We start from the raw sequence: 57671 nt of genomic DNA, 5'->3' as shown, positions 1-57671 counted from the left end.
TGTCGAGGCGGCTGACGAACACCGAGGCCACCGAGTGGATGCGGGACAGATCGTGACCGGCGTCGGCAGCTCTCTCCAGTCCCGACAGGTACGCCTCCGCGACCGCGCGGTACTGGTCGGCCGAGAAGATGAGGGTCACGTTGACATCGATCCCTCGCCCGATCACCTCCGTGATCGCGGGCAACCCCGCCGAGGTGGCCGGGATCTTGATCATGAGGTTGGGCCGGTCGACCACGTCCGAGAGTTCGACGGCCTGGGCCACCGTGCCCTCGGTGTCCTCCGCCAGCCGGGGATCGACCTCCAGCGAGACGCGTCCGTCGACCCCGTCGGTGGCCTCGAACACGCCGGCCAGGAGGTCGCAGGCGTCCCGCACATCGGCGGTGGTGAGCGAGCGCACGACGGAATCGACGTCCCTGTCCGCCCGGACCGCCTCGGCGAGCGCGGACTCGTAGGCCGAGGAGTCGGCCAGCGCGGCCTGGAAGATCGCGGGATTGGTGGTGACTCCCACGACCGAGTAGGTCGACATCCGCTCCTCGAGCTCCCCGGAGGTGAGGAGCTGGCGTGACAGATCGTCCAGCCAGACCGAGACGCCGGCGGCGCTCAGTGCGGCGAGATTGGCGTTGGTCATGATGACTCCCCGGTGACGGCCGCGAGGGATTCGCGGGCGGCGGTGACCACGGCGTCGGCGGTGATCCCGAACTCGGTGTACAAGGTCTGGTAAGGGGCGGAGGCACCGAAGTGTTCCAGCGACACCGCCCTGCCCGCGTCGCCGAGGAAGCGGTACCACGGCATCGCGATCCCGGCCTCCACACTCACCCGGGCGCGGACCGAGCGGGGGAGGACCGACTCGCGGTACTCCGCGTCCTGCTGGTCGAAGAACTCGATACACGGCATGGACACGACCCGGGTCGCGACGCCCTCCGCCTCGAGGACCTCCCGCGCCTCGACCGCCAGGTGCACCTCGGACCCGGTGCCCATGAGGATCACCTCGGGGGACCCGGTCGATGCCTCGGCGATCACGTAGCCGCCGCGTTCCACACCCTGCCGGGCCGACTCCGCCGTGCCCTCGAGAACGGGGATGTCCTGCCGGGTCAGACAGAGCCCCTTGGGGCCGTCGAGGGCGACGAGCATCGCGCGCCACGCGGCCGCCGTCTCGTTGGCGTCCGCCGGACGCAGGACGGCCAGCCCGGGAATGGCCCGCAGTGCCGCGAGTTGTTCGACCGGCTGGTGGGTGGGGCCGTCCTCGCCGAGTCCGATCGAATCATGGGTCCAGACGTAGTAGGCGTTGCTGCCCTGGAGGGCGGCGAGCCGGACGGCGGGACGCATGTACTCGCTGAAGATGAGGAAGGTCCCGCCGTAGGGCCGGGTCGGGCCGTGCAGGGCGATCCCGTTGAGGATCGCTCCCATGGCGTGTTCGCGGACGCCGAAGTGGAGGTTGCGACCGTACGGGGACGCCGTCCACGTCCCGGTCGAGATGGACGGGGGGCCGAAGGAGTCGGCCCCCTCGATCTGGGTGTTGTTGGAACCGGCGAGGTCGGCCGACCCGCCCCACAGCTCCGGGAGGGTCCCGGCGAGCGCCTGGATCGCCTTGGCCGACGCCTTGCGGGTGGCGACACCCTTGGGGTCGGCCTCCCACCTCGGGAGGTCGGCGTCCCACCCCTCGGGCAGCTGGCCGGAGTAGAGCCTGTCGAAGAGGTCCTTCGCCCCGGGGTTCGCCTCGGCCCACGCGTGGAACATGTCGCTCCACTGCGCGTGGACGCGGGCGCCCCGGTCACGCGCGGCGCGGGTGTGGGCGATCACCTCGTCGTCGACGGTGAACGGCTCGGTGCCACCCATGCCGAGGGCCTCCTTGACCGCGTCCACCTCGGCCTGTCCGAGCGCCGAACCGTGCGAGGCGCCCGTGTTCATCTTGGTGGGGGCGGGGTAGGCGATCACCGTGCGCAGGACGATGATCGACGGCTTGTCCGTGACCGCGCGCGCGTCCGCGATCGCGTCCTCGATGGCCTCGATGTCCTCACCACCGTGGACCGTCTGGACGTGCCAGCCGTATGCCTCGTAGCGGGCGGCCACGTCCTCGGTGAAGGCGATCTGGGTGTCGTCCTCGATCGAGATCTTGTTGTCGTCGTAGATCGCGATGAGGTTCCCGAGCTGCTGGGTCCCCGCCAGAGAGCAGGCCTCGGCGGTCACGCCTTCTTGGACGTCGCCGTCCGAGGCGACCACGTAGACGAAGTGGTCGAAGGGGCTCTTCCCGGCCGGGGCGTCCGGGTCGAACAGGCCCCGCTCGTACCGGGCGGCCATGGCCATGCCCACGGCGGAGGCCAGACCCTGACCGAGCGGCCCGGTGGTGATCTCCACCCCGTCGGTGTGGTTCCACTCGGGATGCCCCGGGGTCTTGGAGCCCCAGGTGCGCAGCGCCTTGAGGTCCTCGAGCTCCAGGCCGAAACCGGCGAGGTACAGCTGGATGTACTGGGTGAGCGACGTGTGGCCACAGGACAGGACGAAGCGGTCCCGCCCCACCCACTTAGGGTCCGACGGGTCGTGGCGCATCACCCGCTGGTAGAGCGTGTAGGCCAGGGGCGCCAGGCTCATGGCCGTGCCCGGGTGACCGCTGCCGCAGTTCTGCACGGCCTCGGCGGCCAGGACACGCGCGGTGTCGACCGCCCGGGTGTCCAGTTCTGTCCAGTCCGACGGGTGGCGGGCGGTGGTGAGCTCGGTGATCTCCGACGCGCTGGTCACTTGTGGTTCTCCCGGGTCGAGGGTGCGGCGCGGATCCGCGCGGATGTCGTGGACCACCTTAGTGGTCAGACTCGCCCGGGGTCGGGCGGTCCCCGCCCCCGCTCTTTCGCGGAGCGTGCAGGGGGGACGTAGTATCGGCCGGGTAGTGCGTTGACATCTGCTGCGAGGAGTTCCGGTGCACGATTCCACCCCGACCCGGAGTGGGGGGCCGTCCGTCTCCCCTCCAGAGTCCTCGGGGCGGCCGGCTCCGGCGAGCGGGAGCGCCCGCGCAGCCGATGTGGTGATGTCGTACATCGCCCTCACCAAACCGCGCGTCATCGAGTTGCTCCTGGTCGCCGCCATCCCCGCGATGTTGCAGGCCGACCGCGGGCAGGTCCACCTAGGACTCGTGTTGCTGACACTGGTCGGCGGGTGGCTGGGCGCCGCCAGCGCCAACACCCTCAACATGGTGGTCGACGCCGATATCGACAAGGTCATGAAGCGGACCGAGCGGCGCCCCCTGGCCCGCCACGCCGTGACCCCACGAGCCGCGCTGGTCTTCGGTCTGGTGCTCGGCGCGTCCAGCATGCTCTGGCTGGGTCTCCTGGCGCAGAGCTGGCTGGCCGCCGCGTTCATCCTGGCCACGATCTGCTTCTACGTCTTCGTCTACACGATGGTCCTCAAGCGACGCACCGCCCAGAACGTGGTGTGGGGTGGCGCCGCCGGCTGCATGCCCGTGCTCGTGTCCTGGGCGGTGATCACCGACCACCTCCCCGAGGGCCAGCCGCACAACTGGTGGCAGGCGATCGTCCTGTTCCTCATCATCTTCTTCTGGACCCCGCCCCACACCTGGGCTCTCGCGATGCGGTACAAGGAGGACTACAAGGCGGCCGGCGTACCGATGCTGCCGGTGGTGATGTCGGCCGAAGGCGTCACCCGGCGGATCACCCTCTACACCTGGGCCACCGTTCTGTGCACCTTCGCACTGATCCCCGCAGCGGGGTGGATCTACGCGGTGGGCGCGGTCGGCTTCGGAGTGTGGTTCATCGTGATGGCGCACCGCCTCGAGGCCGGTGTCCGTCGAGGTGTCGAGGTCAAACCCCTCAAGCTGTTCATCCTGTCGAACAACTACCTGGCCGCGGTCTTCGTGGCCCTGTCCGTCGACGCGGTTCTGGGCCTCGAGACCCTGTCGGGCGCGTTCGCACTGTTCTGACCGTCGCCGGCAGAGGTCGTCTGCCCGTCACCGTGAGGGGTCGAGCGTGATCGACCCCGTGGTGCGCCGGGCCTGCAGGGCGCGGTGTGCCTGCGCCGCCTCGGTGAGCCCGAAGGTCGCACCGACCTCCAGGACGAGCGAACCGCCCACCAGACCCTCCATCACCTCCGCCGCGCGTTCGCGGTACTCCTCCGTGGTCGCGATGAAGTCTCCGAGCGAGGGTCGGGTCAGGAACACCGAGCCGGCCGCGTTGAGCCGCTGCGGATCCACCGGGGGTACCGGACCGCTCGCCGCGCCGAACAGGACCAGGGTTCCGCGTCGCGCGAGTGACGCCAGACTCGTGTCGAAGGTGTCCCGCCCGACCCCGTCGAACACCACCTCCACACCACCGCCGGACAGTTCGCGGATCCTCTCGGGCGTGGCCTCCGGATAGAGCAGCACCCGGTGCGCCCCCAGATCCCTGCAGATCTGGGCTTTCGACTCGGTCGAGGTGGTGGTGATCACCTGGTACCCCCGCGCCACCGCCATCTGGATGAGGAGCTGACCCACCCCTCCGGCGCCGGCGGTGATCAAGACGGTGTCCCCGCCGTGCGCACGATGGGTGTCGGTGATCAGGTAATGGGCCGTGAGTCCCTGGAGCAGCATCGACGCGGCGACACCGTCGGGCACCTCATCGGGGACCGTGACCAGTGCGTCGGCCGGACCCACCACGTACTGGGCGTAGGAACCGGGGATCTGACACCACGCCACCCGGTCCCCGGCCACGAGGTCGGGCGTGCCCTCGCCGACCCACTCGACGATCCCGGCCCCTTCGCTTCCCGGGATATACGGCAACGAAGCCTGGTAGACGCCCTCCCGGAAATAGGTGTCGATGAAGTTGACGCCGACGGCGGTGGTCCGGACGAGTACCTCTCCCGGACCCGGCGAGGGCGTCTCAACCTCGACCGGCCGTAGGACGTCGGGGCCACCGTGTTCTGAGATCCGGATCGCACGCATGCTCCCAGTATCCGGGGCGGCCGGGGGCGGCGCAGCCCGGATGTCGCCGAGCCATATGGCAGCTCCCCGGGAGCGGCAGGCGGTCGAGGGGAGCGGAGGCGATAAGGTACCACCATGAGCCTGCAGATCCTTTCCCAGTACGCCGGGGGACCGCGAGCCCGGGCGACCGGTCGGTCCGCCGTCACCATCGGCGAGTCCGGCGCCGTGTCGGAACCAGATCAGGCACCCGCCGCCGTCGACGAGACGCCAGCCGCCGTCGACGAGGCTGTTGCCGCGGATGAGGCCGCAGCACAGTCCGGGGACGCACCCGCAGTGGACGCCGCGCAGGAGACCGCCGACAGCTCGCCGCCGGACGGGCCGGCGGCCTCCGGAACCGTTCCCGCCGAGGCGACCGGGTCTCCCTCCGGCGGACTGAGCCTGGGACGCCGCGCCCCCAAGGCCCCGGGCGGCGGCGCATCGTCCCTGCACGGCTCGCGGATCACGGAGATCGAGGGGAGCGGGACTCCCGCCCCGGCGAGCTCGGCCGCACCCGCCGACGCACCCGCGCCCGCCGCCGGCTCTGCGCCCGAGGCGGGCGCGTCAGACACCTCGGATGACGAGGCGAAGACCCCGGCCACGAAGTCCACAATCTCGGAGCCCACCGTCTCGGAGCCCACCGTCTCGGAGCCCACCGTCTCGGAGCCCGCGGCCGAGGGCGGCACCGCCGCACCCGCCGGGGCGGCCTGACGCTCGGTGGCCGTACGACGGCCAAGGCCCCGGGCGGAAAGTCCGCCGGCTCGCTGGTCCTGGGCGGCGGCGCGGGGGCCGCCGCCGCCTCCGTCGGATCTGCCGGATCCGCCGGATCCGACGCCGCGACGTCGGGCGAGCCCGCCACCACGACGTCCCCAGACGCCCCCGCGCCCGCCGACGACAAGGCCGACACGACCGACGAGGCCAAGGCCGCCGTGGCGGAGGACTCGTCCGAGGAAGCGGCGGCGAGCACCGAGCAGGCGCCAGCGGCGAAGAAGTCCGGCGGGCTCACCCTCGGCGGAGGTTCGGGCGCCAAGGCACCCGGCGGAGGCAAGCAGGGGGGTCTCACGCTCGGTGGCGGATCCAAGGCCAAGGCCCCCGGGGGCGGCTCCGCGGGACTGACCCTGGGTGGCGGATCCGGGGCTCCCCGAGCGGACACGGCGACCGAGGCCCCCGCGACGAAGTCCGCTGCGTCCGAGGCGCCCGAGGAGACCACGGCACCCTCCGCCGCGTCACGACCCGCCGACGCCCCGGCCGCGTCTCAGCCGGTCGCGACACCCCCGGCGGACGAACCGGCTCCCGACGACAAGTCCCCCGAGGCGGCCGCCGCGCAGAAGGCGTCGGCGGAGAAGATCGATCCCATCACGGTCGAGAAAGTCCCGGCAGGACCCACCCCGCCCCCCGCGGCCGTGAAGTTCGTGGAGAGGTTCCTCGCCCGACACGGCGGCAAGGCCGACCTGGTCCTCCAGCCCACCGGACGGACGGGCGTACGCCTGACGTTCGTGGGTGCCGACGGCGTCATGGACGACTTCATGGTCGACACCCTGGCCGAGGCCGAGGCCGTGCGGGACGGGGTCCCCGGGTTGACCGGGTCGGACTGGACGCGGGAACTGGTCTCACACACCGATGTGCCTGCCGGCCACTGGAAGAGGATGGCCGGTTCCGGATCCCTGCTCTGAGACTCCGGTAGGACGAGAACGGCCCCGCCGCGGCGGGGCCGTTCTCCGTTCGATCATCGGCGCGGGTGCGCGCCGGCCTCTCGGTCGGGTTACCCAGTCCGCGGGCTGGCCACCGCGGGCTCCCGGATCACAGCCGAGGCCCAGAGAGCCCCGGTCACTGCAGTGATCGCCCCGGCCAGCGTCACGTGTACCACCACCAACATCTCCGGCACCCCCAACTGATACTGGGTGATCCCCACGACTGCCTGAGCCGCGATCAGGGCGATCAGTATCAGGCAACGCCGGATGGCCGGCCCCTGGGCACGTAGTGCGAGGAGGCCGAACGCCAATCCGATGAGCAGGCAGACGTACCCGACCATGAGTTCCGCGTGGAAGTGGACCAGCCACTGGATCGGCATCTGGAGGCGGTCCGCGGCCCCGATCCGGGCGTCACCGGCGTGGGGGCCGGCCCCGGTGACCATGGTGCCGGTCACCAGCACCCCGGCCAGGAGCACGGCGGAGAGCACGATGAGCCAGGACAGCGGTGGGGCAGGACGCGGCGGGCGGGGGAGTCGTCGGACTCACCGACCCGGACGAACAGGATCGCCGCGAGCCAGGCCAGGATCATCGACGGCAACAGATGGAGCGCGACGGTCCACCACACCAGGCCCGCCAGGACGGTGATGCCCCCGATCACCGCCTGCGCCACGATCCCCGCGGGCATGGCGAGGGCGAGCCAGATGAGCTCGCTGCGTCGCCCTGCGCGGAGCAGCGCGAGCAGCAGCGCGGCGGCCACCGCGACCAACACGAAGGTGAGCAGCCTGTTGCCGAACTCGATGGCCTGGTGCAGCGCGGGGCCCGCACCGGCGACGGGGACGAAGCTGTCCTGGTTGCACCGCGGCCAGGTCTCGCAGCCCAGACCGGACGCGGTCACCCGCACGGTCACCCCGGTGGTCATGATGCCGATCTGCGCCATGACGTTGGCCAGTGCGAGGCCCTTCTGCAGCCGGACCGACGGGAGCGGCAGACGGGCCAGCGGTCCCCTCGGTCCCGGGGGATCGCTCGTGGCCGGGCTGCCGGATTTCGGGGCGCGCGAAGTCGAGGTCACGCCCCCGATTCTAGGCGTGCGCTCCGGCCGCCCCGCGATCAGGTGAAGGAGAAGTGGCGCACGGCCAGTCCGGCGCAGACCGCGGTCCACCCGGCCAGCACCACGGCCGCCAGGGCGGGGAACCCTCCGTCGATGGACGTGACCAGCGCGCTGGTCAGCGCGTACGACGGGACGACGAGGAGGACCTCGTGGAGCCAGTCGGGCAGAGTTGCCACACCGATGGCCAGGCCGGCCGCGCCTATGAGGACGAACCAGATGAGATTGGCCAGCGCCAACACGATCTCGGCACGAAGAGTGCCCCCGAGCAGCAGCCCCATCGAGGAGAAGGCCACCGATCCGAGCGCGATCATCACCGCGCCCACCGCCAGACCCGCGACCCCGGGGCGCCAGCCGAGGCCGGCCGCGATCACACCGAGCAGGACGGCCTGTCCGGCGACCAGGATCATCGTGGCCAGTATCTTGCCCACGATGATGACGGCGGACGGGAGGGGGGTGCCGCCCAGCCGCTTCAGCGCACCGTAGCGACGATCGAACCCCACGGCGATGGCCTGGCCGGTGAACGCGGTACCCATGACGGAGAGGGTCAACACCGCGGTGATCGCGTAGTCGATCCTCGGCTGCGGGATCGAGCCGAACTCGATCGCGGTGAGCGCGAACAGGACCGCGACGGGAATCACGAGGGCGACCAGGAGTTGCTCGCCGTTGCGCAGGAAGAGCGTCAACTCCATGCGGGTCTGCGACGCCGCCATCCGGGGGAGGGTGGCGGGTGCGGACGGCCGGGCGAACGTCCCCGGCGCGAAGCGGTTGGTCCCGGTGGGGGTGTCGGTCATCGCAGATCCCGTCCGGTCAGGTCGAGGAAGACCTCTTCGAGGCTCCTGGAGCGGGTGGCCAGGGAGGTGAGTTGGACTCCGGAGTCCTCCAATGCCGCGCACAGGCTGGTCATGAGTGCGGGGGACACCGGGCCGTGGACCTCGAGGATCCCGGCCGCGGCGCCCGCGGTCACCGTGTGGTCCGGTCCGAGGGCGCGGCTCAGCAGCGTCGGCGAGGCCTCGCCGTCGACGACCAGGGTCACGCCCTCTGACGTCCCCGCCCTGGCGAGTTCGGTCGGCGTCCCGGCAGCCACTCGGCGACCGTGGTCGATGATCACCACCTCGTCGGCCAGGGCGGCGGCCTCGTCCATGAGGTGTGTGGTCAGCAGGACGGCCGCACCGTCCCGACGCAGTGCCCGGACCAGGTCCCACACCGCCCGCCGGGACTGGGCGTCGAGTCCGGCGGTGGGCTCGTCGAGGAACACCAGTTCGGGTCGGCCGATCACCGCGATGGCGAGTGAGAGCCGCTGTTGCTGGCCACCGGACAGGCGCCGGTATGGGGTGGTGAGGTGATCGCTGAGTCCCAGCTCCTCGAGCAGCCAGTCCGGGTCGAGGGGGTCCGCGTAGTAGGAGGCGACCAGACGGACCATCTCCCCGACACGCGCGGCGGGGTAGGCCCCGCCGCCCTGGAGCATCATCCCGATCCGGCTGCGGACGCGCTGGCGATCGGAGACGGGGTCGAGGCCCAGCACACGGAGGGTTCCGCCGTCCGGCCGCAGGAACCCTTCGCAGACCTCGACCGTGGTGGTCTTGCCGGCTCCGTTGGGACCGAGGAGCGCCATCACCTCGCCGCGGCCGAGCCGCAGGTCCAGTCCCGCCACGGCGGTGGTCTGTCCGAACCTCTTGACGAGTCCCTCGACGAGTAGCGCGGGGGAGTCGGTGGGTGAGGTCACGGGAGCATTCTAGGTCGCTCCGACGACCGCGAGCGCAGCAGCCCCGGCCAGCGGAACATCGCGATCAGCAGGATCGACACCGCCACCACGGTGGCCACCCATGCCTGGACGGTGACGAACGGCGGCAGGCCCGCACCCGGCGGGAGGGTGAAGCAGGCCAGCACGGCGCTGACCGCCACCACGGGAACACGGAACTCCACCCTCGACGCCCACGCCGCGAGCGGGATCAGGGCCCACAGGACGTACCAGGGCTGCACGACGGGGAAGCACAGGACGATGGCGGCCATCGACACCCCGAGTCCGCCGACCGGATCGATCCGCCCCGCGGAGACGGCGAACAGCATCCTGACGGTGACCACGCCGGCGATCACGAGCGCCGTGGTCTGCACCATCACCAGGATCTGGGCCGTGTGGTCGCCCAGCCCCAGGTACTGCCCGATCCCGCCGACGATCACTCCCAGGGCGGTGGGCGGGGAGAGCCAGCTCCGCAGCGACGTGGCCGCCCCGAGCTTGGTGATCCACCCGAGGCCGGACGAGGTGACCAGCATGGCCAGCCCGGTGGTGGCACCGCTGATCACGACCATCACCAGCGCGGCCCGCACGGTGGCGAGGGAGCCGCCACCCCACCGTCGGGCGAGCGCCATCCCGACGAAGCCCAGGGCGACGACGGTGGGAAGTTTCACCAGTGCCGACCCGGTGACAAGGACGGTCCCGACGATGAAGAGCACGGTGGTCCGTGGCCCGGACTCGAGGGAGTCCACGGCGCGCAGGGCCAGGACGAGCCCGACGGCCAGCAGTCCCATCATGAGGGACTCGGAGTGAATCCCCGACACGAGATGGAACAGGACGAGGGGATTGGCCACCGCCAACCAGAGCGCCGCCACGTCCGACACCCCGCAGTACTCGGCCAGTCGCGGGACCGCCCACCCGAGCATGAGTATCCCGACGATCGCCACCACCCGGTGCAGGATCGTTCCGGCCACCACGTCGTCCCCCGTCAGGGTGTGGATGACCTTCTGCACCCCGAGGAAGAGCGGACCGTACTGATTGGGGGTGTCCCGCCAGATGTCCGGGACGTTGACGGTCAACGCATGAGAGGTTCCCAACGCCGACACGGGGCCCAGTTCGTACGGGTCGTCGAGGGTGTTGCCGATGGCGCCCTGGGCCAGGTAGCTGTAGACGTCCTTGCTGAACATGGGCGGGGCGAGGGCGAGCGGCAGGGCCCACGAGGCGATGATGCGGTCGAGGGTGGCACGGTCGATCCGGCCGCTCAACCGTCCCCGGCGATCCCTGCCCAGGACGTACGGGGCCAGCAGCAGCCAGCAGAGTGTCACCACCACCATCCCGGTCATGACCACCGTCATGGAGGACTGCTGCAACCTGAGCCACAGCCCGATCAGGCGCTCGCCGGCGACGGGATTCTGCAGCACGGGCAGAGCGCCCGCGCCGAGGGCGCCCACCGACATGGCGACGGCGGCGGTGGTGCCGATCCTGCGGATCCGACCGAGGCGGGCCAGTTCCGCCGACGGTGGTGTCCCGGTGGATCGCTCCTCGGTGTGCAGCCGGGCCGTCACCACTCCCGCGCCGCGGACCGGGAATCTGGGTGCCACTGGCCTCAGCCTCTCTCCACGGTGGGTGCCGGAGGACTCCGCCCGGCCGCCGACGCCGGGTTCGCGGGGGTGGGAATATTTCCGTCACGAAGGTGTTGCGTAATATGACGTGGTACGTCCCCAACGGGGCGCACCGAGCATAGCCGGAAGGGAGAGTCAGTTGAGCGTGCAGCACGTCTACGAGAACAGCACGCGACCCGACACCCGCTCGGCCGTCCGTGAACTCCTGCTGGAACGAGGGGCTCTCACCGCAGCCGAGATCGGGCAGGAGCTCGGGCTGACGGCGGCGGGCGTCCGCCGCCATCTGGATCAACTGGTCGAGTCCGGGCAGGTCGAGGCCACCCGAACCCGCCCGGCCGGCACCCGCGGACGCCCCGCCAAGGCTTTCCGGGTCACCGCGATGGGCCGCAGCTCGGCCCAGCACGGGTACGACCATCTCGCCGTGGAGGCCCTGTCCGCGCTACGGCGCGTCGGCGGGGCCACCGCCGTGGCGGACTTCGCCCGCCAGCGCGTCCGGTCGATCGTCGGGCACGTCCGCCCCGCGGACGGTCCGGAGGACGTCGAACGCGCGGCGACCGACGTCGCCGCGGCCCTGACCGAATCCGGGTACGCGGCATCCATCGAGGACGCCGGGGCGGGCCTGCAGATCTGCCAGCACCACTGTCCGGTGTGGAACGTCGCGTCCCGGTTCCCCGAATTGTGCGAGGCCGAGCAGGAGGTGGTGTCCGAGATCGTGGGCACCCATGTCCAGCGCCTCGCCACCATCGCCGGCGGACACTGCGCCTGCACCACGAACATCCCCACGGGGATGGTGACCGCCGGTGACCTGGCGGCCACCATGCCCGCAGCGGCCGACGCAGACGCGTCGGTTCCGACCCCCGAAAGGACTGTGCGATGACCATCACCCCAGATCAGGTGACGGCCGACGTCACCGTGCACGAGCCGACCACCGACGAGGAGCGGATCGCCTCGCTCGGCCAGTACAACTACGGTTGGCACGATTCCGACTCCGCCGGTGCGACCGCACAGCGTGGCCTCTCGGAGGCCGTGGTGCGTGACATCTCCACCAAGAAGAACGAGTCGGAGTGGATGCTCGCCAAGCGGCTCAAGGCGTTGGCGACGTTCTACAAGAAGCCCATGCCCGCCTGGGGTTCGGACCTGTCGGGGATCGACTTCGACAACATCAAGTACTTCGTCCGCTCCACGGAGAAGCAGGCCACCTCGTGGGAGGACCTGCCCGAGGAGATCAAGAACACCTACGACAAGCTCGGTATCCCCGAGGCGGAGAAGCAGCGCCTGGTCGCGGGCGTCGCCGCCCAGTACGAGTCCGAGGTGGTCTACCACCAGATCCGGGAGGACCTGGAGAGCCAGGGTGTCATCTTCATGGACACCGACACGGCGCTCAAGGAGCACCCGGAGTATTTCGAGGAGTACTTCGGCTCGGTGATCCCGGCCGGTGACAACAAGTTCTCCGCGCTCAACACCGCCGTGTGGTCGGGTGGCTCGTTCATCTACGTGCCCAAGGGCGTCCACGTGGACATCCCGCTGCAGGCCTACTTCCGGATCAACACCGAGAACATGGGCCAGTTCGAGCGGACGCTGATCATCGTGGACGAGGACGCCTACGTCCACTACGTCGAGGGGTGCACGGCGCCGATCTACAAGTCGGACTCCCTGCACTCGGCGGTCGTCGAGATCGTGGTCAAGAAGGGCGGTCGCTGCCGCTACACGACCATCCAGAACTGGTCGAACAACGTCTACAACCTCGTCACCAAGCGCGCCCGGGCCGAGGAGGGCGCCACCATGGAGTGGATCGACGGCAACATCGGGTCCAAGGTGACCATGAAGTACCCCGCGGTGTGGCTCACGGGCGAGCACGCCAAGGGCGAGGTCCTCTCGGTGGCGTTCGCCGGCGAGGGACAGCACCAGGACACCGGGTCGAAGATGCTTCACCTGGCCCCCAACACGTCCTCGAACATCGTCTCCAAGTCGGTTGCGCGAGGCGGTGGCCGATCCGCCTACCGCGGGCTCATCCAGATCAACCCCGGCGCGAAGGGCTCCAAGTCCAACGTCGAGTGTGACGCCCTGCTGGTGGACAACATCAGCCGGTCCGACACGTACCCGTACATCGACATCCGTGAGGACGACGTGACGCTCGGGCACGAGGCCACAGTGTCCAAGGTGAGCCAGGACCAGCTCTTCTACCTCATGAGCCGAGGCCTGGCCGAGGACGAGGCCATGGCCATGATCGTGCGCGGATTCGTCGAGCCGATCGCCAAGGAGCTCCCCATGGAGTACGCCCTCGAACTCAACCGCCTGATCGAACTCCAGATGGAAGGATCGGTGGGCTGACCGCCATGACCGACACCACTACTGCCACCACTGGATCCGGCCCCACCCCGGTGACGGACCGCTACGGTATCCCCGTCACCGCCACCAAGGGCGACCAGTTCTCCTCCTTCGACGTGAACGCGTTCGAGGTGCCGAGCCACAAGGACGAGATCTGGCGCTTCACCCCGCTCAAGCGGCTCCGCGGGATCCACGACGGAACCAATGTGACCGCCACCGGGAACCTGCTGGTCTCCGTCGCCGGGCGTGACGGACTGACGGTCGAGACCGTCGGGACCGACGACAAGCGGATCGGCGAGGCCGGGGCACCCCGCGACCGCGTCGCCGCGCAGGCCTTCACCTCCGTCGCCGAGGCGACGGTGCTGACAGTGGCCACGGAGACGGTTCTCGACGACCCCGTGTACGTGACAGTCGACGGCCCGGGGGAGGGGGAGCTGGCCTACGGCCACGCCCAGATCCGACTCGAGCCGTTCGCCAACGCGACCTTCGTGGTGGACCAGCGCGGCGGGGGGACGATCGCCGAGAACGTCGAGTTCGTCGTCGGCGACTCGGCGCACCTCGAGGTCGTCCTCATCCAGGACTGGGACGACGGCGCGCTGCACCTGGCCAACCACCACCTGCAGGTCGGTCGCGACGCGACCCTGACCTACACGGCGGTGACCTTCGGCGGCGAGCTCGTGAGGATCGCACCGCTGACGACGTTCACGGCCCCCGGGGGCACGGTGAACGTCAACGGTCTGTACTACGCGGACGACGGACAGCACATCGAACACCGTCTGCTGGTGGACCACGCGGTACCCAATTGCACGTCGCGGGTCCTGTACAAGGGCGCCCTGCAGGGTGACGCGTCGTCGAACCTGCCCGACGCCCACACCGTGTGGATCGGCGAGGTCCTCATCCGCGCGGCGGCCGAGGGTACGGACACCTACGAGATGAACCGCAACCTCGTCCTCACCGACGGGGCCCGCGCGGATTCCGTCCCGAACCTCGAGATCGAGACCGGCGAGATCGCCGGCGCCGGTCACGCCAGCGCCGTGGGCCGATTCGACGAGGAGCACCTGTTCTACCTCATGTCCCGGGGGATTCCCGAGGACACCGCACGGCGCCTGGTCGTCCGGGGCTTCTTCGGCGAGGTGATCAACCGCATCGGGGTGCCCGAGGTACGTGAGCGGATCGCCGAGGCCGTCGAACTGGAACTGCAGTCATCCGGGATCTGACCCCCGGGCCCGAGAGACCACCCCCGAAGACTTCACGAAGATTGCGAGCACACCAATGACCATTCTCGAGATCAAGGGCCTGACGGCCCGCGTCGCGGCGACCGCCGACTCGGCCGAGACCGTCGACATCCTCAAAGGTGTCGACCTGACCATCGAGTCCGGGCAGACCCACGCCATCATGGGGCCGAACGGCTCCGGCAAATCGACTCTGGCCTACGTCATCGCCGGCCATCCCAAGTACGAGGTCACCGGCGGCACCGTCACCCTCGACGGGGAGGACGTCCTGTCGATGGAGGTCGACGAGCGGGCCCGCGCCGGCCTGTTCCTGGCGATGCAGTACCCGACCGAGATCCCCGGGGTCTCGACCGCCAACTTCCTCCGTACCGCGGCCACCGCCGTGCGCGGCGAGGCGCCCAAGCTGCGGCACTGGGTCAAGGAGGTCAAGGAGGCCATGTCCGACCTCGACTTCGACCCGGCCTTCTCCGAGCGAAGCGTCAACGAGGGCTTCTCCGGTGGCGAGAAGAAGCGCCACGAGATCCTCCAGCTGGATCTGCTCAAGCCCAGGATCGCCGTGCTCGACGAGACCGACTCCGGCCTGGACGTCGACGCCCTGCGCGTGGTGTCCGACGGGGTCAACCGCTACAAGGCCGAGGAGAACGGCGGCATCCTCCTCATCACGCACTACACCCGCATCCTGCGGTACATCACGCCCGACCGCGTGCACGTCTTCGTCGACGGCCGGATCGCCGCCTCCGGGGGCGCGGAACTGGCGGACGAGCTCGAATCAGAGGGGTACGAGAAGTACCTCACGCCCGCGAACGCCTGATCGGACAGCTGGGAGACTATGACCTCGACCCTCGACATCACGACCCTCCGCTCGGATTTCCCGATCCTGCAGCGGACGGTTCGTGACGGCAAACCCCTCGTCTATCTGGACTCCGGGGCGACCTCACAGCGCCCGATCCCGGTGCTCGACGCCGAACGGGACTTCCTCCTGAGCTCCAACGCCGCCGTTCATCGCGGTGCACACCAGCTCGCCGAGGAGGCGACGGACGCCTACGAGGACGCCCGGGCCGACATCGCGGGGTTCGTCGGAGCCGATGTCGACGAGCTCGTCTTCACCAAGAACGCCACCGAGGCGCTCAACCTGGTCGCGTTCGCGCTCGGAGACGACCGCTTCGGCCGGTACGCCGTGGGACCGGGTGACGAGGTCGTGATCAGCGAACTCGAGCACCACGCCAATCTGGTGCCCTGGCAGGAGCTGTGCCGACGCACCGGTGCCACCCTGAAGTGGTACGGACTCACCGACGACGGACGGATCGACCTCGACTCACTGCAGTTGACCGACGCGGTCAAGGTCGTCGCCGTGACCCATCAGTCCAACGTCACCGGCGCCGTGACCGACGTCGCACGTGTGGTGGAGTCCGCGAGGGCGGTGGGCGCACTGGTGGTATTGGACGCGTGCCAGTCCGTCCCGCACATGGCCGTGGACTTCCACGCACTCGGTGTGGACTTCGCGGCCTTCTCCGGGCACAAGATGCTCGGCCCCACCGGCATCGGCGTCCTCTACGGACGTCGGGAGCTGCTGCGGGCGATGCCGCCGGTGCTCACGGGGGGCTCGATGATCTCCACCGTGACCATGGAGAAGTCCACCTACGCCGACCCGCCGCAGAGGTTCGAGGCCGGGGTGCCGATGGTCTCGCAGGCCGTCGGTCTCGGCGCAGCGGTCCGCTACCTGCGCGACGTGGGCATGGAGGCGGTCGCGCGTCACGAGGAGTCGCTCACCGCGGCCACCCTGGAGGCCCTGGACCAGATCCCGGGCATCCGGATCGTCGGTCCCCGCGACATGGTCGCGCGCGGCGGCGCCGTGTCCTTCGTCGTCGACGGCGTCCACGCCCACGACGTGAGCCAGGTGCTCGACGACGACGGGGTGGCGGTGCGCGTGGGACACCACTGCGCGTGGCCGCTGCACCGCCGATTCGGTGTGCAGTCCACCGTCCGCGCCTCGTTCGCGCTGTACAACACACTCGACGAGGTCGAGGTGCTCGCGCGGTCGCTGCGCCGGGCACAGGAGTTCTTCGGAGTGGGAGGTGCCCGTTCGTGAAGCTCGAGCAGATGTACCAGGAGGTCATCCTCGACCACTACCGCCACCCCCACCACAGTGGGCTGCGGGAACCCTTCGGCGCCGAGGTCCATCACGTCAATCCGACCTGCGGCGACGAGCTGACACTGCGGCTACGACTCTCCGACGACCTGTCGACGATCGAGGACGTCTCGTACGACGCGCAGGGTTGCTCGATCAGCCAGGCGTCCACCTCGATGATGGCCGACCTCATCGTCGGCCGCACGGTGTCGGAATCACTCAGGGCCTACGACGCCTTCCACGAGATGATCTCCTCCCGCGGGACCAACGAGGGGGACGAGGAGATCCTCGACGACGCCGTCGCCCTGTCCGGGGTGTCCCGATACCCGGCACGCGTCAAGTGCGCGCTGCTCGGGTGGATGGCCTACCGCGATGCACTCGGCCGACAGACCGACCACCACCAGGAGTGAAGTGACATGACCGAGCAGATGACCCCGGCCAACGACCCGTCCGTCGACGACGCCATGTCGGCGGCGGAGAACGAGACCCCCGCGGGCACCGTCTACAACGGTGAGTTCCGTCCCGACCCCAATCGCCCCGAGCAGTCGGAAGAGGACCTGGCGCTGGTCGCCGACCTCGAGGAGGCCATGCGCGACGTGGTCGATCCTGAGCTCGGGATCAACGTGGTGGATCTCGGGCTGGTCTACGACATCTGGGTCCGCCCGGGTGAGACCGAGGGGTCGACCATCGCCCGCGTCGACATGACTCTGACCTCGGCGGCCTGTCCGCTCACCGACGTGATCGAGGATCAGGCACGAAGTGCGGTGGTGGGTTCCGACCTGGCCAACGAACTCGAGCTCAACTGGGTGTGGATGCCGCCGTGGGGCCCGCAGATGATCACTGACGACGGCCGGGAGCAGCTCCGCGCCATCGGCTTCACGGTCTGACATCCGACGCCGACATCAGCCCGGGCCCCCGGATTCGGGCGACGCCGGGTACCGCCTCTCCCGGCCCGCCAGGTGGCTCCTGCTGCCCTCACTTCTCCTCGCCCCCCTGTCCGGGTTCCTCTACACGATGGTCCGGACCACGGGGAGCTACGAGCCCGATCAGGGCTGGACCCTGCTGTGGACCGCGTTCGACATCGGGTCCGAGGGGAACGTCGCGGTCTGGTTCGCCTCCACTATGTGGCTGCTCGTCGGCGCGTTGGCCGCGATGGCGGCCCTCACCTCCGACCGGTTCCGCACCTCGTGGTGGGTGTTCGCCGCCGTGGCCGTCATCGCCTCGGCCGACGAGGCGGCGCAGCTCCACGAACGCCTCTTCTATTTCGGTGACCGCCTGGCGCCGACGTTGCCGGGGGATCTCCACTACAGCTGGGTCATCCCCGGGACCGCCATCGCGCTGGTGGTCGCCGCGCTTCTCATCCGCCTGGTCCTCGCCCTCCGAACCCGGGTGACGGTCGGGCTGATCGGCTCGGCGGTGGTGTTCCTCCTCGGCGCGCTGGTCATCGAGTCGATCTCAGGGATCGTGGAACGCGTCCAGGGGATGTCCGACCTGTATGTGGCGATCATGTACGTCGAGGAGACCTTCGAACTGATCGGGGTGGCATGGGCCGTGATCGCGCTCGCGTCGATGTTCCGCCTCACCGGTCGCCGCGGATCACTCACCCTCACCTTCGACGGGTTCCCCGACAGGGCGGAGGAGACCGGGCCGGGCCACCCCGTGTCGGGCTAGCGCAATCGCGCGTCGACCGCAGTACGGGGGGACCGCCGGAGTAGCGCGCTGATCATCCCCACCTTCCCACTCGCCGGCATGCCCACCCACATGTCCCACATCGCCAGCGCCAGCTGGTACGAGGGGCTCGCGCCGTCGAGAAACCACTTCTGTCGACGCCCCTCGATCCGGCCGAACGCGTCGAACAACTGCCGGAGCGTCCGATCGTCGGCGCGCAGGAGTACACGGAGCCCGATCCCGTGCAGTGTGGTGCTGGCCGGGGACCGGGGCGCGGGAATCGGGAACCCGGTACGGACGGCGTGGACAGCGGCCGGCACGGCGGCCAGCATCGAGGCCACCGAGTACCCTGTCGCGGCGTGTCCGTGTCCACCGGCGGTGCCGAAGGCATCGATGCGGGGGTCGCCCGCCCAGCCACCGCGGGGAAGGAGCGGGATGCGCACCCGCTCCACGTCGAGTGGCGCGTCGATGGCCGACCGCGACACCCCGCGCCGCACGAGCCGCGAGCGGAGCCGGTCGGCCAGCTCGGCGGGATCCGGGGCGGACAGGCCCGCGAGGCAAGTCTCCTCCAGCAGGACCCTGTCCCCGCCCACGGGTATCGCGTACAGGAAGCTGGGGCCCAGGTCGTCGTCGTCGTGATCGGCACGCCAGTCCATGAACAGCGCCGTCTCACCGCCGAGGGCGGGGGCGGCGTCCGCCTCGTCCAGGACGATCCCGTAGGCCGTCTGGAGGGGTCCGGTGTTGTGTGGGCCACCGGCGCCGCGGCAGTCCACGACGCGGTGCGCACGGGCGGTCAGGGCCGGCAACCCGGCGTCGTCGACGGCGGTGGTCTCGACGGTCACGCCGTCCCCGAGCGGGAGAGCCTCTCGCAGTGCGGCGTTGTCCAGCACGCTGTAGGTCCGGTTCAGCACCGCCCGTCCGGGGGAATGGAGCGCCGGGGCGTCGACGGAGTGCGCCAGGACGTCGACACCACACTGCGTCACCGAGAGCCACGGGGGCAGCTGGTCGGCCCACAGGGACAGCGTCTGACGCCACGGCGCGTCCGGCCGCGGATCGATCGCGAGCACACTCAGGCCCGCGTCCGCGCAACGGGAGGCGAGCGCACGGCCGGACGGTCCGAGACCGACGACGGCGACGTCGTAGAGTGCACCCCCCGTGGCATCCATCACGACTGACAGTACCGCCGAGGGGAGGGCGTGGACGTGCCGGGAGCGTTCTACCACCAGCTGACCGCCGACCCGCTGACCTACCCGGCGGTCAACTGCGACCTGGTGGTCTCGCTGCACCGGGAACCGGAACCGGGGTGGGTGCATCTGGACTTCGAGACGTGGGCGGTCCCGGTGGCGGCGTCATCACCGACACGCTCCTGTCCGACGACCGGGGGGACGCACCGGCCGCGCAGTCCAGAACCTGTACGGGCGCAGAGCGGGGTGAGGTCACCCCCGGGGGCGCTGTCCGGCGGGTGGACCAGGCCCGGGCGGAGACCCCGGTCACCGGAGTCGTCCCGCGACTCGCGCCGCAGGTAGAGTGGCTGGTCGGCCAGAACCCACCCGAGAACAGACGAGGTACCCGCGCACGTGATCACCATCGACGACCTGGAGGTGCGCGCCGGCGTGCGCACCCTGCTCCACATGGACGGGTCCTCGCTGCGGGTCCAGCCCGGCGACCGGATCGGCCTGGTGGGCAGGAACGGCGCGGGGAAGACGACGACGATGAGGATCCTCGCCGGTGAGGGGGAGCCCTACGCCGGGAAGGTCGTCTCGACCAGCGACGTGGGGTACCTCCCGCAGGATCCCCGCGAGGGCAACATGGACCAGCTGGCCCGCAGCCGGGTGCTGTCGGCCCGCGGGTTGGACGTCCTGATGCTCCAGATGGCCGAGGCCCAGGAGCAGATGGTCGAGGCGCCCGACGACGCGGCGATGGACAGGGCCGTGCGCAAGTACGGGCGGCTCGAGGACGAGTTCTCCGCCCGGGGCGGATACGAGGCCGAGAGCGAGGCGGCCCGCATCTGCAGCAGCCTCGGGCTGGAGGAGCGGATCCTCACCCAGAACCTCGGGACACTGTCGGGCGGTCAGCGCCGGCGCGTGGAATTGGCCCGGATCCTGTTCGCCGCGTCCGACGGGGCGGGCAAGTCCCAGACCATGCTGCTGCTGGACGAGCCGACCAACCACCTCGACGCCGACTCCATCACGTGGCTGCGCTCGTTCCTCGAGAAGCACGAGGGCGGGCTGATCATCATCTCCCACGACGTGGAACTCCTCGAGGCCGTGGTCAACAGGGTGTGGTTCCTCGACGCCGTACGCGGGGAGATCGACGCCTACAACATGGGCTGGCAGAAGTACCTCGACGCCCGCGCCACCGATGAGGCGCGGCGCCGTCGGGAACGCGCGAACGCCGAGAAGAAGGCCTCCGCCCTCAAGACGCAGGCCGCCAAGCTGGGCGCCAAGGCCACCAAGGCCGCGGCGGCCAAGCAGATGATCCGCCGCGCCGAGACCATGATGAACCAGCTCGACGAGGTCCGGGTGGCCGACAAGGTGGCGCACATCAAGTTCCCCACCCCGGCCGCGTGCGGCAAGACCCCGATGTTCGCCAAGGGCCTGACCAAGATGTACGGCTCCCTGGAGGTCTTCGCCGGGGTGGATCTGGCGATCGACAAGGGCAGCCGGGTGGTGGTGCTGGGGTACAACGGTGCCGGCAAGACCACCCTGCTCAAGCTCCTCGCGGGTGTCGAGCGCACCGACGGTGAGGGCGGGGTCGTCTCCGGCCACGGCCTCAAGGTGGGCTACTTCGCCCAGGAGCACGACACCCTGGACATGGACGCCAGTGTGTGGGAGAACATCCGCCACGCCGCACCCGACGCGGGGGAGCAGGACCTGCGCGGTCTGCTGGGGGCGTTCATGTTCACCGGCCCCCAGCTCGAGCAGCCCGCCGGCACCCTGTCCGGTGGCGAGCGCACCCGACTGGCGTTGGCCGGCCTGGTGTCGTCGGCCGCCAACGTGCTGCTGCTCGACGAGCCCACCAACAACCTCGACCCGATCTCGCGCGAGCAGGTCCTCGACGCCCTGCGCAGCTACGAGGGCGCGGTGGTCCTGGTGACCCACGACCCCGGTGCTGTGGAGGCCCTCGAGCCCGAGCGGGTGATCATCCTGCCGGACGGCACGGAGGACCTGTGGAGCCAGGAGTACATGGAGATCGTCGAACTCGCGTAGCGTGCGAACGCAAGGGCTTAGCGGAATCGGTTCGAGGGCGAAAGAATCTGAATGAACTGGATACCCGAAGGCGCGGACCTCCTGACTTTGGCCGGAGCGGTCCTCGCAGCCTTGTCAGCGCTAACCGCCATCGCTGTAGCTTTGGCCCAGGTTTCTCGACTCGCCAAGGCACGGAAGACTCTTGAGTGGATTCGGGACTCGCTAGTTGCAGAGAGCGATTCTGAGAGACAGGCATCGCTCCATCGTCTACGGATCAGAGCAGAAGCTCTACTCATATCCAGCTACTACGTCCCAGCCTGGAAGTTCGCCGAGGTAATCCTTTGGACATTGGCTTCTCCCGCTTTGCTGTTGACCACTGCCATGCGATCCGATGCCAACAGCCAACCGGCCCCCGTTTGGTACCTCGTTGTGACTATTAACCTGGCCGGTGTTTTTCGCCGCGCGATCAGACTTTCTTGCGAGAAGACTCGTGTTAGAACTCAGTACGCCCTCGGGGGTCGAAATTACGAACCGGTGAGAGTCGACCTCATGGAGCAAATGGAGGGGGGAACTCGCAAAGAGTTCATTATCGCCCTAGCTGGCGCAATAGGAGTGACCACGCTACTCTACGGGGCCTTTTGGAAGTTCATTGGAGAAGGGCACGGAATATTGCCGTTCCTCGTTTTCCTTGCTGGTTTTTTGGTAGTCCAAATATCTTTGATGGTCTTTCATTCTTACAGTCGAAAGCTGGCAATAGACACCCCGAGACAGGCAGAGGGCGGCGAAGACCTCGGGATTATCTGATGCTCGGCAACTTCCTAGGGGTTGCCGATCAACCAGCGAAGAGAAATCACTCTTTCAACGTTTGACCATCCCCGCCGTGATGAACTCAATCGCCCGTTCGACGGGGGACGACCACGAGACTCTGAGACCTGTCGGTCAGCGATGGGGACACTGCTGGAAGCGGCCGGTCGCCCACTGGTAGAGATGGCCAGTACTCAAGCCTATCCGCTGCCAGTGCGGCCCGTTGGTCGTCTCGTGCAGCGTGCCGATCTGTCCTTCGGGCCTGCAGGTCGGAGGTCGACCTTGGTGCGAGCCCGGCAGACCTTTGAACGGGCACTCGAGTACCCAGATACTGCTCGATCCGATCTCTTCTCTTCCCTACGGAGTCCTGCCGGTCGGGTTACGGTGAGAGTGTCGCCGGATCCGGACTGACGCCGGATGCCCCGTCGACGGTCTCACGGAGGAGGTCGACCAATGGACGCAAAGCCAGTCGTCGTAGGGGTGGACGGGGGCCCGGACTCGCTCAAGGCCCTGGCCTGGGCCGCCGACTACGCGAGCACGGTCGGGGCGCCCGTGATCGCGCTCGCCGCAGTGGAGACGCCGGCAGTCGTCGGCCCGTACGCCATGGCCGGGTGGGTGGACCCCGAAGTCCTGGAGGACAGGGCTCGCACCATGCTCGCGGACTCCGTTCGGGACACGCTGGGTGACGAGGCACAGGTTGAGCAGACCGTGATCCGCGGTCATCCTGCGGAGGCGATCGTCACCGCGTCGCAGGACGCCCGGCTCGTGGTGGTGGGCAGCCGGGGATGGGGTGGCTTCCGCGGACTGCTCATGGGCTCGGTGAGCCAGCATGTGGTGTCGCACGCGCACTCGCCCGTCGTGGTCCTGCCGCGTCAGTCCGAGGACGCCTGAACGACTCGCCTCCAGGCTCAGGTCCCGACACGGCGAACCAGTCCCGAGAGCACGTCCGGAAACCGGGCCGACACGCCGCGGCGGGGAAGAGCGTTCAGCGCATCGACCCGGCCGGGAAGATCGTGGTGACGACCGGTGACCAGGTGCTCGATCGCGACCAGCATCGCTTCGGGATGGGTGTCCAACGCACTGTGGCCGTTGTCGATCCGGGCGACAACCGGGTCCGGGGCGATCGAGGCCACGCGATCAGCGATGGCGGGCGGTGTGCGCAGATCCCTGGTACCGCTGAGAAGCACCATCGGCCAGGTGAACCAGGAGGTCTCGCGACGCAGGTCGACCGGCTCCGCATCGAACCCGGGGAACCGGTGCGCGATCGGAGCATAGGTGAGCGCGGGATCCAGGGGCAGGCCGTCCGTGGGCGCGCCGTACCCCAGCTCGCGGAATCCGATCGTCCCGGCGAGGTCGAACTCGTAGACCCCCGGAACGCGAGCGGGCGAGCCACCCCTGGTCGCGTACGTCTCGAGCAGTCGCCAGGCCACGGCGTCCGGGGTCGGAAACCGTCCCCGTCCCCGCACCCTCGCCCGCAGTAGCGGACCGAGCAGTTCCGGCCCACCCAACTCATGGGCCGCGCGGATCACGTCGAGCAGTCGCCGACCGTCCTCCCCGCGCGCGTGGAGACGTCGCACATCCGCCGCGATGTCGGTGTCTGCCTCCCAGAATGTCGAGCGCACGGCCCGCCGCTCCAGGTCGATGTCCGTCGACGACTGCAGCGCCGAGTCCAACAGCATCCCCGCGACGCGTTCCGGGTACAGGGCGCCGACGCAGGACACGACGTAGCTCCCGTAGGAGGATCCGGCGAGGTGAGCCGAGTCCACGTGCTCCCGGTCGAGAACCGCGGCGATGTCCCCGGCGACGGCGGCGACCCGCATGGCCGATTCCGGCAGGTCCCACCCGGAGGTGTCGGTGCGGGACAGGCCGACGCCCCTGTGCTCGATCATGATCAGATCGAGCCCGAGGCGACCGGCATGGCGCCTGAACCCACGATAGGGGAGCACCGAACCCAGTCCCGGGCCGCCGGGGACCACCACCGTCGGGCGGCGGGTGCGCGGGCCGGTCCGCACGTAGGCCAGGTCGAACGCGGGCCTGCCATCGTCGGCCGGTCGTCTGACGCTGCGCACTCCCGGGGTACCGGCCACCAGGGACGACACCAGCGGGCGGTGCAGTATCACGTTTCCACCGACTGCCTCACCGGTGTCGACCGGCGGACCGGTCCCGGCCGCAACCCGAGCGCGAAGGACACACCTGACCGCGCGATTCTCAGATCCGCTGCTCGTGAACGTCCTCGAGGGAGGCTGCATCGGCCGCGCTCATTCTCGTGATGGGCTCTCCGTTCCACACGATGTCGTCGCCCAGAGCGCCCAGCAACTCCTTGCGCTGGCCGTGGCTCAGCTTGGCACCGTGGATGAGCGTCGCGGGGCTCCACATCATGGCGAAGGAGTCGTGCCACCCCGAACCGACGTCCTTCACGTGGAGCAGGTCGTGCAGTGAGGTGGGCAGATGCTTGAGCGGCTCGGCGAACGCGTCGGCGAGTACGGCAAGGCTGATCTGGCGCTCGACGCCCGGTTCGACGACGAACGGCTCGGAGTTCCCGCCGGTCAGCGCCTGCTCGAGCTCCTCGGCGCCGAGCAGGATGACGCCGTTGGTCGGACGTGGATTGCACTCGATGGCGTAGAACTGCCCGTTGTCGTCGACGAAGTCGAAGGAGAGCTGGCCCGTGAACCCAGGATCGAGTGCCTCGACGATGCGCCTGGTGTAGTCGAGGGTGTCGGTGCTGTCCACGGCGAGGAAGGTGATGCCCGTACTGTGCGCCCACTGCTCGGGCGCGCGATAGGTGCAGTGCGAGGTGACCCGGCCGTCCACGACGGTGCTGTAGGTACACACCATGGGGCCGTCGACGAACGGTTGCACGAGCCACGGCTGTTCCTCGGTGGGGTGGCAGTCGTCAACGGCCATCTTGCCCGCCAGCGGCCCGGTGTTGGTCAACAGACCCACGCCTCCCCGCGAGAACGCCGCGCGGGCGAAATAGCGCGGGTACTTGTCGATTGCGGCCATCAGCGAGGCATGGTCTGTGGCGACGACTGTCTCGGGGATCGGCACTCCGGACCGCTCCACCAGCCGCTGGAAGCTGGCCTTGTCGTGCAACTGCGCGAGCTTGGCAAATCTCCCGGCGAAGAGCGTGACCCCCGCGGGCAGATCGGCGGCCCGCGCCGCGAGGTAGAACACCTCCTCGAAGGTCGGGATGATCAGGTCGATCTCGTACTCTCCGACGATCCGGTTCACGTCGCGGATGAACTGGTCGGTGTCGTAGCGGGGGGAGGCCGTGACGGCATGGCCCGCGAGGTACTTGGAGTGACTGCCCGTCGCTCCCGAGTAGGTGTCGCTCGCCACCACGGTGTGACCACGGCTGCCGAGCTTGCGGATGATGTCCAGGGCGAAGGTGTTCCTGGAACTGGTGACGAGTACGCGCATCGTGGTCCTCTCAGCGGCGGTGAACACTGGTCATACTATTGCCGACCCGGGCGCGACCGGTCCCCAATCGGTACTACTGTCGAGACGACGAAACGGGGGCGCATGCACGAGGTGGCGGGATGGATCGCGGCCGTGCCGACACTGATCGGGTTCGGCCTGGCGCTGGGCCTGAGTCCCGCGCTCTACGGCGCGACCGCCGACATCCTCGCGCGGAATCAGAACGTGCGCGCACGTATGACGTGGTTGCTCACGGGTCTGGCGTCCGGGGCCACCGCGCTCGCGCTGGTCCTCCACGGCGTCAACCCCGCGAATCTCGTGGACCAGGCCCACCGGCGCGGGGATGCGGTGGTGGCGAACCGCGATGTCGACCTGGTGGTGGGCGTGCTTCTGCTGGCTCTGGCGTGCGCGATGGTGCTGTGGGTCCGGGTCGTCCCCGAGCTCCCACGACGCCCCGAGCGGGCACCCGACCAGAGTTCCCCCCCGGCCGCCCTGTTCGTCCTCGGGTTCACCTCGGCCGTCATCGGCCTGACCACACTGCCGATCATGTATCTCACCGGACGGTTGGTCGAGAGCGTGAGCACGGATCCCGTGGTCAGGGTGTGCGCCTACCTCGTCTTTCTGGTCGCGCTGATCGGGCCGTTCGTCCTCCTGGCGTGGGTGTGGTCACGCTTCCCCGTCGCCACCCGGAAGGTCACCGCGGCGTACGAGCGGATGCTCGAATGGGACACACGGTGGGTGGCGTTCGCCGTGATGACCGTCGGCGGGGTCGCACTGGTGGGATTTGCGACCCTGCTGCACCGCTGAACCCCCCTCGGGCGGTTAGGCGATCCTTAGCGACCACCCTGACCAGGGGGTTTGAGACACTTCTTCCCATGGACCTCGTTTTTGACATCGTTCTGATCCTGCACTTCATCGGCCTGGCCGGGATCATCGGCGGGTGGCTCGCCACCATCAAGGCCCCGCTCGTGAACAAGGCGATCCTGCACGGTGCGATCCTCCAGGTCGTGACCGGCCTTCTGCTCGTCGGCCTGCGCGAGATGCAGGACGTGGACCTCAACCACATGAAGATCGGGATCAAGCTCGTCATCGCGATCGTCATCCTGGTCGTGGCGGTGATCGGCGTGCGCCGGGAGGCCAGGGCCGCGGGCAGCACGAGGACCCTGGCGAACGTCGCCGGCATTCTCGGAGTGGTCAACGTCGCCATCGCGGTCCTGGTCTGACGCAATCCGGGCCTGGCCCGGTCCTGGTCTGACCCGATCCTGGTCTGACACAAGCACGTGCCATCACGCGCCGCCCCTCGACTCCGGTCGGGGGGCGGCCGTCGTCGTGGACCTGACTACTCCATCACAGCCGCGAGGTACGCACGCACGAGCCGGGCGCCCACCTCGGCCGGGAGGCGCTCGATCGCCGCGAGGAGTGGCGCCATGCCGTCGTCTTTTCCACCTGTGTCGCCGAGGACCCCGGACACCATCGCGTGCACGTCATCCTCGTTGAGGGTCAGCAGATCACCGGGGGAGAGGGCGCCGGCCTCCAGCGCGGCCAGGACGTCGGCGAACGCCGCCGGGGGTGACGGGTCCGGCCTCCCGCGCACCGCGTCGGCGGACGCCCGGGCCACGGCGAGGATCTCGTCCGTCAGGCGTTCGGTCACCGGGGTGATGGTGAGGTGGGACGACGACGGCAACGCACCGCGCTGCTGGCGGTAGGCCGGTTGCGCCTGCACCGCGATGCCCCTTCGACCGCACTCGTCCGCCCACAGGTGGGGGTGGACCCGCCCGGCATCTCCCACCGACCCGTCGGCCACCACGGTGATCAGGGGTCCTGGATCGGAGTCGATCACCCGCAGGCCCTCGATTCCGGACAAGCCCTCCACGAGGGCCGCGGTCGCCCTGGCGGTGCGCGCGACGAGTTCGGACTGACCGTCGTCGCCCAGGGCCTCGAGCACCGCCCACGCGGCGGCCGCGGGTTCGAGTGGCTTGGACCCGGACAGGGTGGGGTTGACCACCGGGTAGCCCGGCCAGTCCACGGTGGAGAACCAGGATGCGCGATGCCTGGTGCGGCCCCGGCTGAGCAGCACCGAGGTCCCTTTGGGGGCGAAACCGTACTTGTGCAGATCGGCGGAGATGCTGGTCACACGCCCGATTCGCAGATCCCACATCGACCCCACCCCGCCCGGCCAGAACGGCAGCACCAGTCCGCCCAGGCAGGCGTCGACGTGCAGCCCGATCCGCGGGTCATGGTGCGCGTCGAGCCCGGCGGCGACCTGTTCGACCGGGTCGATCACACCGGTGGGGTAGGAAGAGGCCGAGCACACCACCAGGCAGGTGTCCCGATCCACGGCACCCAGGAGGTCCGCGGCGGACACGCGGCCCGAGGCGGGATCCACCTCGACGCCGACGAACCGCATCCCCAGGACGTGAGCGGCCTTGCGGAACGCCGCGTGGACGGTCACCGGGGCGACGATCGTCCCGCCGCTGCCGGGGGCACGCCCCGCGACCTCCCGGGCCGCCAGACACGCCAGCATGCAGCTCTCGGTGCCGCCTGACGTCACGACACCGTGGACGTCGTCGTCGATATCCCGACCGTCGCCGGGGCCCCCGCCCAGGATCGTGCGAACCCGGTCCACGATCCCGCGGTGGATCCGCGCGACCGACCCGAACACGGTCGGGTCGAGGCCGTTGACGCCGTGCGCCAGACCGGCCGCGCGGACGGCCACGCGGTCCACCCCCTCCAGTCCCGAGTCGTAGACGTAGGACAGGACCCGGCCGCCGGTCGTCGGCGGATCGGCCGCGCGCAACTCGGCCAGGGTCTCGAGGGCTGCCGCGCCGCGCCGGTCGATCAGGCTCTCCAGGGGATCGGTGTCCGGGTGGTCGACTGTCATGGGGAATCCGTCCGTCGTGCGGGGTCGTTCATGCGGGCTGGGTCGGTCGTGCGGGTTAAGCCGGTCGTGCGGGGTAGGCCGGTCGTGCAGGCTGGGTCCAGCTCGAGTGCTCCCGGCCCAGTGCGCGGATGACGAGCAGACTGGCCGCGGTCAGCAGAGCCGGCACGAGGGAGAAGCCCAGGACGATCGCCCACAGGGCCGGTTCGGGCTGATCAGCGATGCCGCCCGAGCGGAAGCCGGTCACCGCCAACAGCGCCAACACCACGACGGGCCCCAGCGCCATGGATCCGGTCTCGGAGGCGGTCCACAGCCCGCTCATCGCACCGCTGCGACGACGGCCGCCCAGTTCGCGGTCCATATCCGTGGTGTCGGGGAGCATCGACATGGGAAGAGCCTGCATGCCGGCGTAGGCGACGCCCGCCAGAGCGACCGGGATGTGCACCCACATCCCCGGCCACACGCCGGCGGGGATGAGCAGGAGAGCGGAGACGGTGAACAGGATCGTCGCCGTCGCCAGAGCGGGGACCTTGCCCCGGGCGTGGGCCAGGCGCGCCCACAGCGGCATCACCACCAGTGCGGGGGCGATCAGCGCGAGGAACAGCCCGGTCAACGCGGCCTCGTTGCCCAGGATGTAGGTGGCGACGTACTGGCCTCCTGCGAGCATCACCGCCGTGGCCACCGCCTGGAGGCAGAACAGGCCCACCAACAACCGGAACGGCCGGGTCACCCGCAGCGCGTCGAGTCCGTCGCGGTACTGCCGGCCCAGGTCACCGACCTGGGCGTCCGCCCGCAGGATCGTCCGTCGGCCGGATCCCAGCGTGGCCCACAGCATGCCGCCCAGCATCAGGACGGATACGCCGACCGCCATCACCACGTACCCCGTCGCGCCTCCGCCCGCGGCCTCGCGCAGCGCAGGACCGCCGCCGCCCACCACGAGGATCGTCGCGGCCAGCACCGCCACCCGCCACGCGAGGATCGTGACCCTCACGGCCGAATCACCGGTCAGCTCCGCCGGGAGGGCGAGATAGGGGACCTGGAAACACGAGAATGCCAGTGAGGCCAGGAGGAAGAAGCCCATCACCCAGACGCCGGCCAGTGCGGTGCCCCACCGGGTGGGGGCCGAGAAGGTCGCCACGAAGAGCAGGGGTAGCGCGAGCGAGCCGAACAGCATCAGCCCCGTGCGGTAACCGGTGCGGTGCGAGGCGCGGTCGGAGATCGCCCCGATCAGCGGGTACGCCAGGACGTCGATCACCTTGGGCACCAGCACGAGCACCGTCGCCACCGCGGCGGCCACCCCGATCGAGTCGGTCAGGTAATAGGCGAGCACCAGTCCGGGCAAGGTGCTGAACGCCCCCGTGCCCACGCTGCCGGCGGCGTACGAGGCGAGCATCCGACCCGAGGGACCCCCGGCGGACGGGCCGTCAGCGCGCGCGGCGTCACCGTGCGCTCGAGTGGTGGTCATGAACGGACTCTAATTCCAGTCGACCGCGTCCATCGTCGAAAAGCGGCCGCGAAATGGGTGAACCGTCAGTCAGGTACGTTCCGCCGTAGGTTCACGAGGGAAAACTCTGACCGGAGTGACGGCTCACCCGATCTGCGGCCGGACCGGCGGGGCCGGACCGGGCGGGGCCCGCCTCAGCCGCGCCAGTCGAAGGTGTCGGGGTCCGGCCCCGAGCGCGTGCCGTTGTGGAGGGCCGATATCGAGGCCATCTGCTCGTCGTTCAGCTCGAAGTCGAAGATCTCGAGGTTCTCGCGCATCCGGCCCGGGCTCGAGGACTTGGGAAAGACGATGTCCCCGCGCTGGAGCACCCACCGCAGGACGACCTGCGAGATGGAGCGACCGACCTGCTCCGCCAGGGCCGTGAGCTGGGGGTCGCCGAAGACCGCGCCCTGCGCGAGCGGGCTCCACGCCTCCACCGCGATCCCGCGGTCGGTGCACGCCGCGCGCACCTCGTCGTTCACGAAGTAGGGGTTCGACTCGATCTGGTTGACCGTGGGAGTGCTGAGTCCCGCCTCCGACAGTCGCGCCAGATTGGCGGGGGTGAAGTTGGAGACGCCGATGGAGTCCACCGCGAAGTCCGAGCGGATGCCCTCCATGGCCTCCCACACGCGGGCGACGTCGTCATGCATGGCCAGCGGCCAGTGCACCAGGAACAGGTCGATCCGGCCACCGAGTGCCTCGAGGGAGCGCTCAGCGGAATCTCGGGCCGCGGCGCGCTCGTGGAAGGAGTTGTTGAGCTTGGTGGTGAGCCACAGTTCGTCGCGCGGGATACCCGATGCCGCGATCGCACGACCCACCCCGTCCTCGTTGCCGTACATCTGGGCGGTGTCGAGGTGCCGGTACCCGGCCTCGAGAGCATCCGAGACGACCTTCTCGGTATCAGCGGGCGGGACCTGGTACGTCCCGAAACCGAGCTGGGGGATAGCACGGCCGTCGTTGAGGTCGATCAAGGGGATCTGTGGTGTGGAGGCGGTCATGCGCCCCACCGTACGCGCGTCCCGCACTCAGTCACGAGCGGTGCGCAACGACGCCTCCACCAGATCGAGCATCGCACTGACGTGCTCGGTACCCCGTCCGGTGGCGAGATGGGTGATGAGCCCGTCGAGGACGATGTCGAGGTAGACGCGCAGCACGTCGTCCGGCACGTCCGTCCGCATCCTGCCGGAGTCCTTCTGTTCCCGCAGGCGGGTGAGGATGGCGTCGTCGAGCTCCACCTGCCGGTCGGTCCACCGTTCGCGGAAGGCCGGGTCGGTGCGGATCCGTCGCGCGATCTCCAGCCGCGTTCCGAGCCAGGAGAACTCGTGGGGATCCGCGAGGATCTCCCGCATCACCTGGACCAGCCCCTGCTCCGCCACCGTGGCGGCCATCGCCGCGGCGTCGTCATGGGCGAGTGCGAGGAACAGCGCGTCCTTGTCGTCGAAGTGGTGGAAGATCGCACCACGGCTCAGACCTGTGGCCTCCTCGAGGCGACGAACGGTGGCGCCCTCGAACCCGAACTCGGCGAAGCACTCGCGCGCGCCCGACAGGATCTCGCGACGCCGGGCGTCCATGTGGTCCTGGCTGACCCTGGGCATTTCTGTACCTTCCTACGGATACACCACGGCGGTACGCGGTTCCCCCTGTCTCACCGGGAGTTACCGCGCACCGCCGTCGGGGTGGAGGTGATCAGCCCTTGATCATGTTGCGCAGGACGTACTGCAGGATTCCGCCGTTGCGGTAGTACTCCGCCTCGCCGGGGGTGTCGATGCGCACCTTGGCGTCGAACTCGACCGTCCGGCCGTCCTCCTTGGTGGCGGTGACCTTGACCGTCTTGGGCGTGGTGCCGTTGTTCAGCTCCTCGATCCCGGTGATGTCGAAGGTCTCGGTGCCGTCCAGTCCGAGGGTCTCGTGCGACTCGCCCTCGGGGAACTGGAGCGGCATGACGCCCATGCCGATGAGGTTCGAGCGGTGGATGCGCTCGAACGACTCGGTGATGACCGCCTTGACGCCGAGCAGGCTGGTGCCCTTGGCCGCCCAGTCGCGCGAGGACCCGGTGCCGTACTCCTTGCCGCCGAGCACGACGAGCGGAGTGCCCTGAGCAGCGTAGTTCTGGGCGGCGTCGTAGATGAACGCCTGCGGGGCGCCCTCCTGCGTGAAGTCGCGCGTGTAGCCGCCCGTGACGCCGTCCAGCAGCTGGTTCTGCAGACGGATGTTGGCGAAGGTGCCGCGGATCATGACCTCGTGGTTGCCGCGACGCGACCCGAAGGAGTTGTAGTCCTGACGGGCCACGCCGTTGGCGTCGAGGTACTGCGCGGCCGGGGTGCCCGGCTTGATCGTCGACGCCGGCGAGATGTGGTCGGTCGTGACCGAGTCACCGAGCTTGGCCAGCACGCGGGCGCCCTTGACGTCCTCGACCGGGGTGAGCTCCATCTGCATCCCCTCGAAGTACGGGGGCTTGCGGACGTAGGTGGACTTCTCGTCCCACTCGAAGGTCTTGCCGTCCGGGGTGCTGAGCCCGCGCCAGCGGTCGTCTCCGGCGAAGACGTCGGCGTACTTGGACGTGTACTCCTTGGACGAGATGGAGGCCTTGATGGTCTCCTCGATCTCCTCGCTGGAGGGCCAGATGTCCTTGAGGTAGACGTCGTTGCCCTCGGAGTCCTTGCCCAGGGAGTCGCTCTCGAAGTCGAAGTCCATGGTCCCGGCGATGGAGTACGCGATGACCAGCGGCGGGGACGCCAGGTAGTTCATCTTGACGTCCTGGTTGATCCGGCCCTCGAAGTTGCGGTTGCCGGACAGGACCGCTGTGGCGGTGAGGTCGTGCTCCTGGATGGCCTCGGAGATCTCCTCCGGCAGCGGACCGGAGTTACCGATACACGTCGTGCAGCCGTAGCCGACCAGGTAGAAGCCGAGGGCCTCCAGGTCCGGCCAGAGTCCGGCGCGCTCGTAGTACTCGGTGACGACCTGGGAGCCCGGCGCCATGGAGGTCTTGACCCACGGCTTGGCCTTGAGGCCCTTCTCGTGGGCCTTGCGGGCGAGGAGCCCGGCGCCGATCATCACCGACGGGTTGGACGTGTTGGTGCAGGAGGTGATCGAGGCGATGGAGACGATGCCGTGGTCCAGGACCATCTCGGTGCCGTCGACGGACACCTCGACGGGCTTGGAGGGACGGCCCTCGGCACCGGCGGAGGCGTCGGCCCGGACCGAGCCCTCCTCGGCGTGGGACAGGGTGGCCGTGCCGACGTTGTCGGACGGGGCGCCGCCCTCGGACTGCATCCGACCCTTCTCGGTGTCACCGAGGGGATTGACACCGGCGTCCACGTAGTTGTGGATGTCCTTACGGAACGCACTCTTGGCGTCGGCAAGCTCGATACGGTCCTGCGGACGCTTGGGCCCGGCGATCGAGGGGACGACATCGCCCAGGTCGAGCTCCAGGTACTCGGAGAAGACGGGCTCCTCCGCCTCGGGGTCGAGCCACATGCCCTGCTCCTTGGCGTACGCCTCGACCAGAGCGAGCTGCTCGTCGTCGCGGCCCGTCAGGCGCAGGTAGTCGATCGTCTCACCGTCGATGGGGAACATGGCACAGGTGGAGCCGAACTCCGGGCTCATGTTGCCGATCGTGGCACGGTTGGCCAGCGGCACGGCGGCGACACCGGCACCGTAGAACTCCACGAACTTGCCGACGACGCCGTGCTTGCGGAGCATCTCGGTGATCGTCAGGACGACGTCCGTGGCGGTGACGCCCGGCTTGATCGAGCCGGTGAGCTTGAATCCCACCACGCGGGGGATGAGCATGGAGATGGGCTGACCGAGCATGGCGGCCTCGGCCTCGATCCCGCCGACGCCCCAGCCCAGGACGCCGAGTCCGTTCTCCATGGTGGTGTGTGAGTCGGTTCCCACACAGGTGTCGGGGTAGGCCTGGCCGTTGCGGACCATCACCGACCGGGCGAGGTACTCGATGTTGACCTGGTGGACGATGCCGGTACCGGGGGGGACGACCTTGAAGTCGTCGAACGCGCCCTGGCCCCAGCGGAGGAACTGGTACCGCTCCTCGTTGCGCTGGTACTCGATCTCGACGTTCTTGTCGAACGAGTCCTTTCCACCGAAGGACTCGATGATCACCGAGTGGTCGATGACCATCTCCGCCGGCGCGAGGGGGTTGACCTTGTCGGGGTCGCCGCCGAGGGTCTTGACGGCCTCACGCATGGTGGCGAGGTCGACGATGCAGGGGACACCGGTGAAGTCCTGCATGATCACGCGGGCGGGCGTGAACTGGATCTCGGTATCGGGCTCGGCGGCGGGGTCCCAGCCCGCCAGCGCCTCGATATGCGCCTTGGTGACGTTCTTACCGTCTTCGGTGCGCAGCAGGTTCTCGGTGAGGACCTTGAGGGAGTAGGGGAGCTTCGCGGCTCCGTCGACCGCCGACAGGCGGTAGATCTCGTAGGCTTGGCCGCCGACCTCTAGGGTTCCCTTGGCGCCAAAGCTGTCAATGCTTGCTGTCACGTCAGCTCCACTCGTGGTGTGAATGTCGATTCGTCATCCCTCCCGGTGTCACCGCGTGTCTCGGGCGGCGACGCCGGGGGCGGACACAGGACCCATTGTGGACCCTCGCGCCCGGTTGCGGTCACCAATTTACCAGTACGGTCGTTCTGTATAGGTTCCGGCCCGCCCGAAGGTGGGGGGCGCGGAGCGGGTGTCGCGCCGTCCGGCGCGCGTGTTCGGTTCGACGACGACGAGATGGCACCATATCGCCCGTGGACAACTCCGACGATTCCGTGACCACGCTCGCCTACGAGGCCGAGCCGGTGATGTCTCTGCAGGAGGGGGAGGTTCCGCAGTGGCTGGACTACGAGGCCGTGTCACGGGACCTCGCCGACGACGGCGTCTCCGCTCCGGAGCCGTTCGTCGAGGGCCTGCGGACCGTGGTCACCGAGGCGGGGGACCGTGGGCTCGACCTCAAGGTGGTCTACACCGAGGCCCCTGCGCTCGTCTACACCGACGCCCGCGACCTCGCCGCCCTGCTGAACGAGGAGTACGAGGGCACGATCCTCGTCCGGACCCCGGTCTTCGTCGGTAGCTCCAGCGACACGATTCCGCGGCATCTCCTCGAGGCGGGCCAGGACGATGCCTGGGAGGAGTTCGACCCCGTCGCCTCCGCCGCGGTGTTCGCGCACAAGGTCACCGCCCCCGCGCCTCCCTGGGGAGCGCTCTCCGCCATCGTGCTCGTCCTCGCGATCGTGGTCGCGGTCGCGTTCGCGGTCGTGCTCCGGCGTCGCCTCCGCTGACGGTCACGGTCCCGCATCACCGCCCGACACGCCGACGTTCCTCGGGTTATTCGAGTTACAGCAGTGTATTTTGCCGCCTGATGTTCCAGACGGGGCTTCTGTGACCTACGGTGCTAGAGGAACCATCGGTTCTGCCGAGTTGGTATGAGGCTCTAGTGGCGCAGGGGAAGGCATCACCGGCACCTCACCCTTCTCGGTGACGCGTCCCGCCGCGCGGGTCGCGCGGTCGACCGCATCCTCGTGCGGTTATCGGAAGGTGAAACGTGAAGCCTGACCATTTATCAACCCGCGCTCCGGGAGCGCGGAGACGTCGGGGTCCGGGGCCGGCGGGCGGTCGTGCCCTGCTCGCCGCAGCGCTCGTCCTGGGCACCGCATCGGGTGTGATCCAGGCGCCCGTCGTGGCGGCACAGGTGGAACCCGCGGCCTCGCCCGAGGACATCAGCGGCCTGATCCGCGCGGTCGCGGATGCGTCCGCTCGACTCGACGCCACCCGCCAGGACATCTCGGTCAAGCGCGAGGGGGTCAACAAGACCCTCGTCGACCTGCAGATGGCCCGACTCGACCTCGACCGGTCAATAGCGGAGGCCGACCGCACGATCGCCGAGCGCGAGCAGGCGGAATCCGGCGTGGAGTCCGCCAGGAGCACCCTCGACGAGTACTCCCGGTTGTTACATCGCCAGGGGACGGCTCCGGGAGCGGCCTCCGCGATCCTGGACCCGGGCGGCCCCGCCGATGCCGGGCGACGACAGGAGTTCCTCAGGCGTGCGGCCGCGGACCAGCAGCACGTCGTGGGGGACATGGTCGCCGCGGTGGACGCCGCGGCCCGCAGGGAGTCCGACGCCGCACTCGCGAGGACGGAAGCCGAACAGCGCTACGCCGACGCCTCCTCACGACGTGACGCCGCGGAGTCCGAGGTGGCGGCCGTCTACGCCGAGGTCACAGATCTGGAGGCGGAGGTCGCCGACCTGACCCGTGCCCTGGAGCAGAACCAGATCGCGCTCGAGGAGTCCGGGGCCACTCCCGCAGGACCCCAGACCGCCGACCCGTACACGGTCGACCAGGACGCGTTGCGCGACGAGGCGGTCCGCGCCCTCGCCGCGGACCCCCGGGCGGGGCGCCAGGCGGCGGACATCGCCTCTGCGCTCCCCGGCCATCTCGACCTCGGCGCGGTGCGCCAGTTCGCCGCGGGATCCTCCGACGGGGCGGCGAGGGCGATCGGCGGGACGATCGACGCCGGCAGCGTCGGAGCCGCGATCGACGCGGGTGTCAACGGGAACACCGAGGCGATCATCCAACAGGTGGCCGACGCGATCGGACGGGCCGACTTCGGGTCCATCCAACAGGGCCCGGCGGCACCTGCTCCCGCACCCGGCCAGGGGGGCGGCAACACGGGCACCCCGTCGAGTTCGGCCAGGGTGGAGACGGTCGTCAACCGGGCACTGTCCCAACTCGGCGTCCCCTACGCCTGGGGAGGCGGAGACGCCAACGGGCCCACGCGCGGCATCCGGGACGGTGGCGTCGCGGACAGTCACGGTGACTACAACAAGATCGGCTTCGACTGCTCAGGCCTGATGATCTACGCGTTCGCCGGGATCGGCAAAGCCCTCCCACACTTCACCGGCTACCAGTACACGGCGGGCCCCCAGTACCCGGTGGCCACCCGCCAGCGCGGCGACATGCTCTTCTGGCCCGGTCACGTGGCGCTGTACCTGGGTGACGGCCGGATGGTCGAGGCCCCGCAGTCCGGCGACGTCGTCAAGATCTCACCGGTGCGGATGGCGGGGATCTCACCCATGGTCGTCCGGCTGACCTGACGACATCGCGCCGACCCACGGTGCCCGGCCGCTCGTCGGCCGGGCACTGGTCGGTCCGGGAACGGCCGTGCACCGGTACTGTCGATCGCAGTCCGTCCTGACGGTACGGCCCCGGTGCCACGGACCACAGACCTCGGACCCCGGGCCTCGGACCACGGGCCTCAGACCCCAGATCTCGCGAAGGAGCCCCCCGCGGTGAGCGATCCCCGAACCGACCATCCGGCCGACCCGGGTTCCGACCCCGCGGTGAGCGCGTCCTCCGCGGCCTCGGACGCCAGGCTCCTGGAGCAGGCGGTGTACGAGGTCAAGAAAGTCGTGGTGGGTCAGGACAGGCTCATCGAGATGATCCTGGTGGGACTGCTCTCGCGCGGCCACATCCTCCTCGAGGGCGTGCCCGGGGTCGCCAAGACGCTCACCGTGGAGACCTTCGCCTCCGTGGTGGGGGGCAGCTTCCGACGCCTCCAGTTCACCCCGGACCTCGTCCCGGCGGACATCGTGGGAACCCGGATCTACCGCCAGGGCCGCGAGGAGTTCGAGGTCGAGCTCGGTCCGATCCTGGCCAACTTCGTACTGGCCGACGAGATCAACCGCGCCCCGGCAAAGGTCCAGTCGGCCCTGCTCGAGGTGATGGCGGAGGGCCACGTCTCGATCGGCGGGCAGACCTTCCCGATGCCGGCACCGTTCCTGGTGATGGCGACCCAGAACCCCATCGAGAGCGAAGGCGTGTACCAGCTCCCGGAGGCCCAGCGGGACCGGTTCCTCTTCAAGCTCGTGGTGGACTACCCCAGCCCCGAGGAGGAGCGGGAGATCGTCTACCGGATGGGGACCCGTCCGCCGGAGCCCTCACGCGTCCTCGGCGTGGACGCGCTGCTCCGGCTCCAGGACGCGGTGCGTGAGGTCTTCGTCCACCACGCGCTGGTCGACTACGTGGTCCGCGTGACCGTCGCGACCCGCGAACCCGGGAGGCACGGCCTCGAGGACGTCGCCAGATGGCTCGCGTACGGCGCGTCCCCCCGCGCCACCCTGGGGGCCGTCACCGCGGCCCGGGCGCTGGCCCTGGTCCGGGGTCGCGACTACGTGGTGCCCCAGGACGTCGTCGACGTGCTGCCCGCGGTGCTCCGCCACCGGTTGGTTCTCACCTATGACGCACTGGCGGACGAGATCACGGCGGACACCGTGGTGCGCCGCGTCCTCGAAGCAGTCCCGCTCCCACAGATCAGCGCGGTTCCCGCACAGCCCGGGCCGCCGCCCGCACGGTGACCCCGGCAGACGAGGCAGCCCGCGACGACCCGGTCGCGGCGGCGTCCCGCGCCGCCCTGGCACAGCTGGAACTACTCGTGACCCGCCGCCTGGACGGCGTGCTCAACGGCGACCACCGGGGACTGCTCCCCGGGCCCGGTACCGAACCCGGGGAGGCACGCGCCTACGAACCCGGTGACGACGTCCGCGCCATGGACTGGTCCGTGACGGCCCGGACCACCGTGCCGCACATCCGACAGACCATCGCCGACCGGGAACTGGAGACCTGGATCGTCGTGGACATGACGCCCAGTCTCGACGTGGAGGGGCGGTACGGCACCAAGCGCCGGCTCGTCGAGGCGGCGGCGGCCACGGTGGGGTTCCTGTCCGCGGTGGGTGGCAGTCGTGTGGGGATGGTCCTCACCGGCGCCGGTCGCCCCCGGGTACTGCAGGCCAGGAGCGGGCGGGACCATGTCAGGCGGCTCCTGGAGGAGATCTCCCGGTCCGGGACCGAGATCTCCCCGGGCGGCACCCTCGACGGTGCCCTGCGCGCCGTCCGGAACGCGGCCCGCCGGCACGGCCTCGTGGTGGTGGTCTCCGACTTCCTCACCGAGATCGACTGGGAGCGGTCCCTGCGCGTCCTGGGGACCCGGCACGAGTTCCTCGCGGTCCACACCGCCGACCCGCTCGACATCGCGCTTCCCGCGGTGGGGGCCGCGTTGCTGCAGGACCCGGCCACCGGGGAGGTGCTCGAGCTCGACGTCGACGACGCGCTGGCCGCCGACTACCGGCGCGCCGCGGACGACCATCGCCAGGAGGTCCACTCGGCCCTTCGCCGCTGCGGCGCCCCGGTGCTGGCCCTGCGCACGGACCGGGACTGGATCAGGGACGTGATCGACTACGTCGGCACCCGACGTCAGGGCGGCCTGCCCACGGGTGAGAACCTCGTCCGCGACCTGCCCGACGAGTATCCGCCGACGAACGGGACCCCCCGATGAGCCTGTCGGATTTCCTACACCCGCTGTGGCTCGCGCTGATCGTGGTGCCGCTGGCCCTGGCCATCGGTTACGTGATCGCCCTGCGCTCCAAGAAGCGACGCACCGTGCGCTTCGGCAACTTCGGTGTCCTGCGCACGGTCGACCGCGGCGGGCGGAGATGGTTCACGCACGTCCCCGCCGTCCTGCTCATCCTGTCGATACTCGCGCTGGTGGTGGCCCTGGCGGGTCCGCAGCAGGAACAGAAGGTGCCACGGAATCGTGCGACGGTGATGCTCGTCGTCGACGTGTCCCTGTCCATGGAGTCCACCGACGTCGCACCGTCCCGCCTGGAGGCCGCACAGCAGGCCGCCACCACCTTCGCCAACAACCTCACACCGGGGGTCAACCTCGGGTTGGTCTCGTACGCCGGCACCGCCTCCATGCTCGTCGCACCGACCACCGATCGTGGGCCGGTCACCCGGGCGATCGAGCGGCTCAGGCTTGACGAGCGGACGGCCACGGGCGAGGGCATCTACACCGCGCTCCAGGCGATCACCACGTTCACGGAGAGCCTCGGTGGGCCGGATCAGGCCCCGCCCGCGCGAATCGTCCTGCTCTCCGACGGCAAGGAGACCGTTCCCGCGGACCCCACGGAGGAGCGGGGGGGATTCACCGCCGCCGCCCGGGCCGAGGAAGCCGGCATCCCGGTCTCGACCATCTCCTTCGGCACCCTCTACGGGACCGTCGACATCCAGGGCCGCCCGCAACCGGTCCCCGTCGACGACGCCTCGTTGCGCACGATCGCCGAGATCTCCGGTGGTGACTTCTTCACCGCGTCCAGCCTCGAGGAACTCGACTCCGTCTACCGCACCCTCGAGGAACAGATCGGGTACGAGTGGAAGAAGGCGGACGCCTCGCGTCCGTGGCTCGTCATCGGCTCCCTGCTGGCGATGCTGGCCGCGGCCGGATCACTGGTGGCCCACCGCCGGATCCCGTGACCGGTCGGCGCACCGCCATCGGGCCACCCGCCCCTGTTCGATAGGTTGGTGCCCATGGTTCCCGACAGCACGCCCACCCCCACGCCCCGGACGGTCCTGGTGACCGGGGGCAACCGCGGCATCGGACGCGCCGTCGCCGAACGCCTCGCCGCCGACGGCCACCGCGTCGCGGTGACCCACCGGGGGTCCGGCGCACCGGAGGGGGTGTTCGCGGTGAGGTGCGACGTCACCGATCCCGACTCCGTCGAGGCGGCGTTCACCGCGGTCGAGGCCGAGTTGGGGCCTGTCGAGGTGGTGGTGTCCAACGCCGGGATCACCGACGACACCCTCCTGATGCGGATGAAGGACGAGCAGTTCACCCGGGTGGTCGAGACGAACCTGTCCGGCGCGTTCAGGGTGGCCAAACGAGCGTCCCGCGGGATGCTGCGCGCCAGGTTCGGCCGGCTCATCTTCATCGGTTCCGTGGTCGCCCAGTCAGGGACGGCGGGTCAGGTCAACTACGCGTCGTCCAAGGCCGGGCTCATCGGGATGGCCCGGTCACTGACCCGAGAACTCGGGTCGCGCAACATCACGGCCAACGTCGTGGCCCCCGGCTTCATCGACACCGACATGACCGCCGGCCTCGACGACAAGACGCAGGCCCTCGCGGTGGCGGCCATCCCGCTCGGCCGCAAGGGGAGGGCCGACGACGTGGCGGGGGCCGTCAGCTTCCTCGCCGGAGACGACGCCGGATACATCTCGGGTGCCGTCATACCCGTTGACGGCGGAATGGGAATGGGGCACTGATCATGAACGACCACACCGGCACCGGGCTCCTGTCGGGCAAGACCGTCCTCGTCACCGGGGTGATCACCGACGCCTCGATCGCTTTCCACATCGCCAAGCACTGTCAACTCCACGGCGCCACCGTCATCCTCACCGCGTTCGGTCGTCCGTCACTGGTCAAGGCCATCTCCAAGCGCCTGCCGCACAGACCCGCGGTGATCGAACTGGACGTGCGGAGCGAGGCGGACCTCGCCGCCCTCGAGGGCAGGGTCAGGGAGCACGCCGATTCACTCCACGGTGTGGTCCACTCGATCGGTTTCGCGCCCCCGAGCTGCCTCGGCGAGCCGTTCCTCGACGCCCCGTGGCAGGACGTCTCGGTGGCCGTGGAGGTCTCGGCCTACTCGTACGCGGCCCTCGCCCGGGCGGTGCGCCCACTGCTCGCGCCCGGCGCGTCGATCATCGGCCTGGACTTCGACCCGAGGTTCTCCATGCCCTTCTACAACTGGATGTCCGTGGCCAAGAACGCCCTCGAAGCGGTCAACCGCTACGTGGCCCGCGAACTGGGCCCCGAGGGGGTGCGGTCCAATCTCATCGCCGCCGGCCCCGTCAAGACCCTCGCGGCCAAGGCCATCGCCGGCGACGCCCTCGGACCGGGGGGAGAACTGGACCTGATGCAGGAGGAATGGGCCGAGCGTGCGCCCCTCGGATGGGACGTGGACGACCCCACCTCGGTCGCGACCACCGCGGTGGCGCTGCTCTCGGACCTCATGCCCGCCACCACGGGAACTGTGATCTACGCCGACGGTGGCGCCGGGACCGTCTCGTTCAGCGGACAGGAGAACTCCAGATGACCGATGGTGCCCTCGAACACACGGGTCCCGTGGACGCCCTTCTCGTGCTGTCCTTCGGTGGGCCCGAGGGGCAGGAGGACGTGATCCCCTTCCTCGAGAACGTCACCCGCGGCCGCGGGATCCCGGCGTCGCGACTCGAGGAGGTGGCCACCCACTACCGACAGCTGGGCGGCCGCAGCCCCATCAACGACCTCAACCGCGAGATCATCGCGAACGTCCGCGCCGAGTTGGCGCGGCGCGGCAGGGATCTGCCGATCTACTTCGGCAACCGCAACTGGACGCCGATGATCGAGGAGACCGTACGGCAGATGACCGCGGACGGCGTGCGGTCGGCCGCGGTGTTCGCCACCTCCGCATGGGGCGGTTACTCCGGGTGCGCGCAGTACCAGGAGGACATCGCCCGCGCGCGCGAGCAGGTCGCCGGTGCACCCACCATGGTGCGCCTGCGTCAGTTCTACGACCATCCGCTGTTCATCGAGCGGTTCGCCGACGACCTTCGCGCCGCGATGGCCTCTGCGGCCCCGGGCGCACGCGTCATCTTCACCGCACACTCCGTTCCGGAGGCGGCGGACGCCGTGGCGGGCCCTCCCGCACTCGGAGGCCACCTCTACAGCCGTCAAGTCGCCGAGGCGGCGCGGTTGGTGGCCGAGGCCGCAGGGGTCGCGGACCACGATCTGGTGTGGCAGTCCCGTTCCGGCCCCCGAGCGTGCCGTGGCTGGAGCCCGACGTGGTGGATCACGTCAGGGAAATCGCGGAGGCGGAGAGCGTCCGTGACGTCGTGGTGGTCCCCGTGGGGTTCATCTCCGATCACGTCGAGGTGATCTGGGACCTGGACACCGAGTTGGTGAACGAGGTGCGCGAGCTCGGCGTGACGGTCACCCGGACCGCGACGCCCGGGCCCAGCCCGGAGTTCGCCAGGATGGTTCTGGAACTCCTCGATGAGGTCGAGACCGGAGTGACCGGGGACAGGCTCGGTGACGTTCCCGCGCTGGGCTGCAACCGGGACGGTGCCCGGTGCGCGGTGGGGTGTTGCGCTCGCTAGGACCGTCGCAGGCCCGCGTCAGGACCCCCGCAGGGCCGCGTCACCCGATGCCGCACCCCCCGCGGCGGCGATCCCGGCGGCGGCGACCGCCGACCGGCGTGCGGCGTCCTTCACGGTCACGAGTCGACGCAGGACGGGCTCGCGGGTGGCCGGGTCGACGCCCACGTCCGGCTGTGCCAGCGCGACCGAGATGATCGCCTCCACCCTGTCGATCCTGTCCACCAGCTCGATCACGCGGGACGGCAGACCGGCGGGTAGCCGGGTGACGTGGGAGTCCAAGTCCAGATCGCCCGCCTGACCCACCCGTGTCGTGGTCCGCTCGATCAACTCCGCCGCCTCGACCACCGCCTGCCCCAGGGCGAACAACGCCGCCGAGGGCCCGTCGGGTTGGGGAGGCACCGGACAGTCCGCGATACCGCGGGCACGCCACCGCAGGACGTCCGGGTGCGGGTGGACGCACGTGAGAACGACCGCCTCACGGCTCGCCGGGTCGCGGACCAGGACGCCCCATCCCGCCGCCGCCACGTCGGACCGGACCGCGGGGACAGCGGGCAGGCTCGACGAGTCCCCGGGCGCGGCGGTCAGCAGGGCCAGCGACTCCGGAGCGGGATACGTCCGACCCGATCGGCGGAGTGAGGTGATCAGGCCCGGGAGCAGTGCGGTCGGTCCCGAGGCGGGGGAGACCCCGTCCAGCATCCGCACGGGATCACCCGTGACCTCGACCAGGTGGGACCCCGCGAGCCCCGAGACATATCCGGTGAGGGCGTCGAACGGTTGGTCTCCCCAGGCGGTACGCAGCAGGACGAGGGGCAGTGGCCACGCGGGGGACAGCGCGGCGCCGCGGGTGAGGGGGCGTGACATGACGATCGATCCTACCGGTCGGTGCGCCGCCCCCTCCCGGTCCGCGCATCCGGCTAGCCTGTCGGGCCATGACAGACATGTACGGATCCGACGTCCTGTCCGGGACCGCCCGGCGCCGCCGGCCGGAGATCCCCGTCGTCGTCGCCGAGAGCGATCTGGTGGCGGAGCACGCCGACTCCGGCTTCTGCGGAGCCGTGGTGGGTTTCAGCCACACCCCCGACGGCGACTTCGTGAAGCTCGAGGACCGTCGCGGCCTGGTCCGCCTCTTCGCCATGACCCCCTCGGCCTTCCTCATCGACGGCTCACCGGTCACCCTGCGTCGGCCCGGGCCGGTCGTGAAGGCGGGCCCGAAGGTCACCGCGTCCGGGTCCCGGAAGGTCGAGGGCCTGCGTGCCAGGACCGCGCGCGCGGGCCGCATCTGGGTCGAGGGAATCCACGACGCGGCCCTCGTCGAGAAGATCTGGGGCCACGACCTGCGTGTGGAAGGGATCGTCGTGGAACCGCTTCACGGGATCGACGACCTGCCCGCGCTGGTGGGGCAGTTCGGGCCGACGCCGCAGGCGCGCCTGGGCGTCCTGGTCGACCACCTCGTGGAGGGCAGCAAGGAGTCGCGCATCGTGGCCGGGCTCGGGGACGACGTGCTGGTGACCGGCCATCCTTACGTCGACATCTGGCAGGCGGTCAAGCCCCGGGCCGTGGGCATCCACACGTGGCCCGTGGTGCCGCGTGGGGAGGACTGGAAGACGGGCATCTGTGACCGTCTGGGCTGGGGGGAACCCGCGGACGGCTTCCGGCGGGTCCTGGCGGCGGTGAGCTCCTACCGCGACATCGAACCGGCCCTGCTCGGTGCGGTCGAGCGGTTGGTGGACTTCGTCACCGAGCCCGCCTGATCCCCCGGGGCACGGCTCACGACGCCTCGGTGTCGTTCCCCGGCTCGGTGTCGTCGTCGCCCCGAACGGGCAGGCGGGCGTCCAGGATCATGCCGACCAGCCCCACCCCGGCGAACGCGGCGGTCGCCCACAGTGCGGCGGTTCCGTCGCCCTCCGTGAGGGAGTGCCCCAGCAGGACCGCCGCGACGGTCCCCGGAGCACTGCCCAGGACCGTCGCGACGAGGAACTGCCGGAACGGGATCGAGGTGAGGGCGGCCGCGTAGTTGAGTACGGAGAACGGCACCGCCGGGACCAACCTCAGGCTCCCGACGGAGAGCCATCCGCGCCGTCGGAGACGTGCGTCCACCGCAGCGATGCGGGGGTCCGAGCGCAACGAGGCGGTGCGGCGGTGGCCCAGCCGGCGGACCCCGACGAACGCCAGCGAGGCCGCTACCCCGGAGGCCACCAACGACGACGGGATCGCCACGGCGGGGGTGAAGAGCACCGCGGCCGAGTACGTGAAGGTCGACCGGGGGATCGGGCCCACCGTGACGAGCGCGTAGGCGGTGAAGAACGCGACCGGGAACCACGGTCCCAGCTGGTCCGCCCAGCCACGCAGTTGCTCCAGGCCAGGGGTCGGGATGACGGTGGCCAGCAACACCAGGAGCAGGACGACCGCTGCCCACCCCGCCACCCGTCCTCGCACGCGTCGACTCTAATCCCAGGGCTCCGTCGTACCCGCGCCGGTGACCCCGCACACACGGTCACGTTCCGGCGGGCGAAGATGCTGCATTAGAGTCCGAGGTGACCCCCTTCACTCCACAAGAGAACGAGGTACCGGTGTCCAGTCCGACCACAGGTCCCGACCTTCAGTCCTGGTACGCCTCTGTGGGAGCCGTCCTCGCGAAGGCCGCCCGCAAGGATCCGTCCGAGATGCCGGAGGACGCGTGGCGCGCCCTCGTGGCCACCACCCGGGACGGGATCGAGGTGAACCCCCTCTACACGCGCGCCGACGAGACGCCCGAGCGCTCCGCACCGGGCTCGTTCCCGTTCGTGCGAGGAGGGGACCGGTCAGGGTTGCCGGACAACGGTTGGCACGTCTGCGTCCGGGTCGACGCCCAGGGCGACCCGAGCGACGTCAACACCGCCGTTCTGGACCTTCTCGGCCAGGGGGCGTCCGCCCTGTGGTTGCGGGTGCCCGCCTCCCAGGTGGGTGCCGTCCTCAAGGACGTCTATCTCGACCTCGCCCCGGTGACGTTCGACGCCGGTGCCGACCTCGTCGAGGTGGGTGAGGCGTTCCTCGAACTGCTCGACCAGCGCAGGGCCGCGGGCGACGGGGTGACCGACCGGTCCGCGATCATCGCCGACCTCGGTGCGGCACCGGTCACCGCCGCGTACGGCGACGGGGGGCCCTCGCGGTCGATCGACCTCGGCGCGGCGGTCTCTCTCGCCACACGCGTGGCCGAGCGGGAGGAGACCGTCCGGACCTTCGTGGCCGACGGCACGGTCTTCCACGCCGACGGTGCCGGGGACGCCCAGGAACTCGCGTACGCCACCGCGGCGGGCCTGGAGTACGTGCGCGCCCTGGTCTCGTCGGGGCTCGACGTCGACCTCGCCCTCCGCCAGATCTCGTTCCGACTGGCCGCCACCGACGACCAGTTCGTCTCGATCGCCAAGTTCCGTGCCGGGCGTCTGATGTGGGCCCGCGTCGCGGAGCTGCTGGGCGCGCCCGAGGCCGGGGACGCGCCCCAGCACGCCGTGACCTCCGCGGCCATGATGTCGCGGCGTGACCCGTGGGTGAACATGCTGCGCACCACTCTCGCCGCGTTCGGTGCCGGGGTCGGCGGCGCCACCTCCGTGACCGTGTTGCCGTTCGACGTCTCCCTGCCGGGAGGTCTGGAGAGCACCTCTCGGGCCTTCGCCGAGCGGATTGCCCGGAACACCCAACTGCTGCTGCTCGAGGAGTCGCACCTGGGGCACGTCGTCGACCCGGCCGGCGGATCATGGTACGTCGAATCACTCACCGACTCGCTCGCTGAGGCGGCGTGGTCCGCGTTCCAGACCGTCGAGTCCGAGGGCGGACTCGCGGCCGCGATCGCCTCCGGGAGCGTCGCCGACGCCGTCGCCCGTGTCCGCCAGGCCCGTGATGCCGACATCGCTCACCGCACGGCACCCGTCACCGGGGTCTCCGAGTTCCCGAACCTCGCCGAGCCGCCACTCGACTCCACGCGCCGGGGTGGCGAGGACTACCGGTACGGCCGCGACTTCGAAGCCCTGCGCGATCGCTCGGACGCCCACCTGGAGGCCACCGGCTCCCGGCCGACGGTCCTGCTCGCGGGGCTCGGCCCGATGGCCGAGACCACGGGCCGCGTGACCTTCGTCGCCAACCTGCTCGCGGCCGGCGGCATCGACACCCGGAACCCACTGGCGACCGCGGCAGACCAGTACGCCGGTGTCCGGAAGGATGAGGACATCGCCGTCCTCTGCGGCGCCGACAAGCGCTACGCCACCGAGGGCCCGGACGCCGTCCGTGCGCTGCGTGAGGCGGGTGTGGGAACGGTCTACCTCGCCGGCGCCGAGAAGGGGTTCCCCGCCGACGCCACGGACCGGCCGGACGGGTACCTCGCCACCGGGATCGACGCCGTCGCCGCCCTGACCGCCCTCCTCGATCAGCTGGGAGTGAAGTGACATGACCACCTTCCCCGATTTCAGCATCGCCCCGCTGCGCGAGACCAGTGAGGGTGCTCCGCTACCGGACGGTGTGGAGACCGCCGTCGACCACCACGCCGTCGGGGGTGTCGACCGGGACGTCGACGCCGGACCGCGGTGGGAGACCCCCGAGGGTATCGACGTCAAGCGGGTGTTCACCAAGGCGGACCGTGACGCGGTCGAGGCGGGCGACGCCCCGACCGACGACGGCGAGGAGGTCACCCCCTTCCCCCTGGACACCGTCCCGGGAGCGGCCCCGTTCCTCCGCGGCCCGTACCCGTCCATGTACGTCAACCAGCCGTGGACGATCCGGCAGTACGCAGGCTTCTCGACCGCTGCCGAGTCCAACGCCTTCTACCGGCGCAACCTCGCGGCGGGCCAGAAGGGCCTGTCGGTGGCGTTCGACCTGGCCACCCACCGCGGGTACGACTCCGACCACCCCCGTGTCGCCGGCGACGTCGGGATGGCGGGCGTGGCGATCGACTCGATCCTCGACATGCGTGAGCTCTTCGACGGCATCGACCTGTCCGCCGTCTCCGTGTCGATGACCATGAACGGGGCCGTGCTACCGATCCTCGCGTTGTACGTGGTGGCGGCCGAGGAACAGGGGGTGACACCGGAACAACTCGCGGGGACCATCCAGAACGACATCCTCAAGGAGTTCATGGTCCGCAACACCTACATCTATCCGCCCACGCCCTCGATGCGGATCATCTCGGACATCTTCGCCTACACCTCCCGGAAGATGCCGAGGTTCAACTCCATCTCGATCTCCGGCTACCACATCCAGGAGGCCGGCGCGACGGCGGATCTGGAGCTGGCGTACACCCTCGCGGACGGCGTCGAGTACCTGCGTGCCGGGTTGGACGCCGGGCTGGAGATCGACAAGTTCGCACCCCGGTTGTCCTTCTTCTGGGCGATCGGGATGAACTTCTCCATGGAGATCGCCAAGCTCCGGGCCGGCCGTCTGCTGTGGAGCGAACTCGTGGAGAAGTTCGGGCCCAAGAACGAGAAGTCCAAGTCGCTGCGCACCCATTCCCAGACCTCCGGGTGGTCCCTCACCGCCCAGGACGTGTTCAACAACGTGGCCCGGACGTGTATCGAGGCCATGGCCTCGACGCAGGGCCACACGCAGTCGTTGCACACCAACGCGCTGGACGAGGCGCTGGCCCTGCCCACCGACTTCTCGGCGCGCATCGCGCGCAACACCCAGCTCCTGCTCCAGCAGGAGTCGGCCACGACCCGCCCGATCGACCCCTGGGCAGGGTCGTACTACATCGAGTGGCTCACCGCCCAGCTCGCCGACAAGGCCCGCCTGCACCTGATCGAGATCGAGGAGGCGGGGGGGATGGCGCAGGCCATCGGCGAGGGGATCCCGAAGCTGCGCATCGAGGAGGCCGCGGCCCGCACCCAGGCGCGGATCGACTCCGGGCGCCAACCGGTCATCGGGGTCAACAAGTACGTCGTCACCGAGGACCAGGAGATCGAGGTCCTCAAGGTCGAGAACTCGCGCGTGCGCGCGGAGCAACTCGCGAAGCTGGACAGACTCCGTGCGGAACGCGACGAATCGGCGTGTCAGGCGGCTCTCGCCAGACTCACCGAGGCGGCGGCCGGGGGTGCCGGGAGCGGGCTGGAGAACAATCTCATGGCGCTCGCCATCGACGCCGCCCGCGCCCACGCGACCATCGGCGAGATCTCGGACGCGCTCGAAAAGGTCTACGGTCGACACAAAGCCGAGATCAAGACGCTGTCCGGCGTCTACCGGCAGGAGGTGTCGAAGGAGGGCGCCGTGGACAACGTCACCAGGGCGATGAAGATGGCCGAGGAGTTCTCCGAACTGGAGGGTCGCAGGCCCCGCATCCTCCTGGCCAAGATGGGTCAGGACGGCCACGACCGCGGCCAGAAAGTCGTGGGGACCGCGTTCGCGGACCTGGGTTTCGACGTCGACATGGGCCCGCTGTTCCAGACCCCGGACGAAGTCGCCCGACAGGCCGCGGACGCCGATGTGCACGTGGTCGGCGTGTCGTCGCTGGCCGCCGGTCACCTCACCCTGGTCCCGGCGCTGCGGGAGGCGCTCGCCGAGGTGGGACGCGAGGACATCATGGTCACCGTCGGAGGCGTCATCCCTCCCGGAGATTTCCAGGAGCTCTACGACGCCGGTGCGACCGCGATCTATCCGCCCGGGACCGTGATCTCCGACGCGGCCATCGAGTTGCTCGAGGCACTCGCCCGTGAGCTCGGGCACGAGCTGACCTCCTCCGGGGCCGAGTCCTGAACCGCCTCGGCTCCGGTCCCGATCCCGCGGGCTCGGGCAACACCACGGGCAGTCTGTCGACGACTCTCGGAACCGGTGCGGTCCGCGGCCCGGTCCCTTCCGCGACGGGCGCGAGGCCGCGTCGGGAGATCGACGTGGGGGCCCTCCTCGAGGGAGTGCTCCACGACGACCGCCCCGTGCTCGCGCGCGCCATCACGCTGCTGGAGTCCACGAACCCCGCGCACCGCGAAAAGGCGCAGGAGCTGCTGCTCGGAGCGCTGCCGCATGCCGGGGGAGCCCTGCGCATCGGGATCACCGGGGTACCGGGCGTGGGCAAGTCGACGTTCATCGAGTCGTTCGGGCTGTACCTGGTGGAGAAGGGGCACAAGGTCGCGGTGCTCGCCGTCGACCCGTCCTCTACGCGCACCGGCGGTTCGATCCTCGGCGACAAGACCCGGATGGCGACGCTCGCCACGGAACCCCGCGCCTACATCCGGCCCTCACCGACCTCCGGGACGCTCGGGGGCGTGGCCAAGGCCACCCGGGAGACCATGGTCCTCCTCGAGGCCGCGGGTTTCGACGTGATCCTCGTCGAGACCGTCGGGGTGGGCCAGTCCGAGGTCGCCGTCGCCGGGATGGTCGACTGCTTCACGTTCCTCACCCTCGCCCGCACCGGCGACCAGCTCCAGGGCATCAAGAAGGGCGTGTTGGAGTTGGCCGACGTGGTCGCCGTGAACAAGGCCGACGGCCCCCACGTCAAGGACGCCAGGCGCGCCGCGCGAGAACTCGGCGCGGCGCTGCGACTAGTGCGACCGGCGGACTCGGTGTGGAAGGTTCCGGTCCTGACCATGTCGGGGCTCGAGGGCGAGGGTCTCGACGAATTCTGGGAGGCCGTGCGATCCCACCAGGACACGATGGGGGAGATCGGCGAGGTCGAGGCCCGTCGCGCGCGCCAACAGGTCGAGTGGACCCGGTCGATGGTGCACGACACGCTCATGGCGCGGCTCGCGGCCGACCCGGACGTGAGACGGGTCACGGCCGATGTCGAGCGACGCGTGAGCGAAGGGACGCTGACGGCGGCTCTCGCGGCCCAGGCCATCATCGACGCCTTCGACTCGAAACGCCCGGAGCGCTCGGAGCGCTCGGGTCAGTCGTAGCAGGTGGACCAGTCGGCGGACTCGGCGCCCCGCCGGCTACGCCTCCCACCACCGACGGATCAGATAGGAACGCTCGGCCTCGTTCCTCGAGAGTTCGAAGGCGCGTGCCCAGGCCAGGCGCGCGTCCTCGCTCCGACCGAGGAGTTCCAGCGTCACCGCCCGGGCCTCGTGGAACGGGTGGTGCTCCCGCAGTGTCGGATCCGAGGCCAGGGCGTCGAGTGCCACCATTCCCGCGTGGGGCCCGTCCCGATGCCCGAGCGCGACCGCTCGGGCCACCCGCACGACCGGACCGGGGGAGAGATTCAGCAGGATGTCGTAGAGCACCACGATCTGGGCCCAGTCGGTCGAGTCGACGTCCTGGGCCTCGGCGTGGAGTGCGGCGATCGCCGCCTGGACGCTGTACCTCCCTGGCCCTCCCGCGGCAGCGGTCCGGGCCAGTGCGAGCCCCTCGTCGACGAGGAGACGGTCCCATCTGCAGCGGTCCTGCTGGCTCAGGGGAATCGGCATGCCGTCCGGGCCCGACCGCGCCGGCGCCCGCGCCTCGGTGAGCAGCATCAGGGCGAGAAGCCCCGCCACCTCGCTCTGCCCCGGCATCAGTCTGTGGACGATGCGCCCGAGGCGGATGGCTTCGGAGGTGAGCTCGGTGCGCAGGTGTCGCGCGCCCTCCGTCGCCGCGTAGCCCTCCGTGTAGACCACGTAGATCACGGCGAGGACCGCCGGTAGCCGCCGTGGGAGGTCGGCGGCCTCCGGCACGCGGACCGGGATCCGGGTCACCCGCATGCGCTTCTTCGCGCGTACCAGGCGCTGTTGCATCGTGGGGACCGGGACGAGGAAGGCCTGGGCAATCTCGACTGTGGTCAGTCCGGCCAGGTACCGGAGGGTCAGCGCGATCTGCTCCTGGATTCCCAGGGTCGGATGGCAGCAGGCGAAGAACAACTCGAGCCGCTCGTCCGGGATGTCGTCCGGATCCGCGGGCGACACGCTCGGCGGCGGCGGGGGCCGCCTCTCCTGCTCTACCCGCAACCTCGCCAGCCGCTCCGTCAAGGCCTTCTCCCGCCGGAGTCGATCGATCGCCTTGCGGGTCGCGGTGGTCATCAGCCAGGCCAGCGGGGTGTGAGGGACACCGGTTCTCGGCCACGTCTCCAGGGCTGCGGTGAGAGCGTCCTGCGCGGCGTCCTCGGCCAGTTCGAGGTCCCCGAACCGCGACACCAGCGCAGCCAGCAGCCGGGAGCTCTCCTCACGCCTCATCGCGGCCAGGGCATCGGACGCCGCGGGCCCCGGGGAGGTCACGGGTGGGCCCCCGCTCCCACCCCGGACACACGGACATGCATCTAGAACTCCGCGATGGCGCGGACCTCGACCCGCCCACCGTGGACCCCGGGACACCGGGCCGCCCACGTCAGTGCCTCGTCGATGTCGGGGACATCGATGATGATGGTCCCGCCGACGAACTCCCTGCTCTCGGCGAACGGCCCCGACGTCACGACGGGCTCGGTCGCGCCCGGTGGGATGGACACGACGACCCCCGTGTCCGGATCCTCCAGGGCGAACCCGCCGGCGAGCACCCCGGCCTTCTCGAGCTCCGCATCGAAGGCCATGAACTCCTCGACGCCGGGACCCTCGTCCGCGCCGGTGACCGCGTCCTCGCCACAGCGGGCGGCATCGAGGTCTGCGAAGAGCAGTAGTACGTATTTCATGTCGATCTCCTGACCGATCGTGGTGGGCGTCGGCCGCGAGAGCGGCGACACCATGATGACGAACGGCCCCCCGGGAGATCGACAGGTCCGCGAAAAGAATCTCCGCGCTCTCCGGATTCCGCTCCCGGGGCATCCGCGCGGGAGATGTCGCGCGCGCGGGCTCAGTACCGTTCGTCCGGCACCCGGCGGCCCCGGGAGCGAATCACGAACAGGAGACCGATCACGAAGAGCACCACACCGGCCACCATGAGTATCACCGCGAGGGTGTTCGAGTCGATTCCCGGGATGGTGACCTCAACCGCGTACATGAGTATCGCGCCGATCACCACGAGGACCACTCCGCCGCCGATGTAACCCATAGCTGTTCTCCTTCGTCGTGACCGCGCGCCTGTCCGCGGTGTTGCGCTCACCCTACGAGAACTCGGCGTCGAGTTCAGGCGTGCGGAGAGAGGAACTTTCGCGCCGGTTCCTCGATGAACCGGTAGCTGGCCGCGCCCACGGCGATCGACCCGGCCACGGTCACGGGCCAGATCACGCCCATCCGCCGGGTCCACAGCGAGGTGCGGGTGAGCGGGAACGCGTAGTGCAGCACGATCAGGTGCCAGAGGAAGATTCCGTACGACCAGCGGCCGATCGCCTGTAGGGGTGCCGATTCCAGGACGCGGAAGCGCGAGCCCGCCGGGGCCAGGACGACCGGTCCCAGGAAGAAGAACGCCATCGCCGCGGTGAGCCCGTTGCGCGCGGCGTACTCGCGGCCGCTCGGGTGGTGGAAGCCCTCGGAGAACCAGCGGGGGGACGTCGTGGCGAACAGCGCCCCTGCGCCAGCCGCCCACCACCCCCACCTCGCGTACGGTGCCCGGCTCAATCGGGCGAGCAGTCCCGGGCGGGCGGTGGCCAGCTCGGCCAGTAGCATCCCGGAGGCGAACCAGGCGGAGAACGCCGGCGGCAGGATCTGGTCGTTGACGCCCCTGGGCAGGAGCCGGAGGCGTTGCCAGGGGATCAGCGGAAACAGCAGACCGGAGAGCCCGAAGGCGCCGACGGCGGGCAGCCGCCATCGGGCCCGGTCGCCGCGCAGGTTCTTCATCCCGGTCCACAGCGCCGGGAGAGCCAGGTAGTAGGCCATCTCGACCGCGAGGGACCAGGCGTGCGTGAGCCCGGAGACGAGGAACTTCCGCTGGTAGATCTGCGTCAGGGTGAGGTTGCGCAGCCAGACCACGGGGCCGTTGACCCGGTTCTGGGGCAGGAGCACCATCGCGACGGCGACGAGCACCGCGTAGGCGGGCATGATCCGCACGAGGCGGGCCCGCAGGTAGGGGATCACCGCGCGGGCCGTTCCCGGCCGGTCGCGGCGGGCGTGGTCGGAGTGTGCGCGCCACAGGAGGAAGCCGGTCTTGGCGAAGAACACCGCCACCAGCATGTCCAACCGACCGTAGAGGCGGCGTACCGGCGTCCCGTAAGACATCCGGGTCACGAACGCGACGTGGGTGGTGATGATGCCGATCGCCGCGAGGCCGCGGAGACCCTCGAGTGCGGGGAGGTGACCGTGTGCACCGGCGAGCCGCGGCTGCTGCTCCCTGGTGGCCTCGGCGGCGGCGATCTCGGGACCGGTGGCCTCGACGGCGGCGGTGTCGGGAGCGTCGACCGGGGTCGGAGCTGCTGCCGTCGGCCGGGCGGGCTGAGCGAGGCGTCGCGCGGCGAACCCGGCCGCGACGGCTCCACCAGCGAAGGCGACGGCGGCGACAGGCCTCATGGACTCTCCCGGGGTGAACTGACAGTGAGACGACGATCCGTTGTCCCGCGACGGTGGGTGCCGACGCCAGGGCATCCGGACGAGATTAGCACCGGTTCCACCCGGCGATCCCGGGGTGGTCAACCGCGTGCGGGTGGTGGCCCTGATGCAGGAGCGGACCGGTGGAGGTCATCTCAGTGTAGGTCCGCGATCGAGGCGGCGACCTCCTCGACCACCGCCCCCGCACCGCCCGGAACGGAGAGGTCGACCACGAGCTCGGCGTTCGCCGGCCGCCCGCGGTGTCCACGGCGGTCCTCGACCGTCATCCCCCGGGTGTGCTCGCCCGCGCACTCGACACGCAGATGGACGGGCTCGGTCAGGGCCGCCCCGGGGCGGAGTGCCAGCCAGGCCACCAGGGGATCGTGCACCTGCGCCAGGTAGCCTTCGCCCACGGACTCGTGGAACTCGAAGTAGAAGCGCAGCGCGTCGACCAGATGCCTGGCCAGCGGGGTCCCGGACGCCGCCAGGAGCCGCTCGGAGTGCTCGGGGGTCCACACCGCGCGCTCGGTCAGATCGAGTCCGCACCACCTCACGGGCGGCACCGACGGGTCCACGGACCGGGCCGCCTCCCACGCCAGGCACACCCGGTCGGCGGCCTCGGGGTCCACGTCGACGTTCCACTCGCTCACCGGCGTGGTGTTGCCCGGGTGTCCGCGGAAGGACCCGCCCATCACGACCAGCCGCCGCAGCAGCCGCGGGAGCGCGGGCTCCAGTTCCAGCGCGTGAGCGATCGTGGACGAGGGACCGGTCACGATCCCCACCAGTTCACCCGGGGCAGCGCGAGCCGCGTCCACCCAGAGTCGGGCTCCGCTCCGCGGATCCGGAACCCTCGTCGACGGCGGCAGCCCCGCGTGCCCCGCACCACGGGGGCCGTGCGTCTCCGGCGTGAACGCGTGGGGCACGACCGTCGCGCCGGCGGCCCCGGCCGACACGGGGACGGGGGGAGCGCCCGCCAGGTCCAGCCAGGCCAGAGCGTTGCGGACCGTGTCCTCGATGCCGACGTTGCCGGCCGTGCACACGAGCCCTGCCAGGTCGATCGACCCGGCTCGGTGCTCGGCCACCAGGTAGGCGATCGCCAGGGCGTCGTCGATCCCCGGGTCGCAGTCGAGCAGGACCGGGATCCGGCCGGTCCGACCGGGGTCCATCCCGCCGGGGGAGGAGGTCACCGGGGGCCGGCGGACAGCAGGACGTCGCGGGTGACCTCAAGGTGACCGAGGTGGGTGGCGACGTCGTGGAGGATGTGCGCCAGCACCCACTCCACGGTCAGGGTGCCGGCGGCCCGGGCCCGTTCCACCGGGAACGCCGTCCCGGCGGGATGTGCGAGGTCGCCCCGCAGCAGCGCCGCCGTGGTCCAGTCCGGGACCCGGTCGGCCAGTGCGGACAGCCTGTCGAGTTCGGGCTCGACCGGCCCGTCGTACGTGAACTCCGACTCCCGGTGTCGGCGGACCTCTTCACCGCCGAGGCACGCCGCCCCCCAGGAGGTGAGGACCCCGCAGAGATGACGGACCGTCGCGGCAGCGGAGTTGGTCGGGTGCGCCGCCCCCACCGCCGTGGGTCGCGAATGGACCAGGGTGTCCGGGCCGTCCCCGCCGAGTTCGGTCACCACCTCGCGCAGCGCGGGCAGGAGCTCGGTGGTCAGGATGAGGTGCACTGCCGCCGAGGTGGGTGAGTCCATGCCGACGATCCTATTGTCCCGGCCGCCGGGTGTCCGGATCGCTCACCACGGGCTGGGTCGGAAGTCCTTGAGGAAGCACCCGTAGAGGTCCTCGCCGGCCTCACCGCGCACGATCGGATCGACCACGCGCGCCGCCCCGTCCACCAGGTCGAGAGGAGCGTGGAAGCCCTCCTCGTGGAGCCGGACCTTGGTCGTGTGCGGCCGCTCGTCGGTGATCCACCCGGTGTCCACGGCGGTCATGAGGATGCCGTGCTCGGTGAACATCTCCTCGGCGGAGGTGCGGGTGAGCATGTTCAGGCCCGCCTTGGCCATGTTGGTGTGCGGGTGCCCCGCGCCCTTGTAGCGCCGGGAGAACTGCCCCTCCATGGCGGAGACGTTGACGACGTATTTGCGCCGGGCGCCCGACGCCGCCAGCGCGGGCCGCAGGCGGGAGACCAGGATGAACGGCGCGACAGAGTTGCACAGCTGCACCTCGAGCATCTCCATGGGCTCCACCTGCTCGACAGTGGCCACCCAGCTGTTGTGGTCGACCACGTCCGGCAGCAGCCCGCCGGCGTCGATGGCGGTGCCGGCGGCCACGCGGTCCAGGGACGCCGACCCGGCCAGGAGTGCCTGCTCGGCCATGTGTCCGGCCTCGCGTTCGGCCTCGTCGGAGCCGATGAGCGCAGACTCGCCGCCCATCAGCGCGGCCGGGTGCAGCTCGGAGGTGCGGCCCATGGTGATCATGGGGATGTCTGCGGCCCGTCCGGTGAGGGGTGCGGACTCGCCGTCCACGAGTCCGGAGTACGACCCGGGGGACCGGCGCACCGTCTGGGCGGCGTTGTTGATGAGGATGTCCAGCGGCCCGGCGGCGGCGACCTCGTCGGCCAGTGCCACGACCTGGGCGGGATCGCGCAGGTCCACACCGATCACGTGGACCCTGTCGGCCCAGTCCGCGTGGTCGGGCATCGAGGCGAACCGGCGGACCGCGTCGCGGGGGAACCGGGTCGTGATGGTCACGTGAGCCCCCGCCCGCAGCAGCATGAGGGCGATGTACATGCCGATCTTGGCGCGCCCCCCGGTGAGCAGGGCCCGCCGCCCGGTCAGGTCCATGTCCGGGTCCCGCTTCGCGCGGTTGGCCGCCGCGCACTCCGGGCACAGCTGGTGGTAGAAGGCGTCGACCTGCGTGTAGAGCTGCTTGCAGACGTAACAGGCCACCGCGCGCTGCAGGTGCCCGGCCACGGCTCCCGGAGTGTTCGAGACCAGGCGGATCCCGGCCGTCTCGTCGTCGATCCGGGTGGGCGAGCCGGTCGCGGTGGCCTCGATGACCGCCTTGTCCGCCTCCTGCCGGGCGCGGCGGACCTCGTTGCGGCGAGACTTCTTGAGCAACTTGAACATGTGGCCGACCGAGCGCTGCACCCGGATGGAATCGGGGTGGTCCTCCCGAGCGCCGCCGCCTGGTCGAGGACGCGCTGGAGGGTCTCGAGGTCGTCCG

The 57671-nt window shown here is 70.0% G+C and carries 49 protein-coding genes and 3 pseudogenes (2 of these 52 running past the window's edge); 28 read left to right on the top strand and 24 right to left on the bottom strand.

What is annotated here, in order from left to right:
• Positions 1-628, bottom strand: partial view of a transaldolase gene (gene tal / locus CT688_RS08240; protein WP_107756504.1) — the 5' portion only. It extends 479 nt beyond the left edge of the window; only the first 628 of its 1107 coding nucleotides appear in the window; the start codon lies at positions 626-628; the stop codon falls past the left edge of the window.
• Positions 625-2736: a transketolase gene (gene tkt / locus CT688_RS08235; protein WP_107756503.1), complete on the bottom strand. Its 2112-nt coding sequence runs from the start codon at positions 2734-2736 to the stop codon at positions 625-627. The genes tal and tkt overlap by 4 nt, the downstream gene beginning before the upstream one ends.
• A 160-nt stretch (positions 2737-2896) precedes the next feature.
• Between tkt and CT688_RS08230 the strand changes: the two genes are divergently transcribed.
• The gene (locus tag CT688_RS08230; RefSeq protein WP_194305681.1) at positions 2897-3928 is read left to right on the top strand and encodes a heme o synthase; all 1032 of its coding nucleotides are present in this window, start codon (positions 2897-2899) and stop codon (positions 3926-3928) included.
• Between the two features lie 27 nt (positions 3929-3955).
• Here CT688_RS08230 and CT688_RS08225 read toward each other — a convergent pair whose 3' ends face one another.
• On the bottom strand, positions 3956-4924 hold the full coding sequence (locus CT688_RS08225) for a quinone oxidoreductase (RefSeq protein WP_107756501.1): 969 nt from the start codon (positions 4922-4924) through the stop codon (positions 3956-3958).
• Positions 4925-5038: 114 nt separating this feature from the next.
• On the opposite strand from CT688_RS08225, the gene CT688_RS08220 reads away from it, so the two are divergent.
• Both CT688_RS08220 and CT688_RS17710 read left to right on the top strand, forming a co-directional pair.
• Entirely contained in the window at positions 5039-5650 is a 612-nt protein-coding gene (locus CT688_RS08220) for a hypothetical protein (protein WP_107756500.1), read from the top strand.
• Between the two features lie 218 nt (positions 5651-5868).
• A complete protein-coding gene (locus CT688_RS17710; protein ID WP_234414856.1) occupies positions 5869-6612 on the top strand; it encodes a hypothetical protein in 744 nt (247 codons plus the stop codon).
• An 89-nt stretch (positions 6613-6701) separates the two neighbouring features.
• On the opposite strand, the pseudogene CT688_RS08210 reads toward CT688_RS17710, so the two are convergent.
• The 4 genes and pseudogenes from CT688_RS08210 to mptB all read right to left on the bottom strand — a co-directional run bounded on the left by CT688_RS08210 (position 6702) and on the right by mptB (position 11071).
• Positions 6702-7567: pseudogene (locus tag CT688_RS08210) on the bottom strand (heme A synthase).
• 170 nt (positions 7568-7737) lie between these two features.
• A complete protein-coding gene (locus CT688_RS08205) occupies positions 7738-8529 on the bottom strand; it encodes an ABC transporter permease (RefSeq protein WP_107756499.1) in 792 nt (263 codons plus the stop codon).
• A complete protein-coding gene (locus tag CT688_RS08200) occupies positions 8526-9461 on the bottom strand; it encodes an ABC transporter ATP-binding protein (RefSeq protein WP_107756498.1) in 936 nt (311 codons plus the stop codon). Before CT688_RS08200 ends, CT688_RS08205 begins: the two co-directional genes overlap by 4 nt.
• Positions 9458-11071: a polyprenol phosphomannose-dependent alpha 1,6 mannosyltransferase MptB gene (gene mptB, locus CT688_RS08195; protein ID WP_107756497.1), complete on the bottom strand. Its 1614-nt coding sequence runs from the start codon at positions 11069-11071 to the stop codon at positions 9458-9460. The genes CT688_RS08200 and mptB overlap by 4 nt, the downstream gene beginning before the upstream one ends.
• Positions 11072-11237: 166 nt before the next feature.
• Here mptB and CT688_RS08190 point away from each other — a divergent pair, with 166 nt between their 5' ends.
• The 8 genes from CT688_RS08190 (at position 11238) to CT688_RS08155 (ending at position 18451) form a co-directional block, all read left to right on the top strand.
• On the top strand, positions 11238-11969 hold the full coding sequence (locus CT688_RS08190; RefSeq protein WP_231750591.1) for a metalloregulator ArsR/SmtB family transcription factor: 732 nt from the start codon (positions 11238-11240) through the stop codon (positions 11967-11969).
• Positions 11966-13423 (top strand): Fe-S cluster assembly protein SufB, encoded by a 1458-nt coding sequence (gene sufB, locus CT688_RS08185; RefSeq protein ID WP_107756495.1) that lies wholly within the window; start codon positions 11966-11968, stop codon positions 13421-13423. The genes CT688_RS08190 and sufB overlap by 4 nt, the downstream gene beginning before the upstream one ends.
• Positions 13424-13428: 5 nt before the next feature.
• Positions 13429-14637 (top strand): Fe-S cluster assembly protein SufD, encoded by a 1209-nt coding sequence (gene sufD / locus CT688_RS08180; protein WP_107756494.1) that lies wholly within the window; start codon positions 13429-13431, stop codon positions 14635-14637.
• 55 nt (positions 14638-14692) lie between these two features.
• A complete protein-coding gene (gene sufC, locus CT688_RS08175; protein WP_107756493.1) occupies positions 14693-15463 on the top strand; it encodes a Fe-S cluster assembly ATPase SufC in 771 nt (256 codons plus the stop codon).
• Between the two features lie 18 nt (positions 15464-15481).
• Complete coding sequence (locus CT688_RS08170) at positions 15482-16741, top strand: cysteine desulfurase (RefSeq protein ID WP_107756492.1); 1260 nt, start codon at positions 15482-15484, stop codon at positions 16739-16741.
• Complete coding sequence (gene sufU / locus CT688_RS08165; RefSeq protein WP_107756491.1) at positions 16738-17190, top strand: Fe-S cluster assembly sulfur transfer protein SufU; 453 nt, start codon at positions 16738-16740, stop codon at positions 17188-17190. Before CT688_RS08170 ends, sufU begins: the two co-directional genes overlap by 4 nt.
• A gap of 6 nt (positions 17191-17196) precedes the next feature.
• Positions 17197-17667 carry a metal-sulfur cluster assembly factor gene (locus CT688_RS08160; RefSeq protein WP_107756490.1) on the top strand — a complete coding sequence of 157 codons (471 nt, stop codon included), beginning with the start codon at positions 17197-17199 and terminating at the stop codon, positions 17665-17667.
• A 127-nt stretch (positions 17668-17794) separates the two neighbouring features.
• Positions 17795-18451, top strand: coding sequence for a hypothetical protein (locus tag CT688_RS08155; protein ID WP_107756489.1), 657 nt, complete (start codon positions 17795-17797; stop codon positions 18449-18451).
• Here CT688_RS08155 and CT688_RS08150 read toward each other — a convergent pair.
• Positions 18448-19614, bottom strand: a complete 1167-nt coding sequence (locus tag CT688_RS08150; protein WP_107756488.1) for a lycopene cyclase family protein — start codon at positions 19612-19614, stop codon at positions 18448-18450. The two genes, CT688_RS08155 and CT688_RS08150, sit on opposite strands and share 4 nt — an antisense overlap.
• Positions 19615-20025: 411 nt before the next feature.
• Here CT688_RS08150 and CT688_RS08140 point away from each other — a divergent pair, with 411 nt between their 5' ends.
• The 3 genes from CT688_RS08140 to CT688_RS08135 all read left to right on the top strand — a co-directional run bounded on the left by CT688_RS08140 (position 20026) and on the right by CT688_RS08135 (position 23331).
• Positions 20026-21657 carry an ABC-F family ATP-binding cassette domain-containing protein gene (locus CT688_RS08140; RefSeq protein ID WP_107756487.1) on the top strand — a complete coding sequence of 544 codons (1632 nt, stop codon included), beginning with the start codon at positions 20026-20028 and terminating at the stop codon, positions 21655-21657.
• A gap of 51 nt (positions 21658-21708) precedes the next feature.
• On the top strand, positions 21709-22440 hold the full coding sequence (locus CT688_RS17320; protein ID WP_156607171.1) for a hypothetical protein: 732 nt from the start codon (positions 21709-21711) through the stop codon (positions 22438-22440).
• A gap of 453 nt (positions 22441-22893) precedes the next feature.
• Entirely contained in the window at positions 22894-23331 is a 438-nt protein-coding gene (locus CT688_RS08135) for a universal stress protein (RefSeq protein ID WP_107756486.1), read from the top strand.
• Positions 23332-23348: 17 nt separating this feature from the next.
• On the opposite strand, the gene CT688_RS08130 is transcribed toward CT688_RS08135, so the two are convergent.
• Together CT688_RS08130 and CT688_RS08125 are read right to left on the bottom strand one after the other, a co-directional pair.
• Positions 23349-24560, bottom strand: coding sequence for an alpha/beta fold hydrolase (locus CT688_RS08130; RefSeq protein ID WP_231750559.1), 1212 nt, complete (start codon positions 24558-24560; stop codon positions 23349-23351).
• Between the two features lie 88 nt (positions 24561-24648).
• Positions 24649-25887 (bottom strand): carbamoyl-phosphate synthase large subunit, encoded by a 1239-nt coding sequence (locus CT688_RS08125; protein ID WP_231750558.1) that lies wholly within the window; start codon positions 25885-25887, stop codon positions 24649-24651.
• Positions 25888-25992: 105 nt separating this feature from the next.
• On the opposite strand from CT688_RS08125, the gene CT688_RS08120 reads away from it, so the two are divergent.
• Together CT688_RS08120 and CT688_RS08115 are read left to right on the top strand one after the other, a co-directional pair.
• Positions 25993-26664 carry a GAP family protein gene (locus CT688_RS08120; RefSeq protein ID WP_159078001.1) on the top strand — a complete coding sequence of 224 codons (672 nt, stop codon included), beginning with the start codon at positions 25993-25995 and terminating at the stop codon, positions 26662-26664.
• A gap of 68 nt (positions 26665-26732) precedes the next feature.
• Positions 26733-27080: a hypothetical protein gene (locus CT688_RS08115; RefSeq protein ID WP_095716934.1), complete on the top strand. Its 348-nt coding sequence runs from the start codon at positions 26733-26735 to the stop codon at positions 27078-27080.
• Between the two features lie 116 nt (positions 27081-27196).
• On the opposite strand, the gene CT688_RS08110 is transcribed toward CT688_RS08115, so the two are convergent.
• The 5 genes from CT688_RS08110 to CT688_RS08090 all read right to left on the bottom strand — a co-directional run bounded on the left by CT688_RS08110 (position 27197) and on the right by CT688_RS08090 (position 34718).
• Positions 27197-28738 carry an aminotransferase class V-fold PLP-dependent enzyme gene (locus CT688_RS08110; RefSeq protein WP_107756484.1) on the bottom strand — a complete coding sequence of 514 codons (1542 nt, stop codon included), beginning with the start codon at positions 28736-28738 and terminating at the stop codon, positions 27197-27199.
• A gap of 55 nt (positions 28739-28793) precedes the next feature.
• On the bottom strand, positions 28794-30200 hold the full coding sequence (locus CT688_RS08105; protein ID WP_107756483.1) for an MFS transporter: 1407 nt from the start codon (positions 30198-30200) through the stop codon (positions 28794-28796).
• 173 nt (positions 30201-30373) lie between these two features.
• Complete coding sequence (locus CT688_RS08100) at positions 30374-31216, bottom strand: aldo/keto reductase (RefSeq protein ID WP_107758087.1); 843 nt, start codon at positions 31214-31216, stop codon at positions 30374-30376.
• A 27-nt stretch (positions 31217-31243) separates the two neighbouring features.
• Positions 31244-31813 carry a TetR/AcrR family transcriptional regulator gene (locus CT688_RS08095; protein WP_107756482.1) on the bottom strand — a complete coding sequence of 190 codons (570 nt, stop codon included), beginning with the start codon at positions 31811-31813 and terminating at the stop codon, positions 31244-31246.
• Positions 31814-31904: 91 nt separating this feature from the next.
• Positions 31905-34718, bottom strand: coding sequence for an aconitate hydratase (locus tag CT688_RS08090; protein ID WP_107756481.1), 2814 nt, complete (start codon positions 34716-34718; stop codon positions 31905-31907).
• A 251-nt stretch (positions 34719-34969) separates the two neighbouring features.
• On the opposite strand from CT688_RS08090, the gene CT688_RS08085 reads away from it, so the two are divergent.
• The 8 genes and pseudogenes from CT688_RS08085 to CT688_RS08050 all read left to right on the top strand — a co-directional run bounded on the left by CT688_RS08085 (position 34970) and on the right by CT688_RS08050 (position 43186).
• A complete protein-coding gene (locus tag CT688_RS08085) occupies positions 34970-35500 on the top strand; it encodes a DUF6676 family protein (protein WP_107756480.1) in 531 nt (176 codons plus the stop codon).
• A 380-nt stretch (positions 35501-35880) separates the two neighbouring features.
• Positions 35881-37314, top strand: a complete 1434-nt coding sequence (locus CT688_RS08080; RefSeq protein ID WP_107756479.1) for an NlpC/P60 family protein — start codon at positions 35881-35883, stop codon at positions 37312-37314.
• Between the two features lie 195 nt (positions 37315-37509).
• Positions 37510-38574, top strand: coding sequence for a MoxR family ATPase (locus CT688_RS08075; protein ID WP_197431486.1), 1065 nt, complete (start codon positions 37510-37512; stop codon positions 38572-38574).
• Positions 38571-39551, top strand: coding sequence for a DUF58 domain-containing protein (locus CT688_RS08070; protein ID WP_107756478.1), 981 nt, complete (start codon positions 38571-38573; stop codon positions 39549-39551). Before CT688_RS08075 ends, CT688_RS08070 begins: the two co-directional genes overlap by 4 nt.
• Positions 39548-40528 (top strand): VWA domain-containing protein, encoded by a 981-nt coding sequence (locus CT688_RS08065; RefSeq protein WP_107756477.1) that lies wholly within the window; start codon positions 39548-39550, stop codon positions 40526-40528. The genes CT688_RS08070 and CT688_RS08065 overlap by 4 nt, the downstream gene beginning before the upstream one ends.
• A 54-nt stretch (positions 40529-40582) precedes the next feature.
• Entirely contained in the window at positions 40583-41314 is a 732-nt protein-coding gene (fabG1, locus tag CT688_RS08060; RefSeq protein ID WP_107756476.1) for a 3-oxoacyl-ACP reductase FabG1, read from the top strand.
• 2 nt (positions 41315-41316) lie between these two features.
• A complete protein-coding gene (gene inhA / locus CT688_RS08055) occupies positions 41317-42144 on the top strand; it encodes an NADH-dependent enoyl-ACP reductase InhA (protein ID WP_107756475.1) in 828 nt (275 codons plus the stop codon).
• A pseudogene (locus CT688_RS08050) lies at positions 42141-43186 on the top strand (ferrochelatase). The gene inhA and the pseudogene CT688_RS08050 overlap by 4 nt, the downstream one beginning before the upstream one ends.
• Before the next feature lie 18 nt (positions 43187-43204).
• Here the strand turns inward: CT688_RS08050 and CT688_RS08045 are convergent.
• The gene (locus CT688_RS08045) at positions 43205-44047 is read right to left on the bottom strand and encodes a hypothetical protein (RefSeq protein ID WP_107756474.1); all 843 of its coding nucleotides are present in this window, start codon (positions 44045-44047) and stop codon (positions 43205-43207) included.
• Positions 44048-44124: 77 nt separating this feature from the next.
• Here CT688_RS08045 and CT688_RS08040 point away from each other — a divergent pair, with 77 nt between their 5' ends.
• Positions 44125-44937 carry a DUF3097 domain-containing protein gene (locus CT688_RS08040; RefSeq protein ID WP_107756473.1) on the top strand — a complete coding sequence of 271 codons (813 nt, stop codon included), beginning with the start codon at positions 44125-44127 and terminating at the stop codon, positions 44935-44937.
• Positions 44938-44953: 16 nt separating this feature from the next.
• On the opposite strand, the gene CT688_RS08035 is transcribed toward CT688_RS08040, so the two are convergent.
• A complete protein-coding gene (locus CT688_RS08035) occupies positions 44954-45622 on the bottom strand; it encodes a TVP38/TMEM64 family protein (RefSeq protein ID WP_231750557.1) in 669 nt (222 codons plus the stop codon).
• 134 nt (positions 45623-45756) lie between these two features.
• Between CT688_RS08035 and CT688_RS08030 the strand changes: the two genes are divergently transcribed.
• The 3 genes from CT688_RS08030 (at position 45757) to meaB (ending at position 51036) form a co-directional block, all read left to right on the top strand.
• Entirely contained in the window at positions 45757-47604 is a 1848-nt protein-coding gene (locus tag CT688_RS08030) for a methylmalonyl-CoA mutase family protein (protein WP_197431485.1), read from the top strand.
• Position 47605: 1 nt separating this feature from the next.
• Complete coding sequence (gene scpA, locus CT688_RS08025) at positions 47606-49900, top strand: methylmalonyl-CoA mutase (RefSeq protein WP_107756470.1); 2295 nt, start codon at positions 47606-47608, stop codon at positions 49898-49900.
• Positions 49901-50034: 134 nt separating this feature from the next.
• Complete coding sequence (gene meaB, locus CT688_RS08020) at positions 50035-51036, top strand: methylmalonyl Co-A mutase-associated GTPase MeaB (RefSeq protein WP_194860728.1); 1002 nt, start codon at positions 50035-50037, stop codon at positions 51034-51036.
• 36 nt (positions 51037-51072) lie between these two features.
• Here meaB and CT688_RS08015 read toward each other — a convergent pair whose 3' ends face one another.
• The 7 genes and pseudogenes from CT688_RS08015 to CT688_RS07985 form a co-directional block, all read right to left on the bottom strand.
• Positions 51073-52284: an RNA polymerase sigma factor gene (locus tag CT688_RS08015; RefSeq protein WP_107758085.1), complete on the bottom strand. Its 1212-nt coding sequence runs from the start codon at positions 52282-52284 to the stop codon at positions 51073-51075.
• 83 nt (positions 52285-52367) lie between these two features.
• Positions 52368-52733, bottom strand: coding sequence for a YciI family protein (locus tag CT688_RS08010; RefSeq protein WP_107758084.1), 366 nt, complete (start codon positions 52731-52733; stop codon positions 52368-52370).
• A 161-nt stretch (positions 52734-52894) separates the two neighbouring features.
• Entirely contained in the window at positions 52895-53092 is a 198-nt protein-coding gene (locus CT688_RS08005) for a hypothetical protein (protein ID WP_107756468.1), read from the bottom strand.
• A gap of 74 nt (positions 53093-53166) precedes the next feature.
• Positions 53167-54483 (bottom strand): acyltransferase, encoded by a 1317-nt coding sequence (locus CT688_RS08000; RefSeq protein WP_107756467.1) that lies wholly within the window; start codon positions 54481-54483, stop codon positions 53167-53169.
• A 173-nt stretch (positions 54484-54656) separates the two neighbouring features.
• On the bottom strand, positions 54657-55688 hold the full coding sequence (locus CT688_RS07995) for a nucleoside hydrolase (protein ID WP_107756466.1): 1032 nt from the start codon (positions 55686-55688) through the stop codon (positions 54657-54659).
• A complete protein-coding gene (locus tag CT688_RS07990) occupies positions 55685-56197 on the bottom strand; it encodes a DUF664 domain-containing protein (protein ID WP_107756465.1) in 513 nt (170 codons plus the stop codon). The genes CT688_RS07995 and CT688_RS07990 overlap by 4 nt, the downstream gene beginning before the upstream one ends.
• A 42-nt stretch (positions 56198-56239) precedes the next feature.
• Positions 56240-57671: pseudogene (locus CT688_RS07985) on the bottom strand (SDR family NAD(P)-dependent oxidoreductase); it runs 16 nt beyond the window's last position.

The organism is Dietzia sp. JS16-p6b, from assembly GCF_003052165.1.
GTDB lineage: Bacteria > Actinomycetota > Actinomycetes > Mycobacteriales > Mycobacteriaceae > Dietzia.
Note: the sequence above shows the minus strand (reverse complement) of the source record. Positions and strands in the feature narration are given on the sequence as shown.

Excerpts from the sequence above, each read along its gene's own strand:
- CT688_RS08005 (WP_107756468.1), bottom strand. The coding sequence starts at position 53,092 with ATGGGTTACATCGGCGGCGGAGTGGTCCTCGTGGTGATCGGCGCGATA.
- scpA (WP_107756470.1), top strand. The coding sequence starts at position 47,606 with ATGACCACCTTCCCCGATTTCAGCATCGCCCCGCTGCGCGAGACCAGT.
- CT688_RS08045 (WP_107756474.1), bottom strand. The coding sequence starts at position 44,047 with ATGTCACGCCCCCTCACCCGCGGCGCCGCGCTGTCCCCCGCGTGGCCA.
- sufB (WP_107756495.1), top strand. The coding sequence starts at position 11,966 with ATGACCATCACCCCAGATCAGGTGACGGCCGACGTCACCGTGCACGAG.
- inhA (WP_107756475.1), top strand. The coding sequence starts at position 41,317 with ATGAACGACCACACCGGCACCGGGCTCCTGTCGGGCAAGACCGTCCTC.
- sufD (WP_107756494.1), top strand. The coding sequence starts at position 13,429 with ATGACCGACACCACTACTGCCACCACTGGATCCGGCCCCACCCCGGTG.
- CT688_RS08015 (WP_107758085.1), bottom strand. The coding sequence starts at position 52,284 with ATGAGGCGTGAGGAGAGCTCCCGGCTGCTGGCTGCGCTGGTGTCGCGG.
- CT688_RS08040 (WP_107756473.1), top strand. The coding sequence starts at position 44,125 with ATGTACGGATCCGACGTCCTGTCCGGGACCGCCCGGCGCCGCCGGCCG.
- CT688_RS08110 (WP_107756484.1), bottom strand. The coding sequence starts at position 28,738 with ATGACAGTCGACCACCCGGACACCGATCCCCTGGAGAGCCTGATCGAC.
- CT688_RS08160 (WP_107756490.1), top strand. The coding sequence starts at position 17,197 with ATGACCGAGCAGATGACCCCGGCCAACGACCCGTCCGTCGACGACGCC.
- CT688_RS08220 (WP_107756500.1), top strand. The coding sequence starts at position 5,039 with ATGAGCCTGCAGATCCTTTCCCAGTACGCCGGGGGACCGCGAGCCCGG.
- CT688_RS08095 (WP_107756482.1), bottom strand. The coding sequence starts at position 31,813 with ATGCCCAGGGTCAGCCAGGACCACATGGACGCCCGGCGTCGCGAGATC.
- CT688_RS08100 (WP_107758087.1), bottom strand. The coding sequence starts at position 31,216 with ATGACCGCCTCCACACCACAGATCCCCTTGATCGACCTCAACGACGGC.
- CT688_RS08010 (WP_107758084.1), bottom strand. The coding sequence starts at position 52,733 with ATGAAATACGTACTACTGCTCTTCGCAGACCTCGATGCCGCCCGCTGT.
- CT688_RS08205 (WP_107756499.1), bottom strand. The coding sequence starts at position 8,529 with ATGACCGACACCCCCACCGGGACCAACCGCTTCGCGCCGGGGACGTTC.
- CT688_RS08115 (WP_095716934.1), top strand. The coding sequence starts at position 26,733 with ATGGACCTCGTTTTTGACATCGTTCTGATCCTGCACTTCATCGGCCTG.
- CT688_RS08150 (WP_107756488.1), bottom strand. The coding sequence starts at position 19,614 with ATGGATGCCACGGGGGGTGCACTCTACGACGTCGCCGTCGTCGGTCTC.
- CT688_RS08105 (WP_107756483.1), bottom strand. The coding sequence starts at position 30,200 with ATGACCACCACTCGAGCGCACGGTGACGCCGCGCGCGCTGACGGCCCG.
- CT688_RS08000 (WP_107756467.1), bottom strand. The coding sequence starts at position 54,483 with ATGAGGCCTGTCGCCGCCGTCGCCTTCGCTGGTGGAGCCGTCGCGGCC.
- CT688_RS08135 (WP_107756486.1), top strand. The coding sequence starts at position 22,894 with ATGGACGCAAAGCCAGTCGTCGTAGGGGTGGACGGGGGCCCGGACTCG.
- CT688_RS08155 (WP_107756489.1), top strand. The coding sequence starts at position 17,795 with ATGGTCCGGACCACGGGGAGCTACGAGCCCGATCAGGGCTGGACCCTG.
- CT688_RS08170 (WP_107756492.1), top strand. The coding sequence starts at position 15,482 with ATGACCTCGACCCTCGACATCACGACCCTCCGCTCGGATTTCCCGATC.
- CT688_RS08065 (WP_107756477.1), top strand. The coding sequence starts at position 39,548 with ATGAGCCTGTCGGATTTCCTACACCCGCTGTGGCTCGCGCTGATCGTG.
- CT688_RS08225 (WP_107756501.1), bottom strand. The coding sequence starts at position 4,924 with ATGCGTGCGATCCGGATCTCAGAACACGGTGGCCCCGACGTCCTACGG.
- sufC (WP_107756493.1), top strand. The coding sequence starts at position 14,693 with ATGACCATTCTCGAGATCAAGGGCCTGACGGCCCGCGTCGCGGCGACC.
- CT688_RS17320 (WP_156607171.1), top strand. The coding sequence starts at position 21,709 with ATGAACTGGATACCCGAAGGCGCGGACCTCCTGACTTTGGCCGGAGCG.
- CT688_RS07990 (WP_107756465.1), bottom strand. The coding sequence starts at position 56,197 with ATGGACTCACCCACCTCGGCGGCAGTGCACCTCATCCTGACCACCGAG.
- fabG1 (WP_107756476.1), top strand. The coding sequence starts at position 40,583 with ATGGTTCCCGACAGCACGCCCACCCCCACGCCCCGGACGGTCCTGGTG.